This is a genomic window from Agrobacterium sp. CFBP 3001 (genome assembly GCF_027871605.1).
In the GTDB taxonomy this organism is placed as follows: domain Bacteria; phylum Pseudomonadota; class Alphaproteobacteria; order Rhizobiales; family Rhizobiaceae; genus Agrobacterium; species Agrobacterium leguminum.
The window spans coordinates 1-55,864 of sequence record NZ_JAQAHD010000019.1; the positions used below are offsets into that span (position 1 = coordinate 1).

56 protein-coding genes and 2 pseudogenes (1 of these 58 cut by a window edge) are annotated in these 55,864 nt (G+C 58.3%); 27 read left to right on the plus strand and 31 right to left on the minus strand.

Annotation, left to right across the window (positions count from 1 at the left end):
- Positions 1–357: 357 nt before the first annotated feature.
- Together PH605_RS19970 and PH605_RS19975 are read right to left on the minus strand one after the other, a co-directional pair.
- Positions 358–1,299: a GlxA family transcriptional regulator gene (locus PH605_RS19970; protein WP_142845828.1), complete on the minus strand. Its 942-nt coding sequence runs from the start codon at positions 1,297–1,299 to the stop codon at positions 358–360.
- A gap of 135 nt (positions 1,300–1,434) precedes the next feature.
- Complete coding sequence (locus PH605_RS19975; RefSeq protein ID WP_142845829.1) at positions 1,435–2,577, minus strand: DJ-1/PfpI family protein; 1,143 nt, start codon at positions 2,575–2,577, stop codon at positions 1,435–1,437.
- Positions 2,578–2,681: 104 nt separating this feature from the next.
- Between PH605_RS19975 and PH605_RS19980 the strand changes: the two are divergent.
- Positions 2,682–2,783 (plus strand): annotated as a pseudogene (locus PH605_RS19980) (MBL fold metallo-hydrolase); the annotation flags it as partial.
- A 92-nt stretch (positions 2,784–2,875) separates the two neighbouring features.
- Here PH605_RS19980 and PH605_RS19985 read toward each other — a convergent pair.
- Positions 2,876–3,328 (minus strand): SgcJ/EcaC family oxidoreductase, encoded by a 453-nt coding sequence (locus PH605_RS19985; protein ID WP_142845830.1) that lies wholly within the window; start codon positions 3,326–3,328, stop codon positions 2,876–2,878.
- A 181-nt stretch (positions 3,329–3,509) separates the two neighbouring features.
- On the opposite strand from PH605_RS19985, the gene PH605_RS19990 reads away from it, so the two are divergent.
- The 9 genes from PH605_RS19990 to pyk all read left to right on the plus strand — a co-directional run bounded on the left by PH605_RS19990 (position 3,510) and on the right by pyk (position 13,898).
- Complete coding sequence (locus PH605_RS19990) at positions 3,510–4,622, plus strand: sensor histidine kinase (RefSeq protein WP_142845831.1); 1,113 nt, start codon at positions 3,510–3,512, stop codon at positions 4,620–4,622.
- A gap of 10 nt (positions 4,623–4,632) precedes the next feature.
- The gene (locus PH605_RS19995; RefSeq protein WP_142845832.1) at positions 4,633–5,286 is read left to right on the plus strand and encodes a response regulator; all 654 of its coding nucleotides are present in this window, start codon (positions 4,633–4,635) and stop codon (positions 5,284–5,286) included.
- Positions 5,283–7,625 (plus strand): ATP-binding protein, encoded by a 2,343-nt coding sequence (locus PH605_RS20000; protein WP_142845833.1) that lies wholly within the window; start codon positions 5,283–5,285, stop codon positions 7,623–7,625. The genes PH605_RS19995 and PH605_RS20000 overlap by 4 nt, the downstream gene beginning before the upstream one ends.
- Positions 7,619–8,104, plus strand: coding sequence for a response regulator (locus PH605_RS20005; RefSeq protein WP_193559583.1), 486 nt, complete (start codon positions 7,619–7,621; stop codon positions 8,102–8,104). Before PH605_RS20000 ends, PH605_RS20005 begins: the two co-directional genes overlap by 7 nt.
- The gene (locus PH605_RS25375; RefSeq protein WP_193559584.1) at positions 8,094–8,459 is read left to right on the plus strand and encodes a hypothetical protein; all 366 of its coding nucleotides are present in this window, start codon (positions 8,094–8,096) and stop codon (positions 8,457–8,459) included. The genes PH605_RS20005 and PH605_RS25375 overlap by 11 nt, the downstream gene beginning before the upstream one ends.
- A 187-nt stretch (positions 8,460–8,646) precedes the next feature.
- The gene (locus tag PH605_RS20015) at positions 8,647–9,561 is read left to right on the plus strand and encodes a LysR family transcriptional regulator (protein WP_142845834.1); all 915 of its coding nucleotides are present in this window, start codon (positions 8,647–8,649) and stop codon (positions 9,559–9,561) included.
- Complete coding sequence (locus tag PH605_RS20020) at positions 9,500–11,038, plus strand: MFS transporter (protein WP_237680944.1); 1,539 nt, start codon at positions 9,500–9,502, stop codon at positions 11,036–11,038. Before PH605_RS20015 ends, PH605_RS20020 begins: the two co-directional genes overlap by 62 nt.
- A gap of 88 nt (positions 11,039–11,126) precedes the next feature.
- Positions 11,127–12,446: a glycerate kinase type-2 family protein gene (locus PH605_RS20025; RefSeq protein WP_243017677.1), complete on the plus strand. Its 1,320-nt coding sequence runs from the start codon at positions 11,127–11,129 to the stop codon at positions 12,444–12,446.
- A gap of 36 nt (positions 12,447–12,482) precedes the next feature.
- Positions 12,483–13,898: a pyruvate kinase gene (gene pyk / locus PH605_RS20030; RefSeq protein ID WP_142845835.1), complete on the plus strand. Its 1,416-nt coding sequence runs from the start codon at positions 12,483–12,485 to the stop codon at positions 13,896–13,898.
- Positions 13,899–14,443: 545 nt separating this feature from the next.
- On the opposite strand, the gene PH605_RS20035 is transcribed toward pyk, so the two are convergent.
- From PH605_RS20035 to PH605_RS20060, 6 genes are all read right to left on the minus strand, one after another.
- Positions 14,444–15,685 carry an NAD(P)/FAD-dependent oxidoreductase gene (locus PH605_RS20035; RefSeq protein WP_142845836.1) on the minus strand — a complete coding sequence of 414 codons (1,242 nt, stop codon included), beginning with the start codon at positions 15,683–15,685 and terminating at the stop codon, positions 14,444–14,446.
- A 6-nt stretch (positions 15,686–15,691) separates the two neighbouring features.
- Positions 15,692–16,045 (minus strand): RidA family protein, encoded by a 354-nt coding sequence (locus PH605_RS20040; RefSeq protein WP_142845837.1) that lies wholly within the window; start codon positions 16,043–16,045, stop codon positions 15,692–15,694.
- Between the two features lie 64 nt (positions 16,046–16,109).
- Positions 16,110–16,883, minus strand: a complete 774-nt coding sequence (locus PH605_RS20045; protein WP_142845838.1) for an amino acid ABC transporter ATP-binding protein — start codon at positions 16,881–16,883, stop codon at positions 16,110–16,112.
- Between the two features lie 8 nt (positions 16,884–16,891).
- Positions 16,892–17,548, minus strand: a complete 657-nt coding sequence (locus PH605_RS20050; RefSeq protein WP_142845839.1) for an amino acid ABC transporter permease — start codon at positions 17,546–17,548, stop codon at positions 16,892–16,894.
- Positions 17,548–18,195 (minus strand): amino acid ABC transporter permease, encoded by a 648-nt coding sequence (locus tag PH605_RS20055; RefSeq protein ID WP_142845840.1) that lies wholly within the window; start codon positions 18,193–18,195, stop codon positions 17,548–17,550. The genes PH605_RS20050 and PH605_RS20055 overlap by 1 nt, the downstream gene beginning before the upstream one ends.
- A 53-nt stretch (positions 18,196–18,248) precedes the next feature.
- The gene (locus PH605_RS20060; protein WP_112403151.1) at positions 18,249–19,070 is read right to left on the minus strand and encodes a transporter substrate-binding domain-containing protein; all 822 of its coding nucleotides are present in this window, start codon (positions 19,068–19,070) and stop codon (positions 18,249–18,251) included.
- Between the two features lie 226 nt (positions 19,071–19,296).
- Here PH605_RS20060 and hisC point away from each other — a divergent pair, with 226 nt between their 5' ends.
- Both hisC and PH605_RS20070 read left to right on the plus strand, forming a co-directional pair.
- Positions 19,297–20,496 carry a histidinol-phosphate transaminase gene (gene hisC / locus PH605_RS20065; protein WP_223565032.1) on the plus strand — a complete coding sequence of 400 codons (1,200 nt, stop codon included), beginning with the start codon at positions 19,297–19,299 and terminating at the stop codon, positions 20,494–20,496.
- 36 nt (positions 20,497–20,532) lie between these two features.
- Positions 20,533–21,249, plus strand: a complete 717-nt coding sequence (locus PH605_RS20070) for a TetR/AcrR family transcriptional regulator (RefSeq protein ID WP_205125164.1) — start codon at positions 20,533–20,535, stop codon at positions 21,247–21,249.
- A gap of 62 nt (positions 21,250–21,311) precedes the next feature.
- On the opposite strand, the gene PH605_RS20075 is transcribed toward PH605_RS20070, so the two are convergent.
- The 5 genes from PH605_RS20075 to hutI form a co-directional block, all read right to left on the minus strand.
- Positions 21,312–21,878 carry a HutD/Ves family protein gene (locus PH605_RS20075; RefSeq protein ID WP_112403155.1) on the minus strand — a complete coding sequence of 189 codons (567 nt, stop codon included), beginning with the start codon at positions 21,876–21,878 and terminating at the stop codon, positions 21,312–21,314.
- A gap of 69 nt (positions 21,879–21,947) precedes the next feature.
- A complete protein-coding gene (hutU, locus tag PH605_RS20080) occupies positions 21,948–23,621 on the minus strand; it encodes a urocanate hydratase (protein WP_142845842.1) in 1,674 nt (557 codons plus the stop codon).
- Entirely contained in the window at positions 23,618–24,436 is an 819-nt protein-coding gene (gene hutG, locus PH605_RS20085) for an N-formylglutamate deformylase (protein ID WP_142845843.1), read from the minus strand. Before hutG ends, hutU begins: the two co-directional genes overlap by 4 nt.
- A 1-nt stretch (position 24,437) precedes the next feature.
- Positions 24,438–25,973: a histidine ammonia-lyase gene (gene hutH / locus PH605_RS20090; RefSeq protein WP_142845844.1), complete on the minus strand. Its 1,536-nt coding sequence runs from the start codon at positions 25,971–25,973 to the stop codon at positions 24,438–24,440.
- A 47-nt stretch (positions 25,974–26,020) separates the two neighbouring features.
- Positions 26,021–27,271 carry an imidazolonepropionase gene (gene hutI, locus PH605_RS20095; protein ID WP_142845883.1) on the minus strand — a complete coding sequence of 417 codons (1,251 nt, stop codon included), beginning with the start codon at positions 27,269–27,271 and terminating at the stop codon, positions 26,021–26,023.
- A 97-nt stretch (positions 27,272–27,368) separates the two neighbouring features.
- Here hutI and PH605_RS20100 point away from each other — a divergent pair, with 97 nt between their 5' ends.
- Positions 27,369–28,709 carry a formimidoylglutamate deiminase gene (locus PH605_RS20100; RefSeq protein WP_142845845.1) on the plus strand — a complete coding sequence of 447 codons (1,341 nt, stop codon included), beginning with the start codon at positions 27,369–27,371 and terminating at the stop codon, positions 28,707–28,709.
- A gap of 106 nt (positions 28,710–28,815) precedes the next feature.
- Positions 28,816–29,550 (plus strand): histidine utilization repressor, encoded by a 735-nt coding sequence (hutC, locus tag PH605_RS20105; RefSeq protein ID WP_142845884.1) that lies wholly within the window; start codon positions 28,816–28,818, stop codon positions 29,548–29,550.
- Positions 29,551–29,847: 297 nt separating this feature from the next.
- Here the strand turns inward: hutC and PH605_RS20110 are convergent, their stop codons facing one another.
- Entirely contained in the window at positions 29,848–30,147 is a 300-nt protein-coding gene (locus PH605_RS20110) for a monooxygenase (protein ID WP_142845846.1), read from the minus strand.
- Between the two features lie 161 nt (positions 30,148–30,308).
- Entirely contained in the window at positions 30,309–31,022 is a 714-nt protein-coding gene (locus PH605_RS20115) for a DJ-1/PfpI family protein (protein WP_142845847.1), read from the minus strand.
- A gap of 70 nt (positions 31,023–31,092) precedes the next feature.
- On the opposite strand from PH605_RS20115, the gene PH605_RS20120 reads away from it, so the two are divergent.
- Complete coding sequence (locus PH605_RS20120; RefSeq protein ID WP_237680945.1) at positions 31,093–32,163, plus strand: GlxA family transcriptional regulator; 1,071 nt, start codon at positions 31,093–31,095, stop codon at positions 32,161–32,163.
- A gap of 45 nt (positions 32,164–32,208) precedes the next feature.
- Here PH605_RS20120 and PH605_RS20125 read toward each other — a convergent pair whose 3' ends face one another.
- A complete protein-coding gene (locus PH605_RS20125; protein WP_142845848.1) occupies positions 32,209–33,216 on the minus strand; it encodes a GlxA family transcriptional regulator in 1,008 nt (335 codons plus the stop codon).
- Positions 33,217–33,320: 104 nt separating this feature from the next.
- On the opposite strand from PH605_RS20125, the gene PH605_RS20130 reads away from it, so the two are divergent.
- From PH605_RS20130 to PH605_RS20145, 4 genes and pseudogenes are all read left to right on the plus strand, one after another.
- Entirely contained in the window at positions 33,321–33,863 is a 543-nt protein-coding gene (locus PH605_RS20130; RefSeq protein WP_142845849.1) for a cysteine hydrolase family protein, read from the plus strand.
- Positions 33,864–33,888: 25 nt separating this feature from the next.
- On the plus strand, positions 33,889–34,758 hold the full coding sequence (locus PH605_RS20135) for an MBL fold metallo-hydrolase (RefSeq protein ID WP_205125165.1): 870 nt from the start codon (positions 33,889–33,891) through the stop codon (positions 34,756–34,758).
- 119 nt (positions 34,759–34,877) lie between these two features.
- Entirely contained in the window at positions 34,878–35,207 is a 330-nt protein-coding gene (locus tag PH605_RS20140) for a carboxymuconolactone decarboxylase family protein (RefSeq protein WP_142845850.1), read from the plus strand.
- 114 nt (positions 35,208–35,321) lie between these two features.
- Positions 35,322–35,429, plus strand: a pseudogene (locus tag PH605_RS20145) (IS110 family transposase); the annotation flags it as partial.
- Positions 35,430–36,133: 704 nt separating this feature from the next.
- On the opposite strand, the gene trbI reads toward PH605_RS20145, so the two are convergent.
- From trbI to traI, 12 genes are read right to left on the minus strand one after another with little or no spacing between them, the layout of a single operon-like run.
- Positions 36,134–37,438 (minus strand): IncP-type conjugal transfer protein TrbI, encoded by a 1,305-nt coding sequence (gene trbI / locus PH605_RS20150; protein ID WP_142845851.1) that lies wholly within the window; start codon positions 37,436–37,438, stop codon positions 36,134–36,136.
- 11 nt (positions 37,439–37,449) lie between these two features.
- Positions 37,450–37,911, minus strand: coding sequence for a conjugal transfer protein TrbH (trbH, locus tag PH605_RS20155; RefSeq protein WP_142845852.1), 462 nt, complete (start codon positions 37,909–37,911; stop codon positions 37,450–37,452).
- The gene (trbG, locus tag PH605_RS20160; protein ID WP_142845853.1) at positions 37,911–38,765 is read right to left on the minus strand and encodes a P-type conjugative transfer protein TrbG; all 855 of its coding nucleotides are present in this window, start codon (positions 38,763–38,765) and stop codon (positions 37,911–37,913) included. The genes trbH and trbG overlap by 1 nt, the downstream gene beginning before the upstream one ends.
- Positions 38,766–38,782: 17 nt before the next feature.
- The gene (locus PH605_RS20165; protein ID WP_142845854.1) at positions 38,783–39,460 is read right to left on the minus strand and encodes a conjugal transfer protein TrbF; all 678 of its coding nucleotides are present in this window, start codon (positions 39,458–39,460) and stop codon (positions 38,783–38,785) included.
- Positions 39,461–39,477: 17 nt separating this feature from the next.
- Positions 39,478–40,674: a P-type conjugative transfer protein TrbL gene (gene trbL, locus PH605_RS20170; RefSeq protein ID WP_142845855.1), complete on the minus strand. Its 1,197-nt coding sequence runs from the start codon at positions 40,672–40,674 to the stop codon at positions 39,478–39,480.
- Positions 40,668–40,898, minus strand: a complete 231-nt coding sequence (trbK, locus tag PH605_RS20175; protein WP_142845856.1) for an entry exclusion protein TrbK — start codon at positions 40,896–40,898, stop codon at positions 40,668–40,670. Before trbK ends, trbL begins: the two co-directional genes overlap by 7 nt.
- A complete protein-coding gene (gene trbJ, locus PH605_RS20180; protein WP_142845857.1) occupies positions 40,895–41,704 on the minus strand; it encodes a P-type conjugative transfer protein TrbJ in 810 nt (269 codons plus the stop codon). The genes trbK and trbJ overlap by 4 nt, the downstream gene beginning before the upstream one ends.
- The gene (locus PH605_RS20185) at positions 41,676–44,144 is read right to left on the minus strand and encodes a conjugal transfer protein TrbE (RefSeq protein WP_142845858.1); all 2,469 of its coding nucleotides are present in this window, start codon (positions 44,142–44,144) and stop codon (positions 41,676–41,678) included. Before PH605_RS20185 ends, trbJ begins: the two co-directional genes overlap by 29 nt.
- Before the next feature lie 9 nt (positions 44,145–44,153).
- The gene (locus tag PH605_RS20190) at positions 44,154–44,453 is read right to left on the minus strand and encodes a conjugal transfer protein TrbD (RefSeq protein WP_142845859.1); all 300 of its coding nucleotides are present in this window, start codon (positions 44,451–44,453) and stop codon (positions 44,154–44,156) included.
- Positions 44,446–44,850, minus strand: coding sequence for a conjugal transfer pilin TrbC (trbC, locus tag PH605_RS20195; protein WP_142845860.1), 405 nt, complete (start codon positions 44,848–44,850; stop codon positions 44,446–44,448). Before trbC ends, PH605_RS20190 begins: the two co-directional genes overlap by 8 nt.
- The gene (trbB, locus tag PH605_RS20200; RefSeq protein ID WP_142845861.1) at positions 44,840–45,811 is read right to left on the minus strand and encodes a P-type conjugative transfer ATPase TrbB; all 972 of its coding nucleotides are present in this window, start codon (positions 45,809–45,811) and stop codon (positions 44,840–44,842) included. Before trbB ends, trbC begins: the two co-directional genes overlap by 11 nt.
- A complete protein-coding gene (gene traI, locus PH605_RS20205; protein ID WP_142845862.1) occupies positions 45,808–46,443 on the minus strand; it encodes an acyl-homoserine-lactone synthase TraI in 636 nt (211 codons plus the stop codon). Before traI ends, trbB begins: the two co-directional genes overlap by 4 nt.
- A gap of 377 nt (positions 46,444–46,820) precedes the next feature.
- Here traI and repA point away from each other — a divergent pair, with 377 nt between their 5' ends.
- From repA to repC, 3 genes are all read left to right on the plus strand, one after another.
- Positions 46,821–48,011 (plus strand): plasmid partitioning protein RepA, encoded by a 1,191-nt coding sequence (repA, locus tag PH605_RS20210; RefSeq protein WP_080821210.1) that lies wholly within the window; start codon positions 46,821–46,823, stop codon positions 48,009–48,011.
- Between the two features lie 84 nt (positions 48,012–48,095).
- Entirely contained in the window at positions 48,096–49,091 is a 996-nt protein-coding gene (repB, locus tag PH605_RS20215; protein WP_080821211.1) for a plasmid partitioning protein RepB, read from the plus strand.
- A 156-nt stretch (positions 49,092–49,247) separates the two neighbouring features.
- The gene (gene repC / locus PH605_RS20220; protein WP_142845863.1) at positions 49,248–50,492 is read left to right on the plus strand and encodes a plasmid replication protein RepC; all 1,245 of its coding nucleotides are present in this window, start codon (positions 49,248–49,250) and stop codon (positions 50,490–50,492) included.
- A gap of 761 nt (positions 50,493–51,253) precedes the next feature.
- Here the strand turns inward: repC and PH605_RS20225 are convergent.
- Positions 51,254–52,801 carry a Fic family protein gene (locus tag PH605_RS20225; RefSeq protein WP_142845864.1) on the minus strand — a complete coding sequence of 516 codons (1,548 nt, stop codon included), beginning with the start codon at positions 52,799–52,801 and terminating at the stop codon, positions 51,254–51,256.
- A gap of 324 nt (positions 52,802–53,125) precedes the next feature.
- Positions 53,126–53,647 carry a DUF6428 family protein gene (locus PH605_RS20230; protein ID WP_142845865.1) on the minus strand — a complete coding sequence of 174 codons (522 nt, stop codon included), beginning with the start codon at positions 53,645–53,647 and terminating at the stop codon, positions 53,126–53,128.
- Between the two features lie 41 nt (positions 53,648–53,688).
- On the opposite strand from PH605_RS20230, the gene PH605_RS20235 reads away from it, so the two are divergent.
- The 5 genes in view from PH605_RS20235 to arsC are tightly spaced (at most 2 nt apart) and all read left to right on the plus strand, a layout consistent with a single transcriptional unit that may run on beyond the window.
- A complete protein-coding gene (locus PH605_RS20235; RefSeq protein ID WP_137006004.1) occupies positions 53,689–54,045 on the plus strand; it encodes an ArsR/SmtB family transcription factor in 357 nt (118 codons plus the stop codon).
- On the plus strand, positions 54,042–54,572 hold the full coding sequence (locus PH605_RS20240) for an arsenate reductase ArsC (protein WP_142845866.1): 531 nt from the start codon (positions 54,042–54,044) through the stop codon (positions 54,570–54,572). The genes PH605_RS20235 and PH605_RS20240 overlap by 4 nt, the downstream gene beginning before the upstream one ends.
- Entirely contained in the window at positions 54,569–55,006 is a 438-nt protein-coding gene (gene arsN2 / locus PH605_RS20245) for an arsenic resistance N-acetyltransferase ArsN2 (protein WP_142845867.1), read from the plus strand. The genes PH605_RS20240 and arsN2 overlap by 4 nt, the downstream gene beginning before the upstream one ends.
- A 2-nt stretch (positions 55,007–55,008) precedes the next feature.
- Positions 55,009–55,713, plus strand: coding sequence for an aquaporin (locus PH605_RS20250; RefSeq protein ID WP_142845868.1), 705 nt, complete (start codon positions 55,009–55,011; stop codon positions 55,711–55,713).
- A protein-coding gene (gene arsC / locus PH605_RS20255) for an arsenate reductase (glutaredoxin) (RefSeq protein WP_161987964.1) crosses the window boundary here: on the plus strand, positions 55,710–55,864 show its 5' portion. Its footprint extends 274 nt past the window's final position; the window shows 155 of its 429 coding nt (coding positions 1–155); its start codon is at positions 55,710–55,712; its stop codon lies beyond the right edge, outside the window. Before PH605_RS20250 ends, arsC begins: the two co-directional genes overlap by 4 nt.

Sequence of the window (55,864 nt, forward strand, 5' to 3'; positions counted from 1 at the left end):
TCGATCACTCCGTAGCCCCCGCTGAAAACACGCAGGGCAAGGTTCAAACATGGGTCAATTCTCGATGGAAATATCCTGGGCTACCGGGTCAGTTCTCAGTGGAAATCAACAACGAAACGGCTGAAAGCGAACGAGAAAGCCGAAAACAGCGTGAATTCGACAATGTGTCACCGGCCCGGACGCGCCCATGCCGACCAGCGGGCGTAATCGGAGGCTGGAGCCGACCGCATAGCCGATGATCCCGAAGTTGCCAATGAGGAATGCCGAGCGACCTCGGCACCCGGCCGCACCCTGTCGCGCCGCGCCTCGAACGTTGTGAGGCGGTACGCTAGTGGGGCGTCTCCCTGGAAAGCTGACTCACGCTGAGGAGGAAGCACGCCGGACGGCTTGCGGCGGATGTCCAAAAATACGGATGAAGCTCTGGCGCATCCGGCTCGCATCTTTGAAACCGACCGAACGGGCGATCACTTCCAAGGGCTCTCGACCTTCCTCAATTTTGGGTCGAGCCACTTCGGCTCTCATTCGCTCGATTGCCTTGGCGGGCGTCACACCCGTTGCGGCACGGAAGGCTCGTCCAAACTGCCGCTCGCTCAAGTGGGCGACATCGGCCAGCCGCTCGATCGGCAAGGGGTCGCTGAGATGTGCTCGCATGTAGGCGAGCACCAAGCGGATTCTGTCGGAGTCTGGATCGAGGTCGAGCAGCGAGGAATACTGTTGCTGACCGCCCGCGCGGCGATGGTAAACCACCAACATTCGGGCGATCGCCAACGATGCCTCCCGCCCAAGGTCCTCTTCCACAAGCGCCAAGGCCATGTCGATACCGGCGGTGATCCCGGCCGAGGTCCACACATTGTCCGCCTTTATGAAGATCCGGTCTGCCTTGACGCACACGGCAGGGTGTGCGGCTTGGAGTCTCGCGGCATCCATCCAGTGCGTGGTGGCGCTGACCCCGTCCAGCACGCCCGCGGCCGCCAGGAGAAACGCCCCCGTGCAGACGCTCGTCGTTCGCCTGGCGAGAGAGGAGGCTTGACGGACATAATCGATCATGTCTGGCGCAAAAACCCCTCCAACCAAAGTCCCGCCAACAACAAGCAGTGTATCCAGCGGCTCCTGGACTAGGGGCCTGGTATTGATGGTCAGTGGAGACTCGCTTTCGACATCGCCACCATTCAAGGACATCACGGTGAGCTTATAAGCGCCAGGATTGTCGCGTGCGGCCCATCGGAACACTTCCAGCGGCCCACTCAGATCAAGCAGGTTGAAGCCGGAGAACACCAGAAAGCCTATGTGACGCGTCATGAACGAAAGCGGACCATTGTTGCGACTGTCAACTTCACCAAGCCACCTGCCGGCGCCCTCGTCAACCCGTTGAGGACTCGCTGAGCGGGTCGCCGGCGAGCCCTATGAAAACGACCATTATAAGAAGCGCCTCGCTCACCCCTCGAAGCCCGGATATTCCATGAAGAGTGCAACGTGCCTCGCGGCTTTTCGACCATATGTCTTGGAGATGTCGGTGAGCGCAATGTCGAGCGCGCGGGTCGCCTGATGTGCATCGAGCGGCGCAAGGGTGCGGTCGACCGACTTAGATTCACCCGTAACGAGGTCGGGGAGGACGACAAGGCCATGGGCCAGGCGGAGCGGAGCTTTGCTCGCCGCGATTGCGAGCGCTGTAGTAACGCCTGTGGTGCTATAAGCTTCCGCCGTCAGGGAAAGTGCAATCGCGTCATCGCCTTCTTTCACTGGAATGCCGATTGTTATTTCCGGTTTTGCATTGCCATCTGGCATGTCGGCGTTGTCGGGATCAGCTTTGAAGACGTCGCTATTGTGCCTTGAGTCCCAGTTGCCGATGCCGACATCACGGGCGACCTGAGCGGCTTTTTCTTCGCCCGCGATCGCTTCGACAAGTGCAATAGAGGTCGGCATGGAAGCGGTGACGCCCGCGCTGGAAACGAACTTGCCGTCTGCAACATAGCGGATGTTTTTCTGCCACTTCACTTTCGGGAAACGCTTCGCCCGCATCTCCTCATTGCTGTAGTGCGAGGTTGCCCGATGGCCATCAAACAGACCTGTGTTGGCGACCGGCAAAGCACCGTAACAAATGCTGATAATGGTGCCGCCCTTCTCGCTCTGCGCCTTGACCCACTGTAAGAGGTTAGCGTCATTGAAGTTCGATACCGCCGGTACAAACAGATAATCGGCTCCCTCGGGATAACGCTTGTCGAAATCGTCGATAGTCGATTGCAGTTCAAAGGTGAGAGGGTGCATCTTCACGGGACCGGGCTTTACCGAAACCGACACGACATCGGCTACGTCCGACCGCGCCATCACGCCAAACGGGATACAAAAGTCGCTGATCACGGTGCCCTCGTTGAGGCCGACCACCGCTACTAACGGCTTTGTACGGCCGAACCGCGCTTGATAAGGCGCAATTTTTTCAAGGTTCGGGTTACGAGAAGCGTCAAATGCCGGCGAGGCCTTCGAGGCTTCCTGCGCGGTAACCGCTCCGGCGCCGAGCGCAAGCCCGCCAACCGCCCCGATCCCGGAAATGATTACCGTCCGCCGAGTCACATATTGCATGGGAAACCCTCTCGCCACTGTTCAATGCAAGGACTTATTTTCCATCCCGTCGATGTCGTAAAGGACGTAAATCGGCGTTTTTCGGACACGCCAACGCTTGTGTGGCCTTGAAAACCGCCATGGAGGTTCGCTTCCCAGGTCTCGGCATGGGCGTGGCACTCGACATCGGCTCGAAGGTAGCCAAGGGCGAAATGAAGTGGGGCTGAGATGAGGGCCGTACGATCGGTCATCACGTACGCAATGGTGCAGAGAAGCTTGGGGAGCGGCGGAAATGCCCGGCGCTCCCACCAGAAGTGGCTTAATCTGGATGCTTTTCAGGCATAGCTGAGGAATGATGGGACGAAATCAGCCATTTGTCGTCCTTGAACTCATAGGTGAAGGTGTAGCGCGCTGGAACCTTGCTGCCATCCTTCAAAGTGAAGGTGTAGATGCCCGTGTCGAGCGCTTCGTTACAGCCCAGTTTAATCGAACGGCTATCGATCTCGCCGTGCGGATGCTTCTTCAGGAAGTCCACGAAATATTCCTTCCGTTCCTCCTGCGTTAGCCGCGGCTTGTTCGACAGGGTCGGCAGGAGGACGGCGTCAGAAGCATAGTTGTCGACGACCTTTTCGGGATTCAGTGTCGCCAGCGAGGCGTTCCAGCGATCAAACAGCTGCTCCACCTGAGGCTTGGTGATCGGCGCGCATTCCTCTGCAACAGCCGGCGTCGCCAGAAGGGCAATCACGGAAGCGGCAAGTAGATGTCTTTTCATTTCAGTCTCCATCGACTTTGACATTGGCTTTCCGGCATCATTGGTGCCGGCCTGTCAGAGATGGTTCGTCGCGCGGCGCAGCGCGTCTGCCGAATGGCCGCAATCGTATCTGCCGAATGGCCTATGCATTTTAACGGGTGGCTTGCTATCTAGGATAAGACGAACTGCTGAAGGATCGGGAATGACAGACGCAGACGGCATAACATCGCCCATTCGCGAATTGCGGCGTCTCTATCGCGATGCGGAAGCCAAGGCCGCGCGTCTGCGACTGATCGTGGATGTGCGCACGACGCTCGACCGCGACCCCTTGGATGCCGCCATGTACGCCGCACTTTCCGCCATTGCCGGCTTTGCCGGAGCGACCACGGCCACCATCCGCTCGGAAGCCAACGCGGGTTGGCAGTTTCCTGCTCGGGGCGCGGCTGGCGACGTCACGACCGAGACAACCAACCAGCTATTCGTCGGCAAGGCATGGATGGGCGGGGAGCTGCTGGAACTCCACTTGTCACGCCTTGCCTTCCCTATCAATGACGAGGATTGTGAGACGATCCAGATCGCGGCGGATCAACTCGCGACTTTTCTGGCGGCGGAGAAACAACGCACTCTTAGCGAGCGGCTGACGCTCGACCTCAAGGCACGCGAGCGCGAACTGGCCCGTTTGGTCGCGGCGATGATCGGCGCGCAGGAGCAGGAGCGACGTAGGGTCGCCTACGATCTCCACGACGGCGTGGCGCAGTCCTTGGCGAGTCTGCTATTTCGCTTGGAAGCCGCGAGTGTTGCGATCGAGGATACGCGATCGACCAGAGAGGCGATCGAGGGCAGCACCGAGATTGTTCGGATGTCGATTGCAGAGGTCAGAGGCGCGATTGCTGCGCTTCGGCCGGCGGAACTGGACGATCTCGGCCTCGAAGCCGCACTTCGTGCACGTCTCGACGATATCCAATCGGTGCAGCTTCACTTTGATTCGGATCTGAACGGCCGACGCTTGCCCGGCGCGCTGGAGGTGACCTTTTATAGGGTTGCGCAGGAGGCCTTGGCAAATGCCGTGAAGCATTCCGGATGTAGCCGGATCGACCTGCGGCTTGCATTAGACGACGCGCAGTTTGTTACCCTCTCTGTTACGGACAACGGCCGGGGCATTGCTGACGCGCCTATCGTTCACAAAAGAGGACAGGGCGTCGGAATGTCGGCGATGCGCGAACGAATGGCCCTGATCGGCGGTTCGATATCGATTCGCTCCGCGGCCGGCGAAGGAACCGTCGTCACCGCTCGAGCGCCGATTTCCATATTATGAGGGAACCCTATTGAAACACTGCCGAATATTGATTGCAGACGATCATGAGCTTGCTCGATCGGGTCTTATCGCCGTGCTTGCGAGCGCAAGCGATCTGGAGATCGTGGCGGAGGCGGCCGATGGCGGGTCCGCAGTGATCCTCAGCGAGCGCCTGCGACCGGACGTTGCCCTTCTCGATATACGAATGGGTGACATGGACGGCCTGGAGGCCGCGGCGCAGATCAGGATCCGATCACCCGAAACCCGAATCATCATGCTGACGATGCACGATAGCGTCGACTATCTCGAAGCCGCTATCAAGGCAGGCGCCAGCGGCTATGCCTTAAAAGACATCCGGCGCGACGAACTCCTGCAGATGATCGCCAACGTCGCCGCAGGGCAATCCTTCTTCAACCTTGACCTGATGCGTCGCCTGCTTCGTCGGGTCTCTCCGGAAGCATCCGGAGATTTGGTCATCGAGCGGCTGACCGCGCGCGAGCGGGAAATCCTCGCGCGATTGACCACCGGCGAGACGAACAAGGAGATAGCCAAGACGCTTGCGATTTCACCCGGTACCGTAAAGGTGCACGTCGAACGCATTCTTTACAAATTGGGTGTGGCCGATCGAACGCAAGCGGCCGTCATGGCTGTCAGGGCCGGGCTTGTGGATCGGGAACGCCTATGATCGTCTCGCGCCTTTTCGCCCCCTTGTCAAAGCGGTTTCTGGACCAGCCGCTTGCCCGTAAGGGCTTGATCGTGATCGCCGTGCCGCTGATCTGCTTCCTGATCGCGTTGGCTTCGGTTTTTCTCGCCGACCGCGAGAGCCGTCGGGCGGAAAATTACGTACGCGTGACCTTGGCTATCCAATCCGATATTCTCGAGTTGCACGCACTGCTCGCCGAAGCGGCCTCCGGCGTGCGGGGATTTCTGTTGACGGGTAACGAGGCCTTCCTTGCGCCCTTCAACAAGGCGAGCGCGGAGCTTCCCAGTGTGTTTTCCAGCATGCGCCCGCTGATCAGAGATAACGCCCAGCGTGTGCGACTTGACGAGATGGAGCCGCTGGTAAACCAAAAGCTGCGCGGCCTTAGCGCCTTGCGTGACGCCAGTGGCCGGTCTGGACAACCAGACCCGGGCGGCATTCGGAAGACTATGGTGGACAACAAAGCGCTGCTGGACACGCTTCGAACGAAGATCGACGAGATGCGCGCACGGGAAGATTTTCTTCTGGCCGTGCGCACCGACGAGGCAGACGTCATCCGCGACCGTTCCCAATGGATCACGTTGTTCGGCGCCGTATTCGGCCTGCTCGGAGGCATCAGCGCCAGCGTGCTGATGTCGAATGGCATTGTTCGGCGCGTCGGTACGCTACAGAAAGCGGCGCAGAACTTGGCCGCGGGCCAGGAGCTTAGGTCGTTTCCTGCCGCACGCGATGAACTCGGCGAGCTTGCAGCAGCTCTGCAGGAGGCAAGCCGTCTGCTGAAGGCGCGTGAGGACGCCCTGCGCGAAAGTGAGGAACGCTTCCGCCTGCTCGTCGACGGTGTACATGACTACGGCATTTTCGGTTTGGACGAAACCGGGCTCGTTGTTAGCTGGAATGTTGGCGCTGAACGGATCACCGGCTATACGGCAGACGAGGTCGTAGGCGCACATTTTTCCAGATTCTATCCCGAGGATACGCGGCAAACGCATCCCGCGCGGGAACTGGCCCAGGCGGTTTCCTTCGGCCCGGTCGAAGATGAGGGATGGCGTATTCGCAAGGACGGCGGCCGCTTCTGGGCCAATGTCATCGTCACGGCGTTGAAGGATGAACACGGCAATTCACGCGGCTTCTCCAAAATCACCCGGGACATGACCGACCGGAAGAAAGCTGAGGAAACCCTGCTGGCGGCGCGGCGGGAGGCCGAACGGGCAAGTCACGCCAAAAGCGAGTTCCTATCGCGCATGAGCCACGAGTTGCGTACGCCGCTCAATTCGATCCTCGGCTTCGGCCAGATCCTCGAAATGGACATGGACGATCCGGATGCACAGTTCTCTGTCAGGCAGATTCTGACAGCCGGCCGCCACCTGCTGAGCCTGATCGACGAAATCCTCGATATTGCGAGGATCGAAGCTGGACGGATGGAGCTTACGCGCGAATCGATCGATATCGGCGGCGTGTTGCAGGAGGCTCTGGCGCTCGCCCGCCCTTTGGCGGAGGAGCGGGACATCGACCTGAAATTCGACGACAAGCAAATTGGAAAGATATTCACCGATGCCGATCGCCGGCGGCTGCTGCAAGTTTTTTTGAATCTTCTATCGAACGCAATCAAGTTCAACCACGCCGGCGGTGAGGTCAGGATCACTGGAGGCACGGACGGGCCTGATATGTTGAGGATCGATATCTGCGATACCGGATCAGGTATTTCGCCTGATGGCATCGAGCGCCTGTTTCGGCCATTCGAGCGATTTGGAAAAGACCGCAACGCAATAGAAGGCACTGGGCTGGGACTTGCCTTGTCCAAACACCTGACAGAAGCGATGGGCGGAGGGTTGGAACTTGTGGAAACATCGCCTGAAGGCACCAAGTTTTCGGTGCTCCTGCCCATCGGTGTTCACAAAGAAGCTTTAGACGAAATAGCGCCGATGCAGGCGATAAAATCGGGTCCAAGCGACAGCAAGCTCACCAAAGTGCTGTGCATCGAAGACAATTCGCAAAGTCTCAGTCTGATCGAGAATGTAATGACGCGCCATTTTGGCTGCGACGTGATATCGGCGATGCTTGGCGAATTGGGCTTGGCCTTGGCGGTGCAGCACAAGCCTGACCTCATCCTTCTTGACCTCGATCTGCCCGACATGAGCGGTCTTGACGTCCTTCAGATGCTACGAAGTGATCCCAAGACCCGGGCGATTTCTGTCGTCGTCCTCAGTGCTGACGCCACGGAGGCGACCCGCCAGAAGGCCATGGCGACCGAGGCGACAACCTATCTCACCAAGCCGCTTGACCTGCGCCTCTTCGTAAAGACCGTGGAAGACATAGCATGCTGAACACGACCATCGACATTCCTCCCGACGCGAGATTTCTGATCATCGATGACGAGCCTGCCAACATTGCGCTTTTGACGCGGCTTCTGCAACGAGAGGGCTTTGAGCGGATCTGTTCGACGACTGATCCTCGTAACGCGCTCGAAATATTTCGCGATTTGAAGCCCGATATCGTACTGCTAGACCTTATGATGCCGCACATCGATGGCTTTCAACTACTGGAGGCGTTTTCCCGTCTTATCGGTCCGCGCGGCTTCGTTCCTATCGTGGTGTTGACGGCGGACATTTCCATTACAACGCGCCGCCGAGCATTGTCGTTGGGGGCCAAGGATTTTCTCGTCAAGCCGTTGGATGCCGTTGAAACCGTGCTTCGCATCGTCAACCTGCTTGAGACGCGTTTTCTCTTCCTCGAGTTGCAGCGATTGACAGGAAATGCCGCTAGTACCTCTGCGAAGAGGATTGACGGGTTCGATGGGTTTTAGCTGGCTGCCGGGATCGACAAGCAGTTCGATGTTCTGCGCGAGGCCTGGCTGCCTGCCGGCGAACCAGCCTAACACCGCTTTCGAAACGCATCGCCAAGGTCAGCCATGGGCGGCCGATCGGCTGCCGGGTTTCCTCGCCAACAACGAAGACATCGGCCTTGGTATGATCGATCTGCACGACTTCCAAGGAACGGGACGCGCCGAACGCTCCGGGAACTGCCGGTGTCGTCTTCACGACCTTCTGTTCACTGCGGCGCCTGGCGCGCTTTTGGAGGTCGATGTCCTCGAGGCGAGCGACGATCATTCTGCGATGCGGCCGCCAACTGTGCAACTTCTGCGGCCGTCGCACCGTTAGAGTTGCGCTCCAGAAAACCACGGATCGCATCTGCACGACGGCACGCTTCATCAGTCTAAGATTCGATTCGGTTCAAGAGCAGCAAAGGGAACGATGATGCCTTGGCTGCTTCAGATAAAACTTCTGGCGAGAACGGCAGTCTCGGTATACTTCCTGGATTATCTGTCGCGTGGAAAATGCCAGGATCATGGAGATCTACCAGCTCAGGACGTTCCTTGCCGTCGCACGGTGTCAGCATCTGACGCGTGCATCGGAACAGCTTCACCTCAGCCAACCTGCCGTCTCAAAGCACATAAAGGCGCTGGAGGAGGAATTAGGGCTTTCCCTCTTCGAACGAACCCCGACCGGTGTATTGCTGACCAAGAGTGGCAGGGACATCTTGTCGCTAGCCGAAGTAACCCTGAGTTCGGCTGTTGCGTTAACCAACAAAGCGGCGCAACTTCGGGGCGAAGTGGCCGGTATCGTGCGGTTGGGGACGATCATAGACCCGGATTCTTTGCGCCTGGGTGATTTTCTGGCTCGCATGCTTCGATGGCATCCGATGATCGACATCAGGCTTCAGCATGGAATTTCCGGGGACATCCTGCACCAGGTACGATCGGGAGAGCTGGAGGCCGGATACTATCTTGGAAAAGTGGAAGATCCCTCAATCGCGGCCGTCGAGCTTCGGCAGGTTGTCTATGTCGTCATAGCGCCGCCGACTTGGGCATCGAAGCTGGTCGGTGCAACGGTCCACGACCTGGCGAGCCTGCCCTGGATCGGACCGCATGTTCATAGTTCCCAACACCGTATCTTTCACAAGATCTTCGGCGATGCCGGTATCGCGCCGCCCGCAGTGGCCATCGAGGTCGATCAGGAAGCTTCTATGGTTAGCCTCGTCAAGAGCGGCGTGGGGCTTTGCCTGATGCGTGAGGAAGTAATCCGGGCTGCAGCAAGGGACGGTGAACTGATTTTTTGGGACGGTGCTGTTCCGCTCTGTCCGCTGTCTTTCATCTACCCTGAAAACCGCCGGGAGGACGGAGCTACTGCCGCCATGCTGCATGTTCTGGCGAGTATGGTGGGGGATCCTCCTATCCTCGGCGCTGAAACAGGCGCAAAATAAACCCCCTTTTAAATCAGCAATATATCAAATAAAGCAACGTCATTCCCTTTGCGAATTGCCTCAATTCCGAAAAACGATTGGCGCGCAGTTCACTCCGTTGTTACGCACCAGATATCGACGGGCTGCCTTAGCCCCGATGCATATCTGGGAGGATATCATGCAAAGAGAAACCGCTTTTGCGGCGGAAAGTTCGCTGCCGTTTGATCGTGCGGTCAAAGCCAGTGCTGTTTACAACAAGGTGTTTTGGCGCCTCGTTCCCTTGCTCTTCATTTGTTACGTCGCCTCATACCTCGATCGCGTCAATGTAGGCTTTGCCAAGCTGCAGATGATGTCCGATCTTTCGCTGAGTGATACGGTGTACGGTATCGGCGCGGGCATTTTCTTCATCGGCTATTTCATATTCGAAGTTCCCAGCAATATCATCCTGTCGCGGGTCGGCGCCAAAGTCTGGATCGCCCGTATCATGGTGACATGGGGTGTGATCTCCGCAGCCATGATGTTCGTCACATCGGCAGAGATGTTCTATGTCCTGCGCTTCCTGCTGGGGGTCGCAGAAGCTGGGTTCTTTCCCGGCGTCATTCTCTATCTCACCTACTGGTTTCCAGCGGATCGCCGGGCGCGTATCGTCGCCACGTTTATGACCGGCATCGCTTTTGCCGGTGTCATCGGCGGACCGCTGTCGGGCTGGATCATGCAGGATTTTGCCGGCCTGAACGGCTGGTCCGGTTGGCAATGGATGTTCCTGCTGGAAGGCATTCCCAGCGTTCTGCTCGGCATCTTTGTGTTATTCTATCTCGACGACAGCGTTCGTGGTGCAAAATGGCTCTCTGACGACGAGAAGTCCCTGATCGAGGCCGACCTCGCCAATGACGACAGCAAGAAGCGGACCATGACAATCGGTTCCGTCTTTACCAACGGCAAGGTCTGGCTGCTTTCGGCAATCTATTTCTGCTGCATCATGGGCCTCTACGGTATCAGCTTCTGGCTGCCGCAACTCATCAAGAATGCCGGTGCGAAAGACGTCATGGAGGTAGGTCTGCTAACGGCAATTCCGTACGCGACCGCTGCTGTAGGTATGATCCTAATCAGCCGCAACTCCGATCTCAGTGGCGAACGCCGCTGGCACATCGCAATCTGCGCCGTGATCGGAGCTTTTGGTCTCCTGCTTTCCACGCTGGTGTTGACGAGTATTCCCCTGTCGCTTGTGGCGCTTTCCCTGGCAACACTCGGCATTCTGACGACGCTGCCCCTGTTCTGGACTTTACCGACCGGATATCTAGGCGGTGTGGCAGCGGCGGCGGGCATCGCCATCATCAACTCCATCGGCAATCTCGCCGGTTTCGCCAGCCCCTATCTCATTGGTGCAATCCGCGATGCGACCGGCAGCACCAACGCAGGGATGTACGCGCTTGCCATGAGCCTGTGCATCGGCGCGGTTTGCGTCACCGCATTCATCCCGAAAACCATGCAGCGTTGACTATGCTTCTGCCCGCGCCCGCAGAATTTTGTGGCACGGGCAGATCACATGGCTATCCGTCGATGTCGGCAAATTCCCGGAGAACGAGATGAATAGCACAGTGTCGAATGCTCAGTTCGCAAAGAGCCAGATCCTCATGTCAGCCCCCATTTCACCCGAAGAATGTCTGACGGCAGTGTTTGCTGCCGCTCTGAAAGCCGTTGACCCTCTGGTCGTCGTGCCGCCGTTTCTACCGACCCCGCCGCAGAACGGGCGCACGGTGGTGGTGGGCGCGGGCAAGGCCGCGGCCCGCATGGCCCAGGCCGTGGAGGAAAACTGGCGCGGCGCGCTGCAGGGTCTGGTCGTGACGCGGTACGGCCACGGCGCCGATTGCCACCAGATCGAGGTCGTTGAGGCTGGGCACCCGGTCCCCGACGAAGCTGGCGCGGATGCGGCACGCCGGATTCTCGACCTCGTTTCCGGGCTTGGACCAAACGATATGGTCCTTTGCCTCATCTCCGGAGGCGGTTCTTCGCTTCTGACCATGCCGGCGCCCTGCGTCACCCTGGAGGAAAAGCGTGCGATAAACAGGGCGCTTCTTTTAAGCGGGGCGCCGATTTCCGAAATGAACTGCGTTCGTAGGCATCTCTCGGCCATCAAAGGCGGCAGGCTGGCCGACGCTTGTGGTGGAGCCCGCATCGTCACCCTGGTGATTTCCGATGTTCCCGGCGACGATCCTGCGGTAGTCGCCTCCGGCCCGACCATACCCGACGCCAGCACTTCCGCCGAAGCGATCGCCATTCTTGATCGTTACGGCATCCCCGTTCCTGAGCATGTGCGCACTTTGCTATGCGACCCTTACCAACGCGATGTGACCATATCCAACCCCGCCAACCGCGTGGCGATAGTTGCTTCGGCCCAGCATGCGCTGGAAGCAGCAGCAAACAAGGCCATCGATCTCGGCCTCACGCCTCTGATCCTCAGCAATCGCATCGAAGGGGAAGCACGGGACGTGGCTACGTTCCACGCCGCAATCACGCGGCAGATCCGTGACTTCGGCCAGCCGGTTGCTGGGCCTGCCCTGCTACTATCCGGCGGAGAAACCACGGTCAGGGTGCGTGGCAACGGCCGTGGTGGGCGCAATGTCGAGTTTCTGCTATCACTGGCGGTCTCTCTTGAAGGCACTTCCAGCACTTATGCTCTCGCCTGCGACACCGACGGCATCGACGGATCGGAAGACAATGCCGGTGCGATCCTACGGCCAGACACACTGGCGCGCGCGCAGGCAATGGGTTTGAACGCGGCTGAGTATCTCGCCAACAACGATGCATACAGTTTTTTCGAGCGCTTGGACGATCTCATAGTCACCGGGCCGACCCGAACAAACGTCAATGATTTCCGGGCCGTGCTCATAGCCACTGGCGATTGAGCGGTAGGTCTTTCAATGAAACAGGAAATGAAACTAATGCACAATTTTCGCCGTGCAAAAATCGTGGCAACCGTGGGCCCGGCAAGTGCGTCGCCAAAGATGCTGGCAGCGCTGCATCAGGCGGGCGTCGATACTTTCCGGCTGAATTTCAGCCATGGGACGCAAGAGGATCACGCCAGCGTTCATGCCGCCATCCGAGCACTGGAAATGCAGATCGGTCATCCCATTGGCATTCTGCAGGATCTGCAGGGACCGAAAATTCGCGTCGGAACCGTCGCCAATGGCCGCATTGAGGTCAGCAACGGCGATCGGATCGGCTTCGTGCTCGAAGGCAAGGATGGCGACGCCTTAACGATACCGCTGCCGCACAGAGAAATCTTCGATGCGGTGGCACACGGCCAACACCTGTTGATTGACGACGGCCGTGTTCGCGTGCAGGTGACCGGCGTCGACACGCAAAGGATAGAAGCTGAGGTCGTGACAGGTGGCGTGATTTCCAATCGCAAGGGTGTAAACCTGCCGGGCACGGCTCTCGAAATGTCGCCGCTCACCCCCAAGGACCTCGCCGATCTGGAGTTCGGGTTGTCGCTCGGCATGGATTGGGTGGCTCTCTCTTTTGTCCAGAAGGCATCGGATCTTATCGAGGCGCATGCGCTCATACAAGGTCGAGCAGGACTGGTCGCCAAGATTGAAAAGCCGCAAGCGCTGGATCAGATCGATGACATCATCCAGCTCGCCGATGCGGTCATGGTCGCCCGTGGCGATCTGGGTGTCGAAATCCCGCACGAGGATGTGCCGGGATGGCAAAAGGAGCTTGTGCGCGCCTGCCGTCTGGCAGCGAAGCCGGTGATCGTCGCGACCCAGATGCTGGATTCGATGGTCGCTTCGCCAACGCCTACGCGCGCCGAAGCTTCGGACGTAGCGACCGCCATTTATGACGGCGCGGATGCAGTGATGCTTTCGGCAGAATCCGCCAGCGGCAAATATCCGCAGGAAGCCGTGGCGATGATGGATAGGATCATTCGCAGTACGGAGCAGCATCGGCTCTATCGGCCGCTCATCGACGCCGTACCGATGCGCGCGGAACCGTCGCCGCGGCACGCGGTTGCCGCCGCTTCCGCAAATCTGGCGCATTCAATCAACGCAGCCGCCATCGTCGGCTTCACCACCAGCGGCGCAACAGTGACGCGGATTTCCCGCGAGCGGCCGAAAACGCCGATCCTTGCCGTCACGCCGAACGAGAACATCGCCCGCAGACTATGTCTGATGTGGGGCGCAAGAAGTATGCTTTCGGAAGACGTCGGCTTCTACGAGGAGATGGTTGAAACGGCCACTCGGCTCGCCCACGATTCCGGTCTGGTCGAGCCTTGCGACACCATCGTCGTCGTCGCAGGCATTCCCTTCGGGCAAAGCGGTGCGACGAACAATTTGCGTGTCGTACGGCTGGGTTAAAGGTTTGCACAGGACAGGTTTCCACAGGAAGTAAGGCGCGCAACTGTTCAAGAGGTCCTCGGACTGTTGATTTGCGCTGAGAGCTGACCCGGCATTGGAGTGAGCCCCTCGGGCTGGACCATGGGGTACGAAAAAACTGATACGCTCTGTGGGCCTCAATCGGAGAAGGCTCATGAAGTCCCGAGGACCTTATCGACGGCATTCGACGCCGTTCAAGCTGCAGCTTTGCCAGGATATTCGAAACGGTGTCATTGGACGGCGCGTGTTGTCGCATCATAATGGAGACTGTCGATACAGATGGAAAAACTGACAAACGCAACAACCACGACCAGTGATGCGGCGACTAGTACGCGCGTCATGAGATTTGATTTTCGAAACATGTCAATCCCTTCAAACCAATGGGACCGGATCAAACCGCACCGTTGTTGACTACCATTGTGAAACAAGACATGGCCTCCGGGCGGTATAATCAACGCGCATCATGCGGTGTCGAGTTTTGTTTCAGAAGAAGTACAACCTCCTTGGCAACGGCTTGCGGTGCGCTTTTATTGAAAGCGTGCTGGTGAAAATCTCGAAGAGAGAGCGCTCAAAGGCTTGCCGGATACCTCGCCAATCAAAAGCTGTGCCGTGGACGGTCCTAACGTGAAGCCGTGATGGCCATGACCAAAGTTACACCAGATGCCGTCTACCCCAGGCAATTTGCCGATGACCGGCAACATGTCCGGCATGCAGGGTCGCCAGCCAGCCCAGGATTCACGGTCGATCGGGTTACCCACATCCAGCACTTCACGCGCTGCCTTCTCACCCCGTTCAAGTTGTTTTGATGTCTTGGGTGCATTCGGAAAACGGGCGATTTCAGCACCAGTTGTCAGCCGCAAGCCCTGTCTCATGGGGCAATAAAGAACCGCCGCCTGCACATCGAAAAGCGGTCGGGTGGGAAGAGAAGGTGCATCATAGTGGCGGTGGTAGCCACGCTTGTATATCATAGGGAAGACATGCCCGAAGCGGCGCAAAAATTGTGGCGACCAGCTCCCTAAAGCGACCACAACCTGTTCACCCTTAGCCACGCCTCCATCGCTCAACGTCACCTGCCAGCCTGCCCCCGACGAGGCGAGCGTTGCGGCATCTCCTTGTACGAGGCTGCCGCCCCGGCTCTGAAAGAGGTCCGCATAGGCCTGGATCAGAGCGGCAGGGTCGATGCAACTCCGGCTGGCACGCCAGTGGATAGCCCCGACGAAATCGCGTTGCAGCACCGGCTCCATTTTCTGTAAATTTGCGTTGTCGAGGATCATGGTCTGTGTACCATATTCGCGCGTTAAACGTTCAGCGTTTTGCACGTCTTTCTCGAAAGCCGCCTTGCCGCGATACATCTGGATGTATCCGTTGCGTCTGATCAGCCGCTCGGCTCCGGAGGCATGGATGAGTTGATCGTGTGTTGTTCCAGAGGGCTCGATGATGGTGCGGTAGACAGATGAAATCTCCCGATGCCGACGAGGTGCCGAGTTCAGAAAATACCCTGCCAGCGAACCGGCAGCAGCGGGAAGAGCAGCCAACTGGTAGTTTACGGAGTTATCCAGCCCGAAGGCCAGACGGATCAGGCTCAAGGGATCGCGTGGAAAGCCGTAGGGTTCTGTGGCTTCAACCTGGATAATTCCTGCGTTCCCGTAGCTGGCCTCACAGGCTGAGGGATTACGGTCCACTACAGTGACGTGATGCCCGCATTCCTGCAAAGCCAACGCGGTCGTCACGCCAACCATGCCCGCGCCGAGAACGATAAAGTCAGTCATGTGCGATCACAATTCCTGCGCCTGGGCGATAACCGTAATTTCGATCAGTGCATCAAGCACCAGATCAGTGACGATCGTGGTTCTTGTCGGTAGTTCACCTTCTGCGAAAAATGTCCGGTATGCCTGGTTGAAGCCTGCAAAATCATGTTTGTGAACCAGATAGCAGGCGCAAGAAACGATATCCCGGCGCGAAAGGCCAATGTTGGCAAGCGTGGTTTCTATCCGGTTCAGGGTGGTTTCTGTTTGCTGGACAATATCGCCGCCGATCTGGCCTGACGCGTCAAAGCCAAGCTCTCCCGACAGATAGACCGTATTGCCGACACGGCGGAGCGGCGAAAATGGCAGTGTTGATCTTGTCATTCTGATTTGTCTTTCTTGTCTATGTCTTCACGAAATCTGCCGTTGCGGTGACTTCGAACCGCGTTCAGATGTCATTACGTTCATGATAGCTGTGAAGGAACGCTTCCAGACGAGGGTCCGAAGGGTTTCTGAAAATCTCGGACGGACTTCCGGTGGCAACCATTTTTCCTGAGACCATGAAGGCCACCTGATCGGCGACATGCGAGGCGAAACCCATTTCATGGGTGACGACAACCATGGTCATACCTTCCGCTGCAAGTGTCTTCATCACCTGCAGAACTTCACCGATGAGTTCAGGGTCAAGCGCGGATGTAGGCTCATCAAACAGCATCAGCCGAGGCTGGATTGCAATGGCGCGTGCAATTGCCACCCGCTGCTGCTGTCCGCCCGACAGGCGGCTCGGATAGTTCTCACCTTTGTCTGAAAGGCCGACCTTGGTCAGGGCTTCCATGGCCTTATCCTTCGCATCGCGAAGCGACAGGCCGCGCACCTGAACAAGCGGTTCCGCAACATTCTGCAGCGCCGTCATATGCGGCCACAAATTGAATTGCTGGAAGACCATTCCGATCTTGCGGCGCATTTCGCGCAGCTTGGCAGCGGACATTTTCGGGCCGCCGGGGCTGTCATAGCCTATCAGTTCGCCATCGATACGCACTTCACCGGAGTCATATTGCTCCAGAAAATTGATACAGCGAAGCAACGTGGATTTGCCTGAGCCGGAGGGGCCGATGAGGCAGGTCACCTTGCCTGGCGGAACATGAAGCGAGACTTCATGCAGCGCCCTGAAGGTGCCGAAGCTTTTGGAAACCTTCAAAAGGTCAGCCGAAGACATGGACATAACGGTTCTCACTTGATCAGATAATGGGTGACACGGGTTTCGAGCATCCGCCCGAAACGCGATATGGCTTCAACGAAAATCCAGAAAAAGAGCGCCAGTGCGATGTTCGCTTCAACGAAGGCAAAGGTCTCTGCCGACATCGTCTGCACCTGGTACAGAAGTTCCGGCACGGTAACGACCGACAGGATGACGGTTTCCTTTGTGAGGATAATCGCAAAATTGGTCAAAGCCGGCAGTGTCGAAACCAGCAGGATAGGGATCATGATGCGGCGAACGATGCTGGCTTCCGAAAAGCTCATTGCCCTCGCTGCCTCGATCTGTCCGTGAGGGACCGACTGAAAACCGGCGCGGAATATTTCTGCGAAATATGGGCTTCCATAGATGATCAGGCCAACGAGACCGGATTCAAGGCTTCCAAGTCGCAGGCCCAGATGCGGGCCACCATAATATAGCAGAAAGAGCTGTACGAGAAATGGCGTGCCTCGAATAACCTCGATATAGGTCTGCAAGATTGCCCGAACAAAGCCGTTCGAGTAGCGTTGTATAATAGCGATCGTGAAGCCGACAATTGCGCCGCCAATGGTGCCGATTGCCCAACACAGGATCGTCATTCCGAAACCGGACAAGAGCGCCGGGCCGTATTCAATGAAGAGGTTGATATCCATCAGATCGCGCTCCTTTTTTCAAGAAAACGCCCAAGCAGCGCGAGGGAAAGATTGATAACGAGATAGACCGCGGCAGCCGAACTGAAGATTTCAAGAGGGCGATAGGTTGCCGAAGACAGGGCCTGGCTTGTTCGGGTCAACTCTGTGATGCCGACAAGCGAGACCAAGGACGATGCTTTCACCAGCAAGATTAGTTCATTGACGAGCGCCGGCAGCGAAATCCGAAAAGCCTGCGGTAGAATAATCCGTGTCCAGATCCGGGCTGGAGCAAACCCGAGCGTAACCGCCGCTTCGCGCTGTCCCGGCGGGATCGCGTTGATCGCGCCACGCAGATACTCTGCGACATAGGCTGATGAACACAAGCCGACCGTGCCGACGGCAGCCACCATTGCTGGAACGTTTAAACCGATGACCGGAAGCATATAGTAGAACAGAAGAAGCTGAACGAGCAGCGGTACGCCGCGGAAAAAGCTCGTGTAGATAGCGCTGGCCGTACGGATACTACTGATCGGCGATATTCTGGCCGCACAGAGAACAGCGCCAAGAACAAGCCCGATGGCCACTCCAAGGACTGAAACCAGAAGTGTCAGCCGCGCAGCCCAGAGCAACTGGGGTAGATTGTCAATGATGACCTGAAATGAGAACATTGTCGCCTCCCGACTGACGGGCAGCTATAAAGCTGCCCGTGACGAAGTCTCTATTACTTGACGTCCGGAAAAGTCTTCGGCAGCTCGATGACCTGTCCGAACCACTTCTTTTGAATCTCGCCAAGTCGTCCGTCGTCCTGCAGCTTGATCAGAATGGCGTTGATTTCCGTGACCAGAGTGGCGCTCTTTTCTCCCTTGCGTGCTGCCCAGGCGTAGTAGGATTTTTCACCGAACGGTGGGCTGACGGTTGAGAAAAGTTCAGGACGCTTGGAGGCGGCGTAAGCACCAAGCGGCGCGCCGTTGGCAACAGCATCAATCCGCCCTGCGGCTAGATCGGCATAGGCATCTTCGGTAGAGGCATATTCCTTGACCGTCACATCTTTGAGCTTGGCTGCAAACGCCTTCAACTCGCCAAGTTCTGCCGAGCCCTTCTGCGCAGCAATCGTCTTGCCTGTGATGTCTTCAGGCTTTTTGATCGTATCATCGCCAGTGCGCTTGACCAGCCCAACGGTCGCGTCGGAAATCGGAAGAGTAAAGGTATAGCGCTCCATACGCTCATGCGTGATCGTGACCGGAGCATTCGTCATGTCGAATTTGCCAGCTTCCAGGCCTGGAAGCACAGCCGTCCATGGAAGGTCCTGGTATTCAGGCTTAACACCCAGTTCTGAAGTTACGAGATCCGCCAGATCGCGGCAGAAGCCTTCGTACTTGCCATTCACAAGCATATCGAAAGGTGGGTAAAGCATTTCGGTTGCGAAATGGATTTTACCGCTCGCCTTGATGTCGGCGAGTTGGTCGGCATGCGCGGATGAAAAACCGATGGCGACCCCGGCAAGGCAGATTGCCGCAGTTTTCACGAATGTTGAAATGCCCATTATGGCGCTCCCTATTGTTGTGAGGGCACTGATGCATCACTTCGCGCGCCCTTATTCGCGAAATGGTCTTTCTCAAAAAAATCACTTTCCTTTTCCCAGAATGATTTTTTTGTTCACTGGCCAATTGATATTATGTATATACCTATTATTCTGTCAATGATGTATTTCTGACTTCGCAATTTTCCTCGGTACCCGGCAGGGGCGACCGCTTGAATGGCGAAACCAGATGTTGTGGCAGGCAAAACTCCTGCTTGGCATGGGAGTGCATCGGAATGAACAACCGGAACGTCATCTTGTGGAAGGTCCAGACATGTCACTAATCGAGGAAAATGCCCTCAAGTCCCGCCCGGAAGTCGCGGCACTTCCTGCATACAATGCCGGAATAACGGCATCTGTCGCCAGGCGGGTCAGCGGGCGGCAGGATGTTGCAGCACTTGCAAGCAATGAGAATCCATACGGTGTTTCACCTGCCGTCACGGCAGCGCTTAGTGGCATAGACCCTTCCCGCTACAGTGATTCAGCCGCATCGACATTGCGCCATGCCCTGTCAGATAAGCTGGGCGTCGGTATTGAGCGGATCACCTGCGGCAACGGGTCCGAGGAACTGATCGCAGCCCTCTGCCGCGCCTATCTGCAAAAGGGTGATGTCGTCCTGACCGTATCCCCCAGCTTCGGGCTTCATGAGATAGAGCCGATGGCAGCGGGTGCACGGGTCGTAAAAGTGCCTATGACGGATAAGCTTGAATTCAATATCGACGCTCTGGAAGAGCAGCTTGCCCGGCGACCGAAGATCGTCTTTATCTCTTCTCCCTCCAATCCTGTCGGTGTAGCCCTTGCACTGCCAGAACTTGAACGACTTCTAGACGCAACGTTGCCCGGAACCCTTTTCGTTCTGGACGAGGCTTACTTCGAACTCATCGATTCCGACTATCCCGATGGTCTGAAGGTGCTGCAAAACCGCACGGGCCTTTCCTGGGTCGTGCTGCGCACCTTCTCCAAGGCCTATGGTCTGGCCGGTCTGCGTGTGGGGTATGGTGTTGCCTCGGATGCCGGCATTGCCCGCGCCATGCGCTCGACACTCACGCCATTTAACGTCAACTCCGTTGCACAGGCGGCGGCGACTGCTGCCTTGCAGGATGAAGAGTGGATGCAAAATGTCACAGCAAGAATCAAGGCCGATAGGGTCATTCTCACAGAACGCTTGCGTAAAATGGGCGTTCGCGTCGTTCCATCCCAGACCAATTTCCTGTTTCTCGATCTAGAAAAAGACGCCGCAACCGTGGCGAAAGCCTTGCTTCAGAAGGGAATCATCGTCAAACCCTGGATGGAGGCGAATTACACCAACTTCCTGAGAGTCAGTATTGGGACGGCAAAAGACAATGACAGATTTGCTCAGGAACTCGAACTGCTCCTCACACTTACATAGTTACAACGGATGACAGTGTCGAAGAAGGATCCTATCTTGAAAAAACGTCCCCTTGGTCGCGCTGCGGCCATCGGGCTCACCCGGGAGCGGATAGTGGAGGAGGCCATCGCCCTCATCGATGATGAGGGCCTAACGGGCTTCTCCGTCCGTGCGCTGGCGCGCCGCCTGCAAGTTTATCCAACCGCTCTATATTGGCATGTCGGTGGCGCGAAGGCGGATCTTTTCGCTGAAATTTCCGGCTCACTTATCGCAACTCTGGTCATGCCGGACGAAATTTCGGACGACTGGCGTGAAACGATCAGGATACTGTTCAGGCGCTTTCGCGCGCGCATTCATGAGCACCCACGGGCAGCACCTCTATTGGGACCGCATATCCGCTCCAATGGAGCACCAAACGCTCCGTGGGTTGAGGTCATCCTGCACGCACTGACCAAAGCAGGTTTTGACGGACAGGGTCTGATCAACGCGTTCAACGCTATAGTCGGCGCGCTTGAAGGTTACGTCACCATCGAGCTCGCCGCAGACAGCGCAGTTCCGGGCTCGGAGTGGGTTACAGCCTTTGACAAGGGGCTGGAAGACCTCGACCGGAAGGAATTTCCGCTTGTTACGCAGCACCTGCCGCAGATGTACAACCGGGCATTCGTCATGCGCTGGCAAAATGGCGAAGCCGCCCCTCTCGATGATGGATATGACTTTTTGCTCGAAACCCTCATTCTGGGGCTTGAGGCACAAGTCATGAATAACCGGGAATAGCGGCCACGCATCCGGAGTCTGTGAGGTTCATAAAGAACCAGGCAGGCTCTGGCTTCTCGCGCTCAGACCGGGGTGATGCGGATCAGGAAGGAATCCACCGGCATATCGGAGGTGATCGTCATGGTGCCATCCAGTATGGCACAATCGAGCGCGCCAAGTTCCTCTGCATGACCTCCATGGTCGATCCGCAGATGGCCGAGAACGAGAAGCAGCGTGACACCACCATCGGCATAAAGATCATGCTGGCCCTCGAATGTCCGCCGCTCCACCTTATGCGTCCATTGTCCGCGCCGGGTCATGATGTTGAGATCGGTGATGGTGCCCGCTACAAGGCGAGCGGATGTTGCAGCATCGGCGGGAAAGGCCAGTGGCTCCGATGCCCGGGTTAACACGACAGGCTGGCGCCCGGCAATATCGAGCTCCATCCCCTCGCCTTCAAGGATCGACAGGGTGCGATCTATCCCGGAAAATACAGAGAAAGGCCCGTCGCTTGCGACCGTTGCCATGCTGACGCGCCAGCCAAATTCAGACAGATCGGCATCCGGTGGAAAAACTGCGATCTCTGTTGTCTCACCGCCACCATTCTTCCATGGCATGCGTCGATGGTCATTGTTGCGCAGTATCTTCATGGTAGCGGCCCAAATGTTTTGACACGGTCGGCCGGGCTTCAAACCATAGCTCGAAGCCCGGGTTTTTGTTTACTTACCGAGAATGCCCGGCAGACGCAGGCCCTTTTCCTTCGCGCAATCGAGCGCGATATCATAGCCCGCATCGGCATGGCGCATGACGCCGGTTGCTGGGTCGTTCCAGAGAACGCGGTCGAGACGGCGCGCTGCATCATCCGTGCCATCGGCGCAGATGACAACACCGGAATGCTGACTGAAGCCCATGCCGACACCGCCGCCGTGATGCAACGAAACCCATGTTGCGCCGGATGCTGTGTTGAGTAGCGCATTTAGCAATGGCCAGTCGGACACGGCATCAGAGCCGTCCTTCATCGCCTCGGTTTCGCGGTTCGGCGAGGCGACAGACCCGCTATCGAGATGGTCACGACCGATGACGACCGGAGCAGAGAGCTCACCACTCCTGACCATTTCGTTGAAGGCCAGGCCGAGGCGGTGACGATCGCCGAGACCGACCCAGCAAATGCGTGCCGGAAGACCCTGAAACGCAATGCGTTCCGCAGCCATGTCAAGCCAGTTGTGAAGATGCTTGTTGCCCGGTGTCAGTTCCTTCACCTTGGCATCTGTCTTGCGGATATCTTCCGGATCGCCAGACAGCGCCGCCCAGCGGAATGGACCGATGCCACGGCAAAACAGCGGACGGATATAGGCTGGCACGAAGCCAGGGAATGCAAAGGCGTTTTCGAGACCTTCTTCCTTGGCGACTTGGCGGATGTTGTTGCCATAATCGAAGGTGGGGATGCCCATGTCCTGGAAGGCGATCATCGCCTCGACATGTTCGCGCATCGAGGCGCGGGCAGCCTTTTCGACAGCTTTCGGATCGCTTACGCGCTTTTCTTTCCACTCGGCCATTGTCCAGCCCTTTGGCAGGTAGCCGTTGATCGGGTCGTGCGCCGAGGTCTGGTCGGTGACCATATCGGGGCGAATACCACGGCGAACCATTTCGGGAAGGATTTCTGCAGCATTGCCCAGCAGACCAACGGATTTGGCTTCACCAGCCTTAGTCCAGCGGTCGATCATCGCCAGCGCTTCATCGAGCGTTTCGGCCTTTTCGTCGATGTAGCGGGTGCGCAGACGGAAATCGATCGAATCCGGGTTGCACTCGATGGCAAGGCATGAAGCCCCAGCCATGACGGCTGCGAGTGGCTGTGCGCCTCCCATTCCGCCGAGGCCACCGGTCACCACCCATTTGCCCTTGAGGTCGCCGTTATAATGCTGGCGGCCGGCCTCGACGAAGGTTTCGTAGGTGCCCTGCACGATGCCCTGGCTGCCGATATAGATCCACGAGCCGGCGGTCATCTGGCCATACATTGCCAGACCCTTCTTATCCAGTTCGTTGAAATGGTCCCAGGTTGCCCAGTGTGGCACGAGGTTGGAATTGGCGATCAGCACGCGTGGTGCATCCTTGTGGGTGCGGAACACGCCGACAGGCTTGCCGGACTGCACCATCAAGGTTTCGTCTTCGTTGAGGTCGCGCAGCGTTTCGACGATCTTGTCGAAATCCGCCCATGTGCGGGCAGCGCGGCCAATGCCGCCGTAGACCACCAGCTCATGCGGGTTTTCTGCGACCTCCGGATCGAGATTGTTCATCAGCATCCGAAGCGGTGCTTCGGTCATCCAGGATTTTGCGGTCAGTTCTGTCCCGCGAGCGGCGCGGACGTCGCGGATATTGTGACGAGGATTGGTCATTTTGTTCCCTTTTTCGTATTTGCCAATGTCAGCGCTGCTGTTTCGATGCGCGTGAGAATGTCTTTGAGGTGAATGCGAAGCTGTTCCGCCTTGCTTTCGTCGTACGCGAAGGGCGGTGTCTCAGTGATCAGATGGGTGGCTTGCGCCAGTTCCATCTGGATTGCATGAACTCTGGTTTCGGGCTGACCATAATGCCGCGTCGTCCAGCCGCCCTTGAAGCGGCCGTTCAGAATGCTGGTATATCCCTGTGCATTCGAAACGACATCGATAGTTGCATCCTGAATTGTGAGGTCGCAGGTTTTGCCCGAATCTGTGCCAATGTTGAAATCGGGCAATGTGCCTTCGAACAGGAACGGGATGCCCGACCGGATCGAATGGCAATCATAGAGCACCGCAACGCAGTGGATTGCCTTCACCCGCTCGATCTCGGCAGCAAGTGCTGCGTGATAAGGCGCATGGAACCCGGCCAGGCGGGATGCGATGTCCGTTTCGGTCGGCTCCTCGCCATCCTTCCAGATTGCCAGGCCATCGAAATCCGTATCAGGAACAAGCCCGGTGGTATTCTGACCGGGATAAAGACTGTTCCCTGCCGGGTCACGATTGGCATCGATGACATAGCGATGGAAGGTGGCGCGCACCGTCGTCACATCCGGCGACAGGCCGTCGTAGAGATGATGGATATGCCAGTCGGTGTCGGCGAGAACCCGTCCGTTGTCGTTCAGCCGCTCCCATATCGCGGGCGGAACATCCGTGCCGGTGTGGGGAAAGCCAAGAATAACGGGGGAGCTACCCTGTCTGACTTCAAAGACGCTCACCTCACGCCTCCAGAACCGGAAGAATACCGCCGGAAACCGCAGCGTTCAGAGCACCGGTCGCAACAAGCTCGCTCGCCGCCTTGAGGTCGGTTGCCATGTAGCGGTCGACGTCCAGTGTCGGAACGACCTTGCGGATCGCTGCGATGGCATTGGACAGTTCCGGGCTTGTGGTGAGGGGGCTGCGGAAATCTATGCCCTGGGCGGCGGTCAGCGCCTCGATGCCGATAATCGCAAACAGGTTGTCGGTCATCTGCAAGAGGCGACGTGCACCGTGGCAGGCCATGGAGACGTGGTCTTCCTGGTTGGCCGAAGTCGGGGTCGAGTCAACCGAGGCAGGATGCGACATCTGCTTGTTTTCCGACATCAGCGCCGCAGATGTCACTTCTGCGATCATCAGGCCAGAGTTGAGACCTGGTGTTTTGGCAAGGAATGCCGGCAGGCCGTAAGAAAGAGCCGGATCGACCAGCAACGCGATGCGCCGCTGCGCGATGGCACCGATTTCGCAGATGGCGAGCGCGATCTGGTCGGCCGCAAAAGCCACAGGCTCGGCGTGGAAGTTGCCGCCCGAGACCACCGAGTTATCGGACAGAACCAGCGGATTGTCTGTCACCGCATTGGCTTCGATTTCGAGTGTACGGGCCACAGAGCGCAGGAGATCGAGGCATGCGCCGTCAACCTGCGGCTGGCAGCGGATGCAATAAGGGTCCTGAACCCGCTCGTCGCCTTCGATATGGCTATCGCGGATTACCGATCCCTTGAGCAGGCCGCGGAGCGCCGATGCCGCATCGATCTGACCCTTATGGCCGCGCAGAGTGTGAATATCAGGATGGAACGGCGCCGAAGAACCCATGGCGGCATCCGTTGAAAGCGCACCGGTAACAAGCGCCGATTGTGCAGCACGATGAGCGCGGAACAGGCCAGCCAATGCGAGAGCTGTGGAGACCTGCGTACCGTTGATCAGTGCGAGTCCTTCCTTGGCTGCCAGCACGACCGGCTTCAGGCCAGCGCGTTCAAGGGCTGTACGTCCGTCAAGCTGTTCGCCGTTGAAGAAGGCTTCACCTTCGCCCATCATCACCGCTGCCATATGGGCCAGTGGCGCGAGGTCTCCCGAAGCACCAACGGAACCTTTTTCAGGGATAACCGGTATGACACCCTTTTCGAGCATGCTTTCAATCAGCCGGATGAGTTCGAGCCGCGTGCCCGATGCGCCACGACCGAGCGAAACAAGCTTCAGCGCCATGATCAGGCGAACGATGTTCTCGGCAAGCGGCTGGCCCACGCCACAGCAGTGCGAGAGGATAAGGTTACGCTGAAGGATGGCCACATCGGCGGCGTCAATCTTGATGCTCGCCAGTTTACCGAAGCCGGTATTGATGCCATAGACGGGCGCGTTTCCGGCGGCGATCTCGGCGATACGGGCCGCGGCCTTTTCGATGCCCTTGTCGAACGAGGGATCAAGCCGGGCCGGATCTCCGGTCCAGTAAATTGTTTCAAGGGTCGAAAGCGGGACAGAGCCCGGCTGAAGAATTAGCGTCATTTTGAAGTCCTCACCAATACACGGGATCTAGACCGTGTGCCTCAAATTCAGTGTCCGTTGCGTATGCGCGCATGCAGCGGGTTAAAGCCCATGCGGTAGACGAGTTCTGCCGGTCGCCCGATATTCCAGATGGCGAAGTCGGCCCGTTTTCCGGCCTCCAGCGTCCCCACTTCATCGACCAGACCCAATGCACGCGCCGCTTCCCGTGTCACGCCGGCAATACATTCGTTCACCGTCATGCCGAACAGGGTCGCCGCCATGTTCATGGTCAGCAGCAGCGAGGTCAGCGGTGAGGTGCCAGGATTGCTGTCTGTGGCAATTGCCATGGCAACGCCCGCCTTGCGGAACAGATCGACCGGCGGCTTCTTCGTTTCGCGAATGAAATAGAAAGCACCAGGCAGAATGACGGCAACTGTACCGCTCCTTGCCATCGCCTCTGCGCCTGCTTCATCGGTATATTCCAGATGATCCGCCGACAGTGCGCCATATTCTGCCGCAAGCGCTGCGCCATGCAGATTGGAAAGCTGGTCGGCATGCAGCTTGACCGGCAGACCGTGGGCTTTTGCAGCCTCAAACACCAGCCGCATCTCATCAGTCGAAAAAGCAATACCTTCACAGAAACCGTCAACCGCATCGGCCAGGCCTTCCGCCGCTATGGCGGGCATCATCTCGTTGATGACTTTGTCGATGTAACCTGCCTTGTCGCTCTTGAATTCAGGCGGCAAAGCGTGAGCGCCTAGGAAGGACGTGCGAACGGTAACGTCGCGCTCTTCACTCAATCGTCGCGCGGCGCGCAAGGCCTTGGCTTCGTTTTCAAGGTCAAGCCCATAGCCGGATTTGACTTCTACAGTGGTCACACCCTCAGCGATCAGTGCATCCAGCCGTGGCAGCGTCTGCGCTACCAGTTCGTCTTCGCTGGCTTCGCGAAGTGAGCGGACGGAAGAGACGATACCGCCTCCCGCGCGGGCAACCTCTTCATAGGTGGCACCGGCAAGGCGCATTTCAAACTCGTTGGCACGATTCCCGGCATGGACCAGATGCGTGTGGCAATCGATCAGACCAGGTGTGATCCAGCGTCCGCCGCAATCGATAATTTCCGCAGCGTTATCAATCGGGAAAGGCAGATATTCTTCAGCGCCGACATAGAGAATGCAACCGTCCCGAACGGCAATGACACCGTTTTCGATGAGGCCAAGCCCCGGCAAAGAAGGGTTTAGCGTTGCAAGCCGGGCGTTTCGCCACAGGCAATCACAGTCGCTTGATGGCTGGCTGTTCGGTGCCGAATTTATGGAAGACATCGTTTTCTGGCCTTTCCTTTTCGTGCAGTTATGTATAGACATAAAGAAAATGAGCGCAAGTGTTTTTTTAAGAGAAGCAGTCAGGAAGGGATGGGTCATGACCAGCATTCATGTGAAATCGGCTCTCACGCCAGCGGGATGGCAGAAGAATGTGCGGCTGAAGATTGAGGATGGCCGCATCGTTTCCGTCGAGGCGAGCACTGCGGCGCAGCCGGGTGACGAGCGCCATGATATCCTCGTGCCGGGCATGCCAAACCTGCATAGCCACGCATTTCAGCGCGGCATGGCAGGCCTTGCCGAAACCCGGGGTCCCGGTGCTGACAGCTTCTGGAGCTGGCGCAATGTGATGTACCGTTTTGCGCTATCGATGACGCCGGATCATGCCGAAGCCGTTGCCAGCCAGCTCTATATGGAAATGCTGGAAGCAGGTTTTTCGCGTGTTGGCGAATTCCATTATCTGCACCACGATATTGATGGCCGCCCTTACGCCGACATTTCTGAAATGGCTCAGCGGATTGCGGCAGCAGCGTCCCATACGGGGATCGGTCTCACACTGCTTCCGGTGTTCTATGCCCACTCGGCATTCGGCGGTGCGGCGCCCAACGATGGCCAGCGCCGGTTTATCAGTACCATCGACAGCTTTGCGCGCCTTCTGGATGATTGCCGTTCCGCGGTGAGGGATTTGCCTGATGGTCGTGTAGGCGTTGCGCCGCATAGTCTGCGAGCGGTCACGCCGCACGAGCTTGCTGCGGTGGTCGCCATGACGAAAGACGGACCAATCCACATCCACGTGGCCGAACAGGTCAAGGAAGTTGAGGATTGTATTGCCTGGTCGGGTGCGCGACCGGTCGAGTGGCTGCTCGACCATGCCGATCTGGACAGTCGGTGGTGCCTGGTTCATGCAACCCACATGACTGATGCCGAAACGCGGCGCATGGCTGAAAGCAAGGCAATTGCCGGCCTCTGCCCGATCACAGAAGCCAACCTCGGTGATGGCACATTCGAAGCGGTGAGGTTCAGCAGAGGTGGTGGCAAGTTTGGTGTAGGCTCAGATTCTAACGTACTGATCGGGCTGCCAGACGAGTTGCGTCAGCTCGAATATTCTCAACGCCTAGCGCATCGCTCGCGTAACGTGCTGGCTGCGGCTGGCCAGTCGACAGCTCGCGCTCTTTTTGACGGCGCGCTTGAAGGTGGGTCTATCGCATTGGCGATCGGCGCCGGCATCGCCGCTGGTCAGCCTGCTAATTTCCTCAGCCTGCGCGTACCGGATGGAGATCTCACCGACGACGCGGTTCTGGATTCCTGGCTATTTGCCAATGGTACGAAGCCAGACAGCGTGTGGGTAGCGGGTCGCAAATTGGTGGAAGGCGGTAGGCACCACAGGCGGGACGAAATATCCGCCCGGTTCCGCAGCGTTATGCATCAGCTTCTCTTATAACTTTCATTTTTTCCCGACGGAAGCTGCTGAATAGTGTCTATAGACAGAAGCGATTCGTAGGGGTGCTCATGTGGTGAAGTTTCAGAACGCTGATCAGGCTGTTGATATGCCACCCGCTGAAGGTACCAGCGGCCTGTCGCTGCACCAGCGTATTCTCGAAGATATAGAGCAACGCATCTTATCCGGCGAATGGCCACCTGGTTTTCGCATTCCCTTCGAAGTCGATTTAGCTGAGCAATATAAATGCTCACGAATGACAGTGAACAAGGCGTTGACACAGTTGGCGCAAACCGGGCTGATTGAGAGGCGGCGCAAGTCGGGCAGCTATGTGACACACCCACGGGCGCAATTGGCAGCGCTGGAAATTCGCGACATCAAACTTGAAGTTGAATCCCTGGGGCTACCCTATCACTATAAGCTCGCTGCTCGAGCAAGGCGCCGTAGCTCGTCCGAAGACCGACAGCGGCTTGGTCTTGAGGTGACGACGCCTGTTCTAGATGTTCGTTGCACGCATTTTGCCGGCAATAGGCCATTTTGCCTCGAGACGCGTCTGATAAACCTCGCGGCCGTGCCTGACGCCGCAGTGGAGACATTTGAAAAAGAAGCGCCTGGCCAATGGCTGCTGAATAGGATTCCCTGGAGTGCGGCGGAGCACAAAATCCGGGCCATTTCTGCTGACGATACAATTGCCGGTTTTTTGAGGATTGGCATCGGAACAGCGTGTCTTACAATCGAGAGGCGCACGTCGAGCAATGGTGACTATATCACCCATGTGCGGTTCATCTACCCCGGTGAACGGCATGCGCTCATAGCCAACTTTACCCCGTCTCAGTTAAAGTGAGAACCTCCAAGCATAGGAGTTAGTGGCAAACTGCGACGCGTATTCTCCTGGCCTGGCCGGCACTTCCCACAGTGAAAGTTGAGCAAATGGTGTACGACGATGGTCAAATGGAGCCCAGCAGAAGAGGCGCAACCTTTATCAACAGAGTATTTCCAAGCCCACGTAAGTCATTGAACAGCGCCCAGTATGTCGGATTTATATTGTAAATCTGACCTAACTTGGCTAGACGACTATAGGTGTCGAGCAGAATCAACGCTCAAAGCGAACTAGATTTGCAGTAGGAACGGAGTGTTCCCGCTAAAGCCCGCGAGTCGTCCTTGAAAGCGCTTCGTTCACTTCAAAAGAGCGAGTTCCGATTTTGTCGATGCCATAATCCTTCAAGCGGGCAGCGTGTTTTTCCGAGTACGCTTTAGCGTAATTTGCGTCCTCAAATAGATATACGCCGCCCGCGACGCCTCGGTCCGGAGCTTCGGTCCAGACCTTCCATTTTAGTCCAGGCTCGTTAGCGATTTCGAAAGCCAACTCCTTAAACGAATTCGCCATCTCCTGCCCCCAGGGCCCGCTGGATTCGAATTCAAATATAAGAAGCGTTGCCATTTGCGTCCTTTCCAGTTCGACAGTTATTTCGGTGTGACGTCTTACAAATCTGGTATCTGCATAGAGTTCTCGATGCCGCTTGCAACTACGAAAATCGCCACTGTGACGACATCGATACTGCCGTCGCGTTTCAGCGGGATTGACGTGCGCGAAAGCGACGGCTAGCGCACCTCACCAGCTTGGAGACTGCGATAAGACGCGGCAGCACCGTCAGCACACGCGGTAAAGACGTCTTTACCGAAAGCCTTCACTTCTTCCGCTAATTCAGGTCCCGCAAGTTCTGGAGTCCCCACCCCAAACACTGGTGTAGGATGATATTCGACATTTAGTTCTTGAAGCTTGGCCGCGTGCTCTCCCTTCAGGCGTGACAGGGCAACGATAGCAGCTTCGAATCCTCCCGTGGCGGGCCCAGCGGTGATAAGCTTGCCGTCCTCTACGACAGATCCACCTTCGACAACATCGCAATCGAATTCATTAAGCCGGTCGATACATTGGAAGTTCGTTGTCGCCCGCCTGCCTTTTAGTAACCCGGCGGCTCCGAGCATCAGTGCTCCTGCGCAAATGCCTATAAGGTAAGGATCATACTCAGCTTGCTCACGGAGGAATGCGTTGGTTTCGGGGTCAGAAAATACCTGCGGTGCCATGGCGCCCATGATAATTACATCTAAGGGAGGGCATTGCTGATACGTCGTTGTTGCCACAACCGTCAAACCTCCCCAAGCGTGGATCGGCTCCTCAGTCTTTCCGACGTGGTAGAGTTCGACCCCAGGTGACATACCGAACACAGCCTGCGCGCCTACAACGTCCATCATCAACACGCCCGGCTCGATGAGGATTCCCACCTTTAGTTTGCCACTGCCTAACACCGCTTCCATATTCGCTTCTCCATGAGCTATTGGTATTTCAACCTTAGATCCCATTCATGGTGGCGGGAATGACAATTACTTGACGATTAGCGCCAACCGCTATACCCCCTTGGTAATTTGGATAGGAGGAAAGGAAGCTGTGGCTGCCAAAAGACACATCCAGCTTATGGCATTCTCGCAAATGAGCTTTCTCGACCTTGCGGGGCCGTTCGATGTTTTCCGCACAGCCAACGAATTCTCAGAGGGAAACGCATATGAGGTTTCTGTCGTATCGCTTGATGGCCCAGTAGATATGGCTGGTGGCGTCTCCATGCAGGTTGCCGAAATCGATGGCCGAACGCCAATACCCCACACCTTGTTTGTTCCCGGCGGCCCCGGCATCATGTCGTTCTGCGATAGTATTAGTTTTCGACATACATTTGTTCCGTTCGCAGGCCAGGCAGAAAGGGTCGCCTCAGTTTGCACTGGTGCTTACGCCTTGGCGACCGCAAACATGTTGGACCGAAAACATGCGACAACCCACTGGTCGGCCTATGATGACTTTGAAAAACGGTTTCCAACGGTGTTGCTCGAGCGCGGCCCGATATTTGTAAATGACGGACGGATTTGGACATCCGCCGGAGTCACCGCTGGAATAGATTTGGCGCTCGCGCTGATTGAACAGGACTTTGGACAGGCTCTGGCACTGAAAATTGCACGCCATCTCGTCATGTTTCTTAAAAGACCTGGTGATCAATCGCAGTTTAGCACTCCTCTTAATTTGCAGTCTGAAAGCGGTCATTTTGCTGATCTACACGCTTGGATAACGGCGAACCTCGATGCAGATTTATCAGTGGCGGCGTTGGCAGCGAGGATGAAAATGAGCGAGAGAAGTTTTCTTCGCCACTACCGCAAGCATACTGAGAAAACCCCCAGCAAGGTTGTGGAAGCGTTACGTCTAGAAGCGGCACGTGAGCTTTTGTGCAATACGGATCAACCTCTAAAAGAGATTGCCGTGCGCTGCGGCTTTCATAGCGAAGCCACCTTGCTTAGGCGATTTTCTACCAGGTTTGGAAGCACCCCAGGCCAGTACCGCGCTCGATTCCGGCTTAGTAAACCAGCTGTCGCGAACGGCTGGCTTGCCAGTGAAAGCATACCAGAGCGCGATTGAAGCCGTACGTTTGGTGCGGCTAAGTCCGACCTTGCGGCCCAATTTCTACGGCAGCGATTGAGTGCCATCCTCGAGAGTACCTGCCCGGGCCTGAAATCGCTCGCGATATTCCCCGGGCGTTAAGCCAATAATCCTAAAGAAGATCTTGCGAAACGCGCCCGGATCGGCATAGCCGACTTCCCAGGCGATGCGTTCGACGGGACAACCGCGAAACTGCAATAATTCCTGGGCTTTGGCGACCCGCAGGCGTTGAGCGTAGTCGGTCGCTGTCATACCTGTGGCTTTCTGGAAGCGACGCAGGAAGGTGCGTTGTTCCAGCCCTGCTTGTTCGGCCAGGATAGCAAGCCGAGCCTCCTTGCCCTCCTTTGCCTGGAGAAAATGCTGCGCCTTGACGATGGCAGCGTCCCCATGGTTCAGCCGTGGTGCGAACCGGCTGTAAAAGCGTTGCTCGCGGCCCGGCGGATCAATCAGCAACATGCGCGCGGTCCGCACCATCGTCACAGGACTGAGAAAGCGCTCTACCAGCTTTAAGCCGAGATCGGTCCACGCCATCAGTCCGCCTACCGAGATGATATCACCACTATCAATAATCAGCCGATCTGTATCGAGTTCCACCCCGGGGAATCGGTTGCGGAAGGCATCGGCAGATGCCCAGTGGGTCGTAATCGTTCGCCCAGCGAGAAGCCCGGTTTCTGCCAGAAGGAACGCGCCGGCACAGACGGAAGCCAGTGCCGAGCCCTCACCATGACGTGTCCGCAGCCAGCGTGCAAGCGGTGCGGCGGCCTCAGCCGATATTGGTGGCTCCAGCGAAGGGGGCAGAATCAGCACGTCGGAAGGGCCTGTGTCCTCCCCGGTTGCATCGGTATCGCTGTCGAATACAACGACGGGCTCTTCATCGTCCTCGATCCGTAAATGCCGTACCCGCAGACGCAGCGTAGCGGAATCGGCATTATCAGCAACCCGGCAGGCGACCTTGAACATGTCGGTCAGCCCCAACACCGCCGATACCTGCGCGCCTGGGTAAAGCAGGATCCCTATCTGCACCGGTGCCATTGTCGATATTGCCCTTGTTTGTGTCGTTTTCGCCAATTGCGGCAACACTCAACGGAAACGATATTCAACGCAAGCAATAAATAACTCTGAAAGGATCTTTTGGCATGTCAAAGCGCGCTATTCTCGTTGTCGACCTTCAAAATGAATACTGGCCATCGGGCAACCTCCCGCTCCATGGCATCGACGCAGCCGCCACTAATGCCGCCCGCGCTTTGGCGCATGCCCGCGCGAAAGGTGATCTGGTCGTTAACATTCGCCACGAAATGTCCGACGCGCCGTACTTCGTACCCGGCAGCGCAGGGGCCGAGATCAACGACGCCCTACGGCCTGCGACTGATGAACCCATCATCACCAAGCACTTCCCCAACTCTTTCCGCGAAACCGTGTTGAACGATCTGCTTCAAGAACACGGGGTTGAGGACGTCGTGGTCGTCGGCGCGATGAGCCATATGTGTGTTGATGCGACGGTGCGTGCGGCCAACGATCTAGGGTACAAAACAACGACGATTCACGACGCCTGCGCCACGCTTGATCTGACCTTCGACGGTATCACGACTCCAGCAGTTCAGGTGCATGCAGCAATGATGGCAGCGCTTTCCATTGGTTATGGCGACGTGATCTCCACCGAGTCCTTCCTCGCTCACTAACAACCTCTTCCGGAGAAGACTATCCATGACTACACGCAGAGAGCTTTTTGTCCTATCGGGCGCTGCGCTTGTCGCCAGCGCCTTGCCGGCGGGCGCAGAGGTTGCCGCGCCGCAGGACAGTGTGAAAATAACGCAGATACGCAACGCAACACTCCATATCGTCTATGGCGGCGTTCGTTTCCTTGTCGATCCGATGCTTTCGGATCGTCACTCCTGGCCAGGTTTTGAAGGCTCGGTGAACAGCGAGGAGCGCAATCCTCTCGTGCATCTTCCTATGACGAAGGAAGAAATTATCGACGTGGATGCGGTGATCGTCACCCATCTGCACGAAGACCATTGGGATGAGGAAGCGCGCAAAGTTCTTCCGAAAACACTGCCGATTTTCGCGCAGAACGACGCGGATGCTTCAATCATCCGGGGACAGGGGTTCTCCGATGTGCGCGTGCTATCGGGTACATCCGACTTCAATGGAGTGCAGCTAGTCAAGACGGGCGGACGTCACGGGACCGAGGCCCACTACGCCAGGATTGGCAATCTTCTCGGTGAGGCGTGCGGTGTCGTGTTCAAGAAAGCCGAACTGAAGACCGTCTATCTGGCTGGCGACACGATCTGGCACGAACGGGTAGCGGCAGCTCTGAAAACGCATCGTCCAGATGTGGCGATCCTGAACACAGGCTATGCGATGGTCCTAGGAATCGATGGCGGCATCATCATGGGAACGCAGGATGTGCTTTCGGTCCACAAGGCGGCCCCTGAAACCCGCCTGATCGCCAGCCACATGGAAGCGGTGAACCACTGCACTGTGAGCCGGGCGGACCTTCGGGCTTTCGCCCGCGCCAACGGTTTCGCCGATAAGCTTCGCACTCCTGGGGATGGGGAAACCATTATCGTTTGAAGTGTCATACCGTGGGCCACCTGAGTATGGCCGTTGCCCAACGCTGAGCCTCCCCCGACTGCCGCTCAACATTTGCAGTTATTTCTCCGATTAACACAAGAAACAGGAGCATAATTGAGATGCATACTCACGATGAGAATCTGAAGTATATGCCCGATCTACAGGATGCCGCGCCCGAGATGGTGGCCGCCTTTTTCAATTTCGATAAAGTGGTGTTCAACAAGAATGTTGGTAGCCTAAGCCTTGCCACTCGTGAGTTGATCGCTGTGAGCGTAGCCGTCACAACGCAGTGTTCGTACTGCATTGCCGATCACGCGAAGCGAGCTGTCCAGGCTGGTGCGTCGAAAGAGGAGGTCGCGGAAGCCATCATGGTGGCTACAGCGCTTCGCGCCGGAGGAGGTATCACCCATGGCTGGCAGGCGATGAAGAGTATTTCTGAAGGGAAATGACACGTCATAACCCGCGACGGGCCAGGCATCCAGGAGCTTCGCCACAGGCGATATCATGTGAGCCTTTGCCGGCCATCCCCGCCCAACCAACGCGATTGGGGAAATCGGTCTACCGTGCGGTTGAGGCCGCCGGCCTATGTGAATCCCTACGTCACGCGCTACAAGACGGACGCCGCTGATGCGGAGGCAATCTGCGAGACGGTCACGCGCCCCACGATGCGTTTGGGCCATCAGCTTCTATTGACGGCACTCGAGACCGCTCAAGCTATAGCTTTGCCAAGATATCCGAAATGGTGTTATCGGACGCCGTGGTGCACAGCGCACTTACGGTGTCTCGGCCAACCTTATCCAGTAATGGCCGACGCAGTTTCATCACGACGAACTCAATGATAAAGAAGGCGAAATCATTGTCATCGTCGACCGTCTGGCATCTGGCTGAGGACGGAAGCCATGAAGCCTCGCAAACAGAAGCACACCATGAAGCGGCTGCATGCCGACCTGATGAGTCGTGGCTATGACGGTTTCTTTGATCGTGCCGCTGAGCCTTGAGCGTGGCAAGGTCTTCAGTCTGACTGGTCCGAAGACCGTTTGATAATCGGCAATGAACGCACCGAATCGCAGATGACAATATCGCAGTCTGGAAGAAGCTTCGGTAGGAGATGAAATATCGTTTGGAAAAACGGAGAGTGGCCAGTCCAGCCACGCGTCATATGCATATACGAACGTGACCTTCAGCTATCCTGGAAACGGGTTTCCAAAGCTTGAGAGCGTTGGCGGGGCGCTCCGCGGCAACAGACATTAGTCCCAGCCGATGTCAGCCATATCCTAAGCTCTTGAACAAGCGAACATAAAACCTGAAGAAGAAACGAGCCGTCCACCGTACATTTTGAGCCTGGGGCCGCCGCTACTCACTGGCCCACCGAAGCCTAGTTTCGGTATGTCCCCGGAAATATGACGTCCTGATCAACCAGCACGTTGAACTTGTAACCCGGTCGAATTTCGAGCGTCGGCTGGATGTTGAGGTTTCTGCTGATAGTTTGTTCTGCCACGCTGCCGAAGCTCTCCGCGAAATTCCGCCTTGCGGCATCGGAGGCCGTATCCTGCGTAGCAAGCGTCGAACTCTCCGGCAAGGACGCGTCGATCCCTGTTCCAACGAGTGCGATCAGCGCCGCCGACGCGAATGTCCTCCAATAGTGATTGTTCACCTTGTCATGGAAGCCGCCAAAGCCTTGCGCGTCCGTTCCCGCCATGCCGCCGATCTGCAGCGTGGCGCCGTTTGGGAAGATGATATCCGTCCACACCACAAGCACGCGGCTCTGACCGAACGACACCTTGCTATCGTAGCGTCCGAACAGTTTCGTTCCCTGCGGAATGAGGAGGCGATGCCCTGTGGCGCTGTCGTAGACGTTCTGGCTAACCTGGGCGCTGATCCGGCCTGGTAGGTCCGAATTGATGCCGGTAATCAGAGTCGCCGGAATGACCGAACCGCGTTTCAGTTCAAAGGGTGATTGCTGCGGCACCACGCGGTTGGGGAGATATCCGAGGTCCTTGAGATCAACATTGAAGAAATCCTCCTTGGAGGACTGTCCGTTCGGGTCGATATTTTGCCCGCCGAGACCGGCCCGCAACGCGGCGGCATAAAGATCAAACGTGGCGCCGGCGGTTGTCGATGATGGAGTGCTGGTCGTCGTTCTGGTGTCGTCAGCCCTCGCCTCCAGCTTGCTGCGGTCGATGGCGAGTGGTGCGTCATAGGCCGCGTCATTCGCCTGCAGCCTGGCCATGCGCTGGCGATGCCGCTCACGCAGATATTGCTCCCGCTGCTCGCGCTCGAGACGGGCACGCCAGACCGCTTCGGGTTCCAGCTCCTGCCCGCGCTGCTGTTCCTGGTTTTGTCCCGGCTGCGGCGTGAAGGGATCGTTCGCCTTCTCGTCCTGTTTGGTCTCGACGGGTGTCGGCTGGAATGTGGTCTGTTGCTGCGGCTCGCCGATGATGCCGTCCGTCACGCCGCGCTTGATCTGGTCGGCGAAGGTCGAGGCCGGATTGCCGGAGCTCGTTTCCGGACCGCGGTCCTTTCCGAAGTAGAGTCCGCGGGAGGCAAGCCCATAGAAAATGACGCCAAGAAAGGCGACGATCAGCACGATCACCACGATGATCGGCAGGCGGTTGATCCGCTTGATGCCGGCTTCCGCTTCGTCATTCGCAGCGCCGCCGAGTTTGAGGGATTGTACCATGGTGCTCTCCCTCAGCCGCGCCGCATCAGCGACAGCGCGCTCGCCGGCGTCGCGCCGCTTGAGGTGACGGCGTAAGCCCGGCCCAATTCGATGCTATTGGTCGAAAGACGCGCCAGCACTTGCCCGTCGAATGGCACGATCACATAGGCGAGCGGGATGATCTTCGTGCCGATGTCCGTCTTCTGGTCGGTGACTACGGCATAACCCCATCCCTTGAGTGCTGCTTCGAGCGCCTGACCGAACGGCGAGGCGTCCGGCTTGAGCGCAACGGTCGCCTTGCCGGGTCCGATCTGCTCGGCAAGCCGGCTGACCATATCGCCGGCAATGGCGCTCGCAGCCGGGCCGGAGATCTCCGGCGGCGCGTTGCTGGTGACGAGACCGTCAGTCGCCATCGACTGGCATCCGGAGAGGAGGATGGCGAAGCTGCCGGCTGCGGTAAGGGCACGGATGGGACGGAGGTGGAAGACGCGCATCACCGCCCTCCCCTTCTGATCGTCACCTTTTCCTGCCGCCAGCCGACGCCCGAGACGAGGACCGCGCGATCGATATGATAGTCGACCACCATCATGTCGCCCTTCATGCGGTAGTTGACGATCCGGTTCTGGCCTCCTGAGGTGACGAAGATCACGGGCGCATCCTGGCCGGAGATCGAGCGCGGGAACTGGATGTAGGTTTTCAGGCCATCGGAATAGACACGTGTCGGTCGCCAGCCGGCTCTGCCCGATACGGAATACGAGAAGTTCAACTGCTCGGCCGAAACGCCGGCGCCGGGGATGGTACTCGCCTCGAGACGCGCATTCATGTCAGCGAGCTTCGCCGACACATCTTCCGGATATTCGAATCCGACGCGGGCCATATATTGCGTCGAATGCGACTTGAGCTGGATGTGATAGGTGCGCCGCGACGTCGTCACTACCATTGAGGTGACGAGACCCGGCTCCGACGGTTTGACGATCAGATGGATCGCCTGGCCACCCGCCGCCCCCGAAGTCGCTGGCTCGACCTTCCACCGCACCGTGTCGCCGACGAGCACATCACGAACCACCTCGCCGCCCTGTAGCTCGATGTCGCAGACCTGAAGCGGCGAGCAGACGACCGAGGGCTGAACCTCGCCATAGAGAAAGATCACCTTGCCGTCGGCCCCTTTCGTCACGAGGCCGCGCGATCCGCGCCACTGGGTGGAAATCCCCATGCCCTTCGCCTCATTGGCGGTGACGCCGTCGGCCGCAATGGCATTGAGAGGCGCAAGGGCGGAGAACGCCAGCGCCGCTGATATGATGGCGCTGGCAGTCAGCATGGCCGAATAGTTCTCAAGTCGGATGTTCATGTTCGGGGCCATGCCTTTCAAAGCTGCGCTGTCCAGTCGAAATCGCGGAGATAGAGACCGATCGGGTTGAGACGGATGACGCCTTCGTCCTGCGGCGGAGTGAGGGTTACGGTGGCGATGCCGCGAAAACGGCGCACGGCCGTCTCCTTGCCGCGGCGGTCGCGCTCGAACTCGGTCCAGTCGACCTGGTAGGACTGGTTCGATAGTGCAACGATGTTGTTGACCTCGACCGCCACCGTCGCGGTCTTCGCCTTTTCGAAGGGAGAATTGGAACGGAACCAGGCATTGACCTTCTCGGTCGCTGCGTCCGAGGTCCGAAGCAGCGCATAGGTCCGGTCGATATATTGCTTCTGAACGACCGCATCCGGCGTCACGCTCCGGAAATTCGAGACGAAGCTGCCGAGCGTCGCGCGCACCACACGCGGGTCGGCATATTCGATCTGCTGCGGGAAGCCGGCATTGGAGGAGGTCCCGAGCTTGTCGACTTCGACGATATAGGGAACGAGCTTCACCTGCGTGCTTTGATAAAGCGCGTAGCCGAAGCCGATCACCGCCATGACCATGCCGGTGACGCCGACGATGCGCCAGGCCGCGGCTGCTCTCACATAGGAGCCATAACGCTCGTTCCACTCGTTGCGTGCCGCAAGGTAAGGGTTGGAAACATGGGAAGTATTTGGCGGATTGCGTCCGGCCATGGGTGATCAACCTCCAGCTATTTGTTCTCGTTGATGGGCGGGGGTGGAGGTGGCGGCGTGGACCGGTCCGACTGACGCGTCTGGTCGAGCTTGGCGTTGGCGAGGCCGAGCAGCGATCCGGCATAGGCGCCGGGAGAGGCGATCGCCTTCTCCTTTGCCGCTGATCCGGTAGCGTGAGCGGCATTACCGATTGCTGACGCCATGCCGCGGAGGGCGGCTCCAGCCATCGAGGAGCCCCCTGCCCTCGCCGAGCTGGCCGTCTGCGCTCCTTTCGATGCGGCACTCGCACCAAGGAAAGCGCCGCCAGCCGCGAATGTCGCGGCCTGGCCGCCATGACGGATCGCTTCCATTCCGCCGGCGATCGAGGCGCCCTGGACCACCCCCTGCAGGATCGGCGGCACATACATGGCGATCACGAAGACCACGACCGAGATGCCGGCGATGGCAAGCGTGGTGATGAACTGCTCGGAGGTCGCCGTCGGCGCCTCGGCGAGCCCCAGCAGGATGTCCGAGCCGATCTTGGCGATCATCACCAGAGCCATCAGCTTCATGCCGACGGAGAAAGCATAGACCAGATATTTGACCGCGAAATCCTTGGTGAAGGACGAGCCGCCAAGCCCAAGCATGATCATGCCGGCGAGCAGGCCGACATACATCTCGACCATGACGGCGACGAAAATTGCGGCAACCAGCGAGAAGGAGACGACGACCACGACCATGGCGAAGACCGCGGCGATCGCCAGTGCATTGTCTTCCCAAAGTCCGAACTTCGCCTGTTCCGACATCTTGGTCGCGACCCGGATGCCGGCGTCGAAGATGTTTGCCGGTGAGGCCGAGCCGCCGCCGGCGCCGATCTGGTAGAGGCTGTCGACAACGGCCTTGGCGAAGGACGGGCCCTGGTCGAGGATGAAGGCGAAGAGACCGATGAACATGATCCGCCGGACGAGTTCGGCGAACCAGCTGTCGAGCGAGGCAGCGTTGATCGCCAGCCACACCGCGGCGATCCCGACCTCGATGCCGGCCAGGATCCAGAACAGCGAGCGCGCCGCGTTCATCACCGTCGTCTCCCAGCCTTTCGCGGCCGTGACGACGGAGTTTTCCAGTGTCGTCAGGACCGACCCCTGTTGGGCAAGTGCCGGTGTCGTCACCAACAGGATGAGGCCGATCGAAATGAACACGAGCTCCAGCTTCCGGGAGGGGCGGACAATCACCATCGCGGCTTCATCTCCTGCCCGCCACGGATGTCGCGATCCGGATCGCCGCTGAAGAACTTTTCCCGGTGCTCCCTGCGTTCGGTTTCGGAGACAGGATGTGTAGCGGCCGCGCCGGAACCGGACACAGGCGCCGGACGCGGCTGGATCACGATCCAGGTGCCGACGCCGGCACCCACTGCGGCGAGCCCCACCAACACGAGGATGACGATCAGACGCGGGCTCACCAGCGGGGCTCCATCGTCTGACCGCCGCGGATGTCATGCTCGGTTCCGCTGAAAAACTGTTCGCGGCGTGCCTGAGCGAGATCCTTTTGCGCCTGCTCGGACTGGAACCACGTACCCATCATGGTCATTTGCTGCGAAACCAGGCCGCGCAGCTTCTGCATCTGCGCCACCTGCTGGGCGGCAATTTGATGCCCGACCTGCAGCGCCTTCATCTGGCCGTCCGCCGATTCCGACATCGCGCGCAGCGACGCCATCGTGCTCTCCTCGGTTGAGAACTGGTCGGCCGTCAGGTTTGCTGCCTTCAGCGTTCCGGCGATCGTGTCGCGATTCGTGTCGGACCAATTCTGGTAGGTCGTCGAGAAGCTCGCTCCATCAGGCAGATTGCTCTTCATCTCGGCAAAGCTCTGGAAACGCTGCTTCAGCACATCGTCGATATTACCCATCGAAAAGGCGACGCCTTCCCCCTGGGCGACGACGTTTTGCAGGCTCTTCAGGTCGCTTTCGACCTGACCCCAAATGTGGTTCGGCAGTTGTGCCGTGTTCTGCAGGAGGTTGTTGTAGATGTTGAGCTGGTTCTGGATCTGCTCGGCAAGCTGGGAGATCTGGGTGATCTGGTTGTTCACCTGCTCCGCCGACTTGCCGACCAGCGAGACGAGCTCGGCATTGTTGGCGAGCTGGGTCCATTCGGTCGCCTGCCCGGTGACGCCTCCGGCATAGGCGGGAACCGGTAGGGTGGCGAAAAGCATGGCGGCCCCGGCAAAAGTGGCGCGCGCCACCTTAATTGGCCGGGAAGAGTGTTTCGGCATGGGCGATCCCCCTTTGCTGGAGCCAGTGGAGGGGCCATGCGGCCCCGTGTTCGGAATGCAGGGCGCGAATGCGCTTCAGATCTTCCTTGCCGGACGCCCCGACGAAGGAGAGCGCGACGGGACCGAGCGCCATGTCGAAGAGCCGGCGGCCTTCGGGCGAGACGACGTAGTATTCGCGCTTCGGGAGCGCCGTCGCGACGATCTCGATCTGCCGCTCGTTGAAGCCGAGGCGTTCATAGAACTCACGTGTGCCGGGGTCCCGCGCAGCACCATTCGGCAGGCAGATTTTTGTCGGGCAGGATTCTTTCAACACGTCGATGATGCCGGAGCGTTCCGCATCCGAGATCGACTGGGTTGCAAGCACGACGGCGCAATTGGCCTTGCGCAAGACCTTCAGCCACTCGCGGATCTTGTCGCGGAACACCGGATGGCCGAGCATCAGCCAGGCCTCGTCGAGGATGATCAGGCTGGGGGCGCCGGTCAGCCGTTTCTCGATCCGGCGGAACAGGTAGGTGAGGACGGGCACGAGATTGCGCTCGCCCATGTTCATCAGTTCCTCGATTTCGAAGCATTGGAAGGCGCCGAGCGCCAGACCGTCTTCCTCGGCGTCGAGCAGCTGCCCCATGGGGCCGTCGACGGTATAGTGATGCAGCGCGTCCTTGATCTCGCGCATCTGAACACCGGACACAAAGTCAGAGAGCGATCGGCCACGCGACTCCGCCATCAGCCCGATCTGCCGGGAGATGGCGTTGCGGTAGTCGGGCGTGATCGTCACGCCCTGCAGCGCCACCAGTGTCTCGATCCATTCGGTTGCCCAGCCGCGATCACCATCGGTCGAGAGTTCGGCGAGCGGGCAAAAGGAAAGCGCCCTCACCTCGCCTTCTGACGAAGGACCGATGTCCCCGCCGATCTGGTAGTGATCGCCGGCAAGGCCAAGCGTCAGCGGCAGCATCGAGCCGCCCTTGTCGAAGGCGAACACCTGGGCTTGGCTGTAGCGCCGGAATTGCGCGGCAATCAGCGCAAGCAGGGTCGATTTGCCCGAGCCGGTCGGTCCGAAGATCAGCGTATGGCCGACATCGTCGACATGCAGGTTCAGCCGGAACGGTGTCGAACCGGAGGCCACCTGCATCAATGGTGGCGAACCGGGTGGATAGAATGGGCAAGGCGCCATCGGGCTGCCCGACCAGACCGAGTTAAGCGGAATGAGATCGGCGAGATTGCGTGTATTGATCAACGGTTCGCGAATATTGGCGTAGGAGACGCCCGGCAGGCTGCCGAGAAAGGCGTCCGTCGCATTCAGCGTCTCGATCCTTGCGCCAAAGCCTTCCGCCTGGATCAGGCGGCGGATCGCCTCGCACTTTTCCTGAAGCGCGATTTGGTCCTCATCGAACAGGATGATGACGGGCGTGTAGTAGCCATAGGCGACGAGTTGCGAAGACGCCTCGGCGATCGCGTCTTCGGTTTCGGCCACCATCGTCATGGCGTCCTGATCGAGCGAGCGCGACTGCGTCTGAAACAGCTGATCGAAGAAGGGCCTGACCTTCTGCTGCCATTTCTTGCGGGTGCGTTCCAGCTTTGCCCTCGCTTCCTCCGCATCGAGGAAGACGAAACGCGACGACCACCGATAGGTGAGCGGCATGAGGTCGAGGCTGTTGAGGATCCCGGGCCAGCTTTCCGCCGGCAGGCCGTCGATCGCCACGACGCCGAGCAAGCGGTTCTCGACCAGCGGCGTCAACCCGTGCTGCAACTCGGCCGTCACCAGCCAGTCGAGATACATCGGGATCTCGGGCAGGCGAACCGGATGGTTCTCGCCGGTGATGCAGAAGCGGATGAACTGGAACAGTTCGTCATAGCGGGCGACCCGGAAACCGCCGCGCTCTTGCGTCTCCCTTGTCATCATCCGGCGGATCGAGACGACGTTGGCGAGATATTGCTCGACCTCCCGGATCGAGGTCAGGAAGCTTTCGAGCGCCTTGTCGGCGTGAGTTGCGGAACGACTTGCCGCATCCGAATAGACATAGCGGGTCAGCCCCGAGCGCCGCGGCTCCGGCGGCCGCCACGTCAGGATCAGTGCGTGCCGGCTCTCGAAATGTCCCCTCTCCTTCTGAAAATGCGCCCGCCGTTCGTCGTCGATCGCCCGCGTAATCGGATCGGGGAAGTGGGATTCGGCTTCTGTCGGATATTCCCTGGTCGGCACCCTGATGGCCTCCACCTGGATCATCCAACCGGATCCGAGCCGCGACAGGATTGCGTTGATCTGCCGCGATACCTCGTTGCGCTCGGCGTCGGTTGAGCTCTCACTGTCCGGCCCGGCGAAATACCAGCCGGCCATCAGAGAGCCGTCCTTGAGCAGGATGACACCGTTGTCGACCAGGCCGGCATAGGGCACCAGATCGGCAAACGACGGTCCCGAATGGCGGAAAGATTTGAGGGCCACCATCTCGATCCCTCAGAACCTGCGCCAGGGCGACGACGTCGCGCGATAGAACGTCTTGTAAGAGATGTGCCGGATATAGACCCTCCGCATGAGAGGATCGGCTTTCGCCATCATGCGGAGTGCGGCCACCGCCACCAGCCAAATCGCGATACCGAACAGCGCCGCGTACCAGGTCAGCACGACGAAGATCAGGATGACGGCGGCAAGGGCCGTGAGCAGCACGAGTTCGCGGTCGGCGCCCATCAGCAGGTTCGGACGCGACAGCGCCCTGTGCACGCGCGAACGGGACAGCCTGGAGCCGGCCTCAGCCATGAGCCCCCTCCCCTTCCGTGTGAAGCATTGCCGTCGGCTCGGTGATGTGAGGCGCCGATTGCGCTTCGGCCTCGCCGATGCTGGCGCCGGTCGCGCCGAAGAGGGCGACGATCTGCGTGGCACCCAGCAGAACCCCGCCGACGAGGGCGACGTAGCAAAGCCTTCTCGCGAAATCATTGAGCTCACCGCCGAAGATGAGCATGGCGCCGGCGATTGCCACAGCTGCCAGAGCGATGAAGCCGGCAACAGGCCCGGTGATGGACTGCTGGATCTGCTGTAACGGCGACTCCCATGGGAGGCCGCCGCCACCCGAGGAAGCCAATGCCGGCTCTGCCAGGGCGAGAGAAATAGCGGCGAGTGTCGCGCAGGCGAGCGTGATCTTTGTCTTATGCGACATGGCTGTCCTCATCGATCTGGGCGTAATGTTCGGTTCGGTAGCGGGCGTTATTGAACCCCTCGACATGGATCACCTCGCGGACCCGCCTGCCCTTGCTCGTGCGTTCGATGGAAACGACGAGATCTACCGCCTCGCCGATAACTTCCTGCATGGGCTGCTGGCTCGCTTCGGCGGTCAGTTGCTCCAGCCGGCGCAAGGCCGACATCGCCGTATTGGAGTGGATGGTCGTGACGCCGCCCGGATGCCCGGTGTTCCATGCCTTGAGCAGAGTGAGTGCGGCGCCGTCCCGGACCTCGCCGACGATGATGCGGTCAGGTCTGAGGCGCATCGTGCTCTTCAGGAGCCGGGCCATATCGACCGTGTCGGTCGTGTGCAAGCACACAGCGTTTTCCGCCGCGCACTGGATCTCGGCGGTGTCTTCCAGAATGACGATGCGATCCTCCGGCGCCGTCGCGACGATCTCGGCGATGACGGCATTTGCAAGCGTCGTCTTGCCGGATCCGGTTCCGCCGGAAATGACGATGTTCATGCGGGAGGCGATCGCGCTGCGCAGAGCCGAGACCTGCGCTTCGGTCATCACCTTCGACTTCACATACTCGTCGAGCGGGATGAGCCGCGACGCCCGTCTCCGGATCGTGAACGCAGGCGCCGATACCACCGGCGGCAGCAAGCCCTCGAACCGATGCCCGCCGATCGGCAATTCGCCGGAAATGATCGGTTGCTCGTCGTCGGCTTCCGATTGCAGCGCATGGGCGACGCTGCCGATGACGACTTCGGCGGTGGCGGCGCTCATCGCGCCGGCCGGGGCAACGCCATGCCCCAGCCGTTCAATGAACAGCCTTCCGTCGGGATTGAGCATGATCTCGACGACCGTTGCGTCGTCGAGTGCGACGCAGAGCTGGTCGCCGAGGGCGTCCTGGAGTTTGCGCACAAGACGGGGGTGAGAACGGAGCTGGGTCACGCCGCGCTCCTGAATGGACCAGCGCCATCGCGCTCGATGATCGAGCGGTAACCTGGCGGACACACCTGTTCGAAGCTGGCGCGATCGGCCTGCAGGCTGCCCGCGACGGCGACGGTGTTGCCGATCGCGAGCGGGTCGCCGAGCCGATTCATCGGCCATCCTGCACGCTTCAAGATGCGTTCGAAGCGGAGATCGGTCGCTGTGACGATCTCCTTGTATCCGTTGGCCATCGACCATTCGATGATGCCGGCGAACATGGTGAGCGTGACCTGATGGAGGGTCCTTCTCCTCCCCGCTGCCAGGGATGTGTCGACGCAAAAGCGTGAACTCTCGACCATCGCCGGATGGGCATCGAGCAATGCCCGCTCCAGCAATTGCGGAAAGGTTTGTTCGAGCATCGTCGGGCCAGAGGCGGGCAGCAGCCGCGCGCAGCCGACGACCTTGTGTCCAGCCGAGATCGCAAGGATGTAGGTCGGCAGGAGATCATCATACTGATCCCACTCTCCCTCTTCGGTGATGCTGACATCCCATTCCAGGCGGGTGCCAAACACCGCGGCGCGAAGGCGGTGCATCTGGTTCAGGTAGTTGCGGTTACTTGCGTAATCGTCGGCCGAGACGCTCAGAATCTGCATTTGTGATCTCCGCATGAACTGGTCAGGCGAAGGGAAATCATCTCGTGTTGCGTGTGGCTATATGCAGATTTGCATCCGGTGATTCTACCGATTCGGCTGTATAGCTCTCGAAAATCGGACGGAAGGCGGAGTCTAAAATGTTGATAAGAGGTGCAGATCTGCATTTCGCTGTCAGTGGTGCTGGCGGACAAAGCCGGGCTAACATGCGGAAGTCTTTGGATGAATCGATATTTTGTCAGCCTCTCCGGCAGTTCCGTTAACTGCTTGTTAACTTTAAATCTCTTGCGACGATGCCGGAATCGCAGGATAGTTTCGAAAATGATGGCGTTCGAGCCATTTTTTCGAAATTGAAGGCCTCCGGGGAAATAGTTCGCAAAATGAACAATACGCTGCCCAACAGATTTGATATTGAGATTGCCGAGCAAGGGGCGAAGATCTCGAGCGCGTTGCATATGTTGCGCAGCCAGCAGTACCCGCCTGATGCTCGCAAGGGATTGCGCAAGTTTCAGCTTGCTGAAGTTGCGCACTTCATGGGTGTCACCCAGACGCACCTGAGACAACTCCATTCTGACGGGAAAGGACCGGAAATTGAGTCCATCGGTGGGCGCCGATACTATACGGCTGACCAGATGCTCGAGCTTCGGGATTATCTCGAGGCCAACAAGAAGTCCGACAAGAGATATTACGTGCCTAGGCGGAAGGAAGGAGAGCCGATGCAGGTCGTATCGGTCGTCAACTTCAAGGGCGGAAGCGGCAAGACCACCACTGCCGCGCATTTGGCGCAATATCTCGCCCTCACCGGCCATCGTGTGTTGGCGATCGACCTTGACCCGCAGGCTTCACTGACTTCACTTTTCGGGATCCAACCGGAGCTTGATGATACTGCCTCTCTTTATGAGGCCCTTCGATTTGACGACGAGCGGAAGTCAATCACTGACGTCATCCAGCCGACCAACATTCCTGGACTGGATGTCGTGCCTGCCAACTTGGTTCTGCAGGAATACGAATATGACGTGCCACTGGCGATCTCCTCCAAGAAGGGGGACGACGGTCGACTCTTCTATATGCGGATCGCCAGCGCTCTGAAGCAGGTGGATGACAAGTACGATGTGGTCGTCATCGATTGCCCTCCTCAACTGGGCTATTTGACGATTACCGCGCTCATGGCTTCGACCGGGATTCTTATCACCATCCACCCTCAGATGCTGGACATCATGTCGATGAGCCAGTTTCTCATGATGCTCGGGGGAATCATGGGTCCGGTCGCGGAGGCCGGGGCCGAAATGCGTGTTCAGTGGTTCCGGTATCTCATCACCCGCTTTGAGCCCACGGATATCCCCCAGGCCCAGATGGTCGGGTTCATGCAATCGATGTTCGCACAACAAATGCTGAGAAACCACGTTCTGAAGTCCACTGCGATTTCCGATGCTTCGATAAAGAAGCAGACATTGTATGAGGTTGAGCGGGGCGAGTTCGTCCGGGCAACCTACGACAGGGCAATGGAGAGCTTGAACGCCGCCAACGCGGAAATCGTTGAGCTCATCCACGGTGTCTGGGGGAGAAAATGAGGTACTTGTCAGCCGTTTTATTCAGCGTTTTACAAAGTGATGTCAATGACATACCGGCGTTGATAGCAAGTTGGGAGGGCACTTATGTCCCGTGAAAATCCTTTCGCCAAACTGGATATAGCGTCGATCTCGGCAAACCAGATGCCGACAAAACCCGGTTACGGCATGACAGGAGCCGCCAAGACGGTTGTTCGCTCCATTGAAGATATGGCCGAGAACACCAAGAAGCTCATGGAAGGTGAAGTTATCGTGGATCTTGATCCGCGATTGATTGACGTGTCTTTCGTTGCGGACCGCCTTTCAGACGATGGAGAAGAGTTTCAGGAACTGCTTCAGGCGATCAAGGGATCAGGACAGACGACGCCTATCCTTGTTCGCCCCAGCTCCACGGATGCCAAGCGATACATGGTCGTGTTCGGTCACCGTCGTCTGAGGGTGGCTCGCGAACTCGGAGTTCCGGTCAAGGCAATCGTCAAGAAGCTCGACGATATCACCTCGGCGATTGTGCAAGGACAGGAAAACGCAGCCCGTTCAAACCTGTCTTTCATTGAACGCGCCTACTTCGCTCAGAACCTGATCGTCTCTGGAATGACCAAGGAAACGGTTCGTTCGTCGCTTGCCATCGATGAGGCGATGCTGTCGAAGATGCTTGCTGTGGTCGAGGCGGTGCCAGAGCCAGTCATTCAGGCCTTGGGTGCATCGAAGAAAATTGGGCGTGACCGGTGGCTCAGCCTCCGGCAGTTGATACTTGCCCCTGCCCTCTCCAAGGTTGCTGTTGAGCATGTAGCGTCGGCCGACTTTCAAAAGCTTCCTGAAGCCGAGCGGTTTGATAACCTTCATGACTACGTGAAGCGATACAAGGCCAAATCGGCTGCGAAAAAGCCCAAAGTCGATACCGCATCCAAAGACTGGATCTCGTCTGATCGCTCGCTGAATTTCGCGATGACCGCCAAAGCGAAGAAGGTTGCCATCGAGCTCACGAATGTCGAAGCCAAGCCCTTCAGCGAATGGCTGTCTTCTCGCATGGATCGCTTGTACGAGGAGTACAAGGGGTCGCAAAACGAAACCAACGGAGACTAAACAGCAAAAGAAAAAGGCCCCCAAACGGCGAACCGTGGAAGCCTCTCTCGTCATCTCTAGCAGGATCGAGAATCGCATTTCCCGGAATCACAGTCAAGAGTCTTGGCGCCATTTTGGTGAGCGGATTTCTTTTGCCTGAAGAAAGGTGAGAGAAAAATGCAAACGGGAGATGTGACGACGCCCTTTGGGCGGCGGTCGATGTCGCTTGCCCTGGTCAAAAGACAGATGGCGATCAAAGATCCGGATCAAAACACGCGGATTGAAAAGTGGAAGGTGTTTCGCGACGTCTGCGAGGCGCGAGAACGCTTAGGACTTCAGGATCGGGCTTTGGCTGTCCTCGATGCGCTCCTGACGTTTTACCCGCACGGGGAGCTCGATACGAGCCGCGGGCTTGTCGTTTTCCCATCCAATGCGCAGCTATCGGTTCGCGCTCACGGGATCACGGAAAGCACACTCAGACGGCAACTCGCGGCACTCGTTGAGGCCGGGCTCATCTTGCGCCGGGATAGCCCTAACGGGAAGCGATACGCGCATCGTAATCGTGACGGTGAGGTAGAGCAGGCTTACGGTTTCGATCTCGCACCTCTTCTGGCTCGCGCTGGCGAGCTTGCCCAGATTGCGCAGGACGTCGCTGCGGAGCGAACACGGTTCCGCCGGGCAAAGGAAGCTCTCACGATCTGCCGGCGCGACGTGCGCAAGCTCATTACGGCTGCAGTGGAGGAGGGTGCTTCCGGTAACTGGGGGCACGTGGAGGGGCTGTATATCGACATCCTTGCCCGGCTTCCGCGCTACCCGGAGCGTGTCCAGGTGGAACGGGCACTCGATGACATGCAACTGCTTCGAAGAGAGATCCTCAACATCCTGGAAATGCAGTTAAAACCTGAGAATATGAATGGCAATGCCATCCAAGATGACCGGCATACACAGAATTCAAATACCGAATCCATCCATGAATTTGAACCTAGCTCTGAAAAAGAGCAGGGCGGAAGCCTGGAGGGTGAACCTCAAGCCAAGAGCGTGGCGAACGGACGAGAGAAGGCCAAGCCTGAGCCAATAAAAGCCTTCCCACTCGGAATAGTACTTCGGGCCTGCCCGCAGATTGCCGACTATGGTTCCGGCGGACAGATAGAAAACTGGCGCGAGCTCATGAAGGCTGCCGTCGTGGTGCGCTCCATGCTGGGCGTCAGCCCCTCAGCTTACGAGGAGGCGTGCAACGCGATGGGGCCGGAAAACGCCGCTGTGGCTATGGCCTGCATTCTCGAACGATCGAACTTTATAACATCTGCCGGCGGCTATCTTCGGGATCTCACGAGGCGCTCCGAGCGTGGGGAGTTTTCGCTCGGGCCGATGCTGATGGCTCTTTTGAAGCTCAATGACGGCGGAGATCGAAGAACCGCTTGATGCCGGCACTCTGCGGTCAACGGCATTGAACCTCGTACGGCTCGATTCCGTTCGCATCGCTGGATTGAGCACGTCTTGTCAGCCGTTTTTTTCCTTGATTTTCTTTTTTAAGACAGTGGGTTATCGGTGTTGAAGGGCGAATATCCCCATGGGGAAGAGTGCAGCACGATGTGTACTAAAAAGCGACTACAGTTGAATCGTGCAGCCGCTAAGGGCCATTTCGCTAGGAGCCAGCGTCGGTTCAGCATCATAGAAGTGAATTTTCTGTCCAATCTGGTCGCACATTCTGGAGTATTGGCGCAGCGCTCCGGCAGAACCGATGGATCGAAATGCCGCGAGGGCACCAGTCCAGCTGTGCCGCCCCTTGGGGTACTTCGATAACAAAAGTGGTCGCCTCGCATCTTTAGCTACGGCCCGTATCGGGGGATACTATGTCGTCGGCAGCACAAGTAGCTTGTTTATTGAACTTGCAGGGTCCCATGACAACGAAGTGATTTTCCAAGGCTGCGTTTACAACAACCGTCAGCGACGTTCACTAAGAACGAGTTGGTCAGTATCTCAATCGAAAAGTCGGCAATGAATTGCATCGCACGGCTATTCCGTGCGCTAGCTTTGAAGTCCCGATTTGAATCGATGCGTGCGAGGACAACCGCTCGTTTGAAAGCGTCTCTAATGGAGTTTGTCCAATATGAACATCTCCTTAAGGCCGGATATTTCAGCGCCAACAGCTACCGCTGGCAGACGTGATGGACGACATCGCGTCATCCTGCTGATTGGCGGATTTCGGCGTAAATTGTCTCGACCCGAGCGACCTCTGCGTCGCTGAGCGCCGAAAACTCCTTGTCGCGAGCCCGCTTTGACAGTCGCCCTTCGTTCTGGCGTAGGAACCGGAACAAGAGGTCCAGCAAGCGATCGGGCATATCGATCATCTGCTTCATTTCGATCTTGAACGCATCATAGATGCGTAGGAATGCCGTCTCGGCCGGCAGATCCACATCGATCGTTCGGGCTACGCACTCGAACAGAAATTCGGCGTGCGGCGTTGCGTCGAAGTAGCGGTAGAAGTCGGCGGTGTCATTCAGCACCTCGACATTGCCACGATCCGTTGGTTGCCAATGAACAAGCGGCAAAAGGCGGCGTGAGTAGCTTTCCAAGACGGTTCGATAAGCATCAATACGGTCCAGGATGACGGACGAGACCGGAAAGACGAGCCCCGGAGGGTTGAATCCGTGCTCGGCGAGAACATGATGGATCAGATAGCGGTGCAGTCGGCCGTTTCCGTCCTCGAAAGGATGGATGTAGACGAAGCCGAAGGCGAGGGCTGCTGCGGCGAGAACAGGATCGAGGTGCTGTGCCGCGCTGCGGTCGAAAGAGGTCAGGCCGTCGATCAGCGAGGTCAGGTCTTCATGTCGGGCGCTGATATGATCGGGGATCGGTGCGCCTGACAGGCGATCATGCTCACCGATGAAGCCACCCTCGACGCGCAGGCCGAGATGAACGAAGCGCGCATCGCCGATGACAATCCGCTGCAGCCGCTCCAGTTCAGCGCGGTCTATTGGCCGGCGACCGGCTTCACCGATCACCTGGCCCCAGCGTTGGATACGATCTTGCGATGGATCTTCTCCCTCGATCTGGAAGCTCGAGCGCGAATCCTTGAGCAGCAGGAATGCGGCGGTGCGTGCAAGCAGGTCCGCAGGGACTTCGGCGATCAACTGCCGCGCTTCGTCGCCAAGCCCCCGCGCAACGAACGCGTCGAGCGCAAGCGTGCGGAAGATCATCGGGCAGAAAGCCGGTGTGCCGGGCAAATTGTTCTTCACCCGATGTCTTGTCGAACTCGCTCCACCCACCGCGAATTGCCGGTCGGGATCGACGACAAGGGCATAGGTGCCCTGTGCCGCGTCGGGCAGATCGAGCCGTATATCGAGCAGCCATTCGTAGAGAAACCACAGCCGTCGCGCATAGGCGCCAGTAGGCGACGCACGCACTATATTGGCGATCGGCTCAGGACCTGTTGCCCGGAACAGAGCTTTCAATACGGCAAGGTCCAGCCCTTCATAGCGCAGGGCGAAGGTCAGATGTCCAGCAAGGTCATTGTCCGGTTGGTGGCGCGGGGTGTAAATGTTCCAGCCCCCGGCCTGATAGACTTTGTGGCGTGGACCGATCGCGGACAGGGTGATTGGCACAGGCACGGGTAATTCAAAGGCATCGATCAGCGCCGCATAGCCGACAGGGATGGCGGCTTCCGGCATCCAGCGGCCGTGAAAAATGCCGACCGCGCCTGAAAACGGCTTTCCTCGTCCCTGCTCCATGAATCCTGATATCCGGCTCTGAAAATTAGTTTCGGTACGAAGCTCTCATGAAATTTGATTATCGGCAATGAATTTCGATGACAAGAAGGTAGTTTTATGAAAAATGATTTTGGCAGCGCGTTGAGCACAGCCATTTCCAAATTGCAGAGAATGCGGAAAACCGAACAGTTGCAAGCGCGTTTCATGGTCCAAATGCAGCCTCACCAGACTTGAAAAGCGACGTCGACAGGGCATCGGACCGGCGCGGATGTCGACCGTCCTTATCGATCTGATTCACTGCCGCTGCTTCCAGAGAACAAGCCGGTCTCATCCTTGTAGGCGGGCTCAAGAGCAGCATGATTCCGTTCGCTGTACTGGACCACAGCACGCCAAGGCCTTCTGGTTTTCTTCCGTAAGCCAACGATCGCGCGGCTTGCAGCTTGCTGGCCGCGGTACCAGGTCGACATGCACGGCGCTCTTGTGCAGGGCAGGGGCCGCCGCACAATAAAGCTGCACCGGTCGGATGCCGTCACTAACTTCGAAGGTCAGCTTTGCTGATCCGTCCAGCCGCAAATGCTCCGACACCTTGCGGATGATTGCGGCGAACTTTCCCGCCGGCATATGCGGGCGGTCGTCCTCGTCGATGTCCCACAGCTGTACGAAGATTTCGGACCATTCCTCGTGCTCGGCGCCACAGTCGAGTGCTGCGAACTGCCCGGCTTTCACCTCGGTCACGTGATAGCCGCCTTTCACCGGCTGTCCGTCATAGGAGAAGATTAGCGGCAGGTCCCGGACACCGTCGATCGTGTCGAGCAGGCGTCCAAGGCTGATGTCGGTTTCGAGAAGGGGCTTGTCGAGCGCGTTCATTTCGGCTACTCCTGTTTCAATAATTCAAGGATTGTAGAAATATGGAAGAACGTCAAGCCCTGATGTCATTCGCGGCGCTGTCGCAGGAAACCAGGCTGCACATCGTCCGCATGCTGGTTGTGGCCGGTCCGGACGGGATGGCCGCCGGCGCGATCGCCGAGAAGGCCGAGGTTTCCCCCTCCAATGTGTCCTTCCACCTGAAGGAACTGGAGCGGGCCGGGCTTATCAACCAGCAGCGCGAATCCCGCTCGATTATCTACACCGCAAATTACGAAGGCCTGGGCGCACTGGTCCGCTTTCTGATGGAAGACTGCTGCGCCGGCCATCCCGAGATCTGCGCGCCGGCCGCCGATGTGGCCGCCTGCTGCGCTCCAGCCCCGAAGGAGAAGCTGCAATGACCGACGACCGCGTCTACAACGTCCTGTTCCTGTGCACCGGCAATTCTGCCCGCTCGATCCTTGCGGAATCCATCCTCAACGGCGAGGGCAAAGGCCGGTTCAAGGCTTATTCGGCCGGCAGTCAGCCGAAGGGCCAGGTGCATCCAATGGCTCTGGATACGCTACGTGGCCTCGGTTACGCGACCGAGGGGTTCAGCTCCAAGAGCTGGGACGTTTTTGCCGAGCCCGGCGCACCGCAGATGGATTTCATTTTCACCGTCTGCGACAGCGCCGCGGGTGAAGCCTGCCCGGTCTGGATCGGCCACCCGATGACCGCGCATTGGGGTGTTGAGGATCCGGCCGCCGTCCAGGGCAGCCTTATTGAGCAGGGTCAGGCCTTCTCGCAGGCTGCCCGTTTCCTCAAGAATCGTATCACCGCGTTTGTGAGCCTTCCGCTCGCGTCGATCGACAAGCTCGCGCTGGAAACCCAGCTGCGCGCCATCGGCGCGATGGAAGGCATCACCAACCGCAGGGGCGACGTCGCTTGAGCCTCGATCTGTACCAGGAGCCTGTCGGGGGGCATGATACCGACCTCCGCTCTGCGCTGGCTGCCGCTAAACTGCCGGTGGATGACCTCACGGAAGATGGGCGGTCGTTCTATCGGTTCTCCCGGGATGGGGAGACGGTCGGTTTCGGCGGGCGGGAATCCTATGGCGAGTGTGCATTGCTGCGCTCCGTCGTCGTGATGGCGGAGCGCCGGGGTCAGGGTTTCGGTGAGGCAATCACCGGGAAGCTTCTGGCGCAGGCTCACGACGACGGCGCGAAAGCTGTCTATCTCCTGACCGACACGGTCGCACCGTTCTTTGAATCGCTGGGGTTCCGAAACATCGCCCGAGATGCGGCCCCGGCCGCGATCCTGGCCACGCGCCAGGCGGCGAACCTCTGCCCGGCTTCGGCCGCCTTGATGGCAAAGGATCTGTAGCTATGACCACGCACGCATTCCCACGTTCGCGGCGCTTCGCAGCTGAGGCGCTGGGCACTGCGCTGCTTGTCGCCACGGTGGTCGGCTCGGGCATCATGGCGGACAAGCTCACCGCCGATACGGCGCTCGCGTTGCTTGGCAATACGCTGGCAACCGGCGCTATCCTGGTGGTGCTGATCAGTCTGCTCGGCCCGATTTCCGGCGCGCATTTCAATCCCGTGGTGACGCTGGTCTTCACTCTACGCCGGGCGCTGAGCGTGAACGACGCCGTCGCCTATGGCATGGCCCAAATAGCCGGCGGTATCGCCGGAACACTGCTGGCCCACGCCATGTTCGAACTGCCATTGCTGCAGCTGTCGAGCACGGTTCGCACGGGTCCGGCGCAATGGCTCGCAGAAGTGACCGCGACCTTTGGCCTGTTGTTCACCATCCTTGCCGGAATTCGGTTCCGTCAGAACGACGTGCCGTGGCTGGTGGCGCTCTACATCACTGCTGCCTACTGGTTTACGGCGTCAACATCCTTCGCGAACCCGGCCGTCGCGCGGTCGCTCACCGATACCTTCGCCGGAATCCGGCCTCTCGATCTGCCGGGGTTCATCATCGCCGAAACTCTCGGTGCGCTGCTGGCGCTTACCCTGGTCGGCTGGCTGCTGATGGAATCCCGCCCCTCCGACAAACCTCTCCCGAAACCGGAAGTCCTGCTATGACCATGAACGCCACCATCTACCACAACTCCGCTTGCGGCACCTCGCGCAACACCCTGGCGATGATCCGCAATGCCGGCATCGAGCCCACGGTCATCGAGTACCTGCAGAACCCGCCCAGCCGCAAGGAGCTGGTGAAGATGATTGCCGACGC

Excerpts from the sequence above, each read along its gene's own strand:
- PH605_RS19970 (WP_142845828.1), bottom strand. The coding sequence starts at position 1,299 with ATGACGCGTCACATAGGCTTTCTGGTGTTCTCCGGCTTCAACCTGCTT.
- PH605_RS19975 (WP_142845829.1), bottom strand. The coding sequence starts at position 2,577 with ATGCAATATGTGACTCGGCGGACGGTAATCATTTCCGGGATCGGGGCG.
- PH605_RS19985 (WP_142845830.1), bottom strand. The coding sequence starts at position 3,328 with ATGAAAAGACATCTACTTGCCGCTTCCGTGATTGCCCTTCTGGCGACG.
- PH605_RS19990 (WP_142845831.1), top strand. The coding sequence starts at position 3,510 with ATGACAGACGCAGACGGCATAACATCGCCCATTCGCGAATTGCGGCGT.
- PH605_RS20000 (WP_142845833.1), top strand. The coding sequence starts at position 5,283 with ATGATCGTCTCGCGCCTTTTCGCCCCCTTGTCAAAGCGGTTTCTGGAC.
- PH605_RS20005 (WP_193559583.1), top strand. The coding sequence starts at position 7,619 with ATGCTGAACACGACCATCGACATTCCTCCCGACGCGAGATTTCTGATC.
- PH605_RS25375 (WP_193559584.1), top strand. The coding sequence starts at position 8,094 with ATGGGTTTTAGCTGGCTGCCGGGATCGACAAGCAGTTCGATGTTCTGC.
- PH605_RS20015 (WP_142845834.1), top strand. The coding sequence starts at position 8,647 with ATGGAGATCTACCAGCTCAGGACGTTCCTTGCCGTCGCACGGTGTCAG.
- PH605_RS20020 (WP_237680944.1), top strand. The coding sequence starts at position 9,500 with ATGTTCTGGCGAGTATGGTGGGGGATCCTCCTATCCTCGGCGCTGAAA.
- PH605_RS20025 (WP_243017677.1), top strand. The coding sequence starts at position 11,127 with ATGAATAGCACAGTGTCGAATGCTCAGTTCGCAAAGAGCCAGATCCTC.
- pyk (WP_142845835.1), top strand. The coding sequence starts at position 12,483 with ATGCACAATTTTCGCCGTGCAAAAATCGTGGCAACCGTGGGCCCGGCA.
- PH605_RS20035 (WP_142845836.1), bottom strand. The coding sequence starts at position 15,685 with ATGACTGACTTTATCGTTCTCGGCGCGGGCATGGTTGGCGTGACGACC.
- PH605_RS20040 (WP_142845837.1), bottom strand. The coding sequence starts at position 16,045 with ATGACAAGATCAACACTGCCATTTTCGCCGCTCCGCCGTGTCGGCAAT.
- PH605_RS20045 (WP_142845838.1), bottom strand. The coding sequence starts at position 16,883 with ATGTCCATGTCTTCGGCTGACCTTTTGAAGGTTTCCAAAAGCTTCGGC.
- PH605_RS20050 (WP_142845839.1), bottom strand. The coding sequence starts at position 17,548 with ATGGATATCAACCTCTTCATTGAATACGGCCCGGCGCTCTTGTCCGGT.
- PH605_RS20055 (WP_142845840.1), bottom strand. The coding sequence starts at position 18,195 with ATGTTCTCATTTCAGGTCATCATTGACAATCTACCCCAGTTGCTCTGG.
- PH605_RS20060 (WP_112403151.1), bottom strand. The coding sequence starts at position 19,070 with ATGGGCATTTCAACATTCGTGAAAACTGCGGCAATCTGCCTTGCCGGG.
- hisC (WP_223565032.1), top strand. The coding sequence starts at position 19,297 with ATGTTGTGGCAGGCAAAACTCCTGCTTGGCATGGGAGTGCATCGGAAT.
- PH605_RS20075 (WP_112403155.1), bottom strand. The coding sequence starts at position 21,878 with ATGAAGATACTGCGCAACAATGACCATCGACGCATGCCATGGAAGAAT.
- hutU (WP_142845842.1), bottom strand. The coding sequence starts at position 23,621 with ATGACCAATCCTCGTCACAATATCCGCGACGTCCGCGCCGCTCGCGGG.
- hutH (WP_142845844.1), bottom strand. The coding sequence starts at position 25,973 with ATGACGCTAATTCTTCAGCCGGGCTCTGTCCCGCTTTCGACCCTTGAA.
- hutI (WP_142845883.1), bottom strand. The coding sequence starts at position 27,271 with ATGTCTTCCATAAATTCGGCACCGAACAGCCAGCCATCAAGCGACTGT.
- PH605_RS20100 (WP_142845845.1), top strand. The coding sequence starts at position 27,369 with ATGACCAGCATTCATGTGAAATCGGCTCTCACGCCAGCGGGATGGCAG.
- hutC (WP_142845884.1), top strand. The coding sequence starts at position 28,816 with ATGCCACCCGCTGAAGGTACCAGCGGCCTGTCGCTGCACCAGCGTATT.
- PH605_RS20110 (WP_142845846.1), bottom strand. The coding sequence starts at position 30,147 with ATGGCAACGCTTCTTATATTTGAATTCGAATCCAGCGGGCCCTGGGGG.
- PH605_RS20115 (WP_142845847.1), bottom strand. The coding sequence starts at position 31,022 with ATGGAAGCGGTGTTAGGCAGTGGCAAACTAAAGGTGGGAATCCTCATC.
- PH605_RS20125 (WP_142845848.1), bottom strand. The coding sequence starts at position 33,216 with ATGGCACCGGTGCAGATAGGGATCCTGCTTTACCCAGGCGCGCAGGTA.
- PH605_RS20130 (WP_142845849.1), top strand. The coding sequence starts at position 33,321 with ATGTCAAAGCGCGCTATTCTCGTTGTCGACCTTCAAAATGAATACTGG.
- PH605_RS20135 (WP_205125165.1), top strand. The coding sequence starts at position 33,889 with ATGACTACACGCAGAGAGCTTTTTGTCCTATCGGGCGCTGCGCTTGTC.
- PH605_RS20140 (WP_142845850.1), top strand. The coding sequence starts at position 34,878 with ATGCATACTCACGATGAGAATCTGAAGTATATGCCCGATCTACAGGAT.
- trbI (WP_142845851.1), bottom strand. The coding sequence starts at position 37,438 with ATGGTACAATCCCTCAAACTCGGCGGCGCTGCGAATGACGAAGCGGAA.
- trbH (WP_142845852.1), bottom strand. The coding sequence starts at position 37,911 with ATGCGCGTCTTCCACCTCCGTCCCATCCGTGCCCTTACCGCAGCCGGC.
- trbG (WP_142845853.1), bottom strand. The coding sequence starts at position 38,765 with ATGAACATCCGACTTGAGAACTATTCGGCCATGCTGACTGCCAGCGCC.
- PH605_RS20165 (WP_142845854.1), bottom strand. The coding sequence starts at position 39,460 with ATGGCCGGACGCAATCCGCCAAATACTTCCCATGTTTCCAACCCTTAC.
- trbL (WP_142845855.1), bottom strand. The coding sequence starts at position 40,674 with ATGGTGATTGTCCGCCCCTCCCGGAAGCTGGAGCTCGTGTTCATTTCG.
- trbJ (WP_142845857.1), bottom strand. The coding sequence starts at position 41,704 with ATGCCGAAACACTCTTCCCGGCCAATTAAGGTGGCGCGCGCCACTTTT.
- PH605_RS20185 (WP_142845858.1), bottom strand. The coding sequence starts at position 44,144 with ATGGTGGCCCTCAAATCTTTCCGCCATTCGGGACCGTCGTTTGCCGAT.
- PH605_RS20190 (WP_142845859.1), bottom strand. The coding sequence starts at position 44,453 with ATGGCTGAGGCCGGCTCCAGGCTGTCCCGTTCGCGCGTGCACAGGGCG.
- trbC (WP_142845860.1), bottom strand. The coding sequence starts at position 44,850 with ATGTCGCATAAGACAAAGATCACGCTCGCCTGCGCGACACTCGCCGCT.
- traI (WP_142845862.1), bottom strand. The coding sequence starts at position 46,443 with ATGCAGATTCTGAGCGTCTCGGCCGACGATTACGCAAGTAACCGCAAC.
- repA (WP_080821210.1), top strand. The coding sequence starts at position 46,821 with ATGAACAATACGCTGCCCAACAGATTTGATATTGAGATTGCCGAGCAA.
- repB (WP_080821211.1), top strand. The coding sequence starts at position 48,096 with ATGTCCCGTGAAAATCCTTTCGCCAAACTGGATATAGCGTCGATCTCG.
- repC (WP_142845863.1), top strand. The coding sequence starts at position 49,248 with ATGCAAACGGGAGATGTGACGACGCCCTTTGGGCGGCGGTCGATGTCG.
- PH605_RS20225 (WP_142845864.1), bottom strand. The coding sequence starts at position 52,801 with ATGGAGCAGGGACGAGGAAAGCCGTTTTCAGGCGCGGTCGGCATTTTT.
- PH605_RS20230 (WP_142845865.1), bottom strand. The coding sequence starts at position 53,647 with ATGAACGCGCTCGACAAGCCCCTTCTCGAAACCGACATCAGCCTTGGA.
- PH605_RS20235 (WP_137006004.1), top strand. The coding sequence starts at position 53,689 with ATGGAAGAACGTCAAGCCCTGATGTCATTCGCGGCGCTGTCGCAGGAA.
- PH605_RS20240 (WP_142845866.1), top strand. The coding sequence starts at position 54,042 with ATGACCGACGACCGCGTCTACAACGTCCTGTTCCTGTGCACCGGCAAT.
- PH605_RS20250 (WP_142845868.1), top strand. The coding sequence starts at position 55,009 with ATGACCACGCACGCATTCCCACGTTCGCGGCGCTTCGCAGCTGAGGCG.